Raw genomic sequence first — 57,671 nt, 5'->3', positions numbered from 1 at the left:
CTTGAAATATACTTACCATGACTTCCTGAAATGAGAATGATTGTATCATTCACAATAATAGGCTCTGGGCTAGGATCGTGTGTGTGACCACTTAAAATGAAGTCAACACCTGTCACTTTTTTAGCCAATTCCTGATCTACAGAGAATCCATCATGACTCAATACAACCACTGCATCTACTTTTTTCTCATTACGAAGTTCATTTACATACTCTTGCAGTGATTCATGACGAAGAGCGAAACTCCAACCTTCTGTAAACTTTTTAGGGTTTGCAGTAGATGTGAACGGGAATGACTGCCCGATAATACCTATCTTTGCACCACCTACCTCTTGGATAGAGTATGGTGGGAAGATCAACTCTTCAAACTCATCTGAGAATGGATCATTGTCGATCACATTTTGGGAAATGAAATCTCCTTTTAGCATACCGATCAATTCATGAACACGCTCTTTACCATAGGTAAATTCCCAGTGTCCGACCATCACATCTACACCCAGATAGTTTTGCGCATCTACGATCGCTTCACCATCAGTTTTGAGTGCAACTGCTGTACCTTGCCATGTATCACCACTGTCTAAAAGAAGTACATTCTCTGAACCTCTCTCTTTTTTCACATGATCGATAATAGGCTTCATATGTGCGATACCACCCATTTTTCCAAACTTTTTAGCAAGTTCGGTAAAGTCATTGTGTGTATCAAAGTACGCATCTAAACTTCCTGGAGCAATACCATAGTATTTTTGGAAACTCTCTCCACAAATAAATCCTGGTGTTCCTACTAAATTCTTTGCAGAAATAAGTGTAGATGGTTCTCTCCAGTATAGTGGCTTAAGGTGTGCATGCAGATCACAAATGTGAAGTAGCGTTGCTTTTCCTTTAGGCTTGAAATCTACGATATCAGAAAAAGTCAATTTTTTGATACGCTCTTTACCGGCTTCACCAGCAAAAAGATTGGTTCCTCCAGTTGCCCCTAGTAAACCTAGTGATGCAGCAATCTGTAGGAAGTCTCGTCTATCTATTTCCATTTTATCCCCTTATCTCTTCAAACCAGGGATAGCCATTGGCTTTTTCTTATCCGCTGCAAGTTTAGTCACGTATACTTCGAGTGCATTCATCTCTTTAGATCCTATAGGAATAACTTTAAGCAATGCATTGTTCATACATCCTTGAAATCTTCTTTGTGTCGTTCTAAGACTTGACTTTGTCATACGGTAAGCCGGCCATGTACCAGCAACATTATTGTCACCTAGATCCGGAAGTGGCTGTGTTCTCAGTACTTGTCCCACGATATCTGCACTATGGCAAGAGTTACATGAAAGACCTCTTCCCCCTCTTGGAGTCATATAGGTTTTTTCACCTAAAGCATAGGCTGCTTTAATGTGTTCATCTGCAGTCACATCGATATTGATCACTTCATCATTTGCTAATGATTTTACATAAGCAAGCATAGAGAACATTTTCCCTGATTTGAGTTTTGTTTTCTCTTTACCTTGCTCTACTTGCATCGCTTGCATCACTTGATCGAGTCCGACAACATTACCAAGTTTTGCTATATATCTTGGGAATCCTGCAATGTATTTAGGCAACTCTTTTTCAGAGACTCCTAAAAATTTTGCTAAAGCTGCTTCTCCACCTAATTCTTCTTCAAAAATTTCTCCACCTTCTTCTACATAGATTTCAGCGGGATTATTTTCTAGCATCTCTTGATACATGGCTCTATCAGCATCACTCATAGCGAACTGCTCACCGGCATTTACCGTTACAGTTCCCATGGTTGCCAAAAGAGCTAAAGGTAATATTACTCTTTTCATTGCTTATCCTTTTGGCTTAAGTTTTTTACTCTTTGTATTTTTCTCACCTGTATTGTCTGTATACTCAACCGTTATTTTACCTTTACCAGGTACTTTTAGGTTTACAGAGAAATAAGGGTTTGTTGAAACAGTTTCCCAAACTTTCATTGTTGTAAATGGTTTACCATCTAAAGAGAAAGTAATGTTATCGATAAAATGTGCTGGTATGATCTCTCCAGTTTTTTTATCTTTTTGTAAACCTGTATCCATCGGGTGAATTACAATAAAATCAACTTTTACCAAATCTCCCGTTTTATATTTTTTAGGTTTGATTTTAATCATCGATTTTCTTTTTTCTGCCATCTATTATCCTTTTTTAATTATTATTTTTTCTATTGAAAAAAGATCTTTTCTTTTTCCATCTCTCTTACTAAATCTTGATGTTTTCCATGTAAACATCACTTGATATCATCAACCACATCCACCGATAGTTACTTTAACACTTTTCGCTGATTTCATAAAAGTACCATCGCTAAGCTCTACCAATGCAACAACATCTTGTGTTCCGCCCAATTTTACTCTTGTTGCAAAATATCCTTTTCCATTCAGTGGTGTAAGCATGACATCTGCACATCTTGCATTACCATTTTTAGTACTCAGTACATGGATCGCTTTTACATAATTACTTTCTTCCATAGGATTATCTACTTCAACCTTTACAGGTACAACGGCACCATTCTCTGCGATTTCAGGTACTGTCAACTTCACTTTATCGCTGTCTGCTACCGCTTTCCCACCTGTAATAGCTGCTACAGCAGCATCATAACTCAATATATTTCCACCCTTTGGTGCTTCTTTCGCAAGTAGTGCTGAAGGTGTCACTGTCGCTGCTACAGCTGATGCTGCACAGATACTTTTTATAAAATTTCTTCTTTCCATTCTTTATTTTCCTTTACTTTTTCTTTTTTTCCGATACAACGTACGCAGTATAATCACAAATCTCTTGCTCATTAAAGAGTCCTGTAGTAAGATTAACCGTCATATGTGTATTTGCATTGTCCACTCTAGGATCTGCAATTTTTTGATAAACAAATTGTGCATCTCTTACTTTTGTATCCAAGAACATTTCCTTGTATCCTGTAAGACTAGGACCGATGTTTCCTGCACCTTTTGCACCTTCAATGTCATGACATGCTACACAGTTACCATACTGTTTTGGCTTTTTTGTTACTTTACCGTCTTTACCTTTTTTCTCAACAAACTTAGCCAACCCTGCTGGTGGATTTGCTTTTGCTTTTTTTCCATTGAGATTATGGAACATAAATTTCCCTCTAGCAATTGCATTCGCATCTGTGAGATCGCAGCTCTTTGGCATTGTGTACTTTTTAGCTGCCGGGAATAGATCCTTCTCTATCATCTTTGTTGCATCTGGCATATCATATGCTTTTGTCAAATCCACAGCACATAGTGATGCTGAAGCTGATAAAAACAATGTTGCATAGGCAAAACATTTGATCTTTGTATGCATTCATACTCCTTTTAATTTGTTTTTTCAGGAAGTATCATAACTAAGGAATGTAAAGAAAGTGTAAATTTTATAAAAATATTTTCATTATCTTTTATAATCAAAAAGTATTATTATAAAGGCTAATATTTTTCATAAGAAAGATAACAACCACTTTATGAGAATGCTCTATAAATCATGATTTAAATAATGTTTTGGAGATAAGGTCAAAACATAAACAGCTTTGACCTGTTTATGCTTACAGTAAGAAGTATTACATTATTTTAATATATGAAGCTCCCTCTTTCTGAAGATCAATGATTTTAATAATCCCTCCTGGAGTTAGTTCTGCATAATCTTCCATTTGTTCTTCTTTAACATTTTTCTTCTTCATGGTATTCTGGCATGCGATAATTTTCATATTGTCACCTGCTGTCATGAGTAAACTCTTAATACGTCCCGAAGTACCATTTCCTGCAGGTCCACCATGCTCAATATAAGGCTTTTTCTCAAATCCCGTATCTTTAAAGTCCTTCATCACATATTGCAGACAGGGACCAAGGGCTACGACATTTATCTCATACTCTTCTAATGTACTTTGGTAATGTTTTACCGCATTGTTCAGTGTATTTAGCATGAGATGCACACGCTTTACATCCGGGAAATCACATTGATAAACGATCTTTGTAACTTTCTTCTCTTTAGCTAATGCCGGTAAGGTAGCTGTCATCATAAGTGCCATAAGCATCCATAGGGTTTTTTTTTGTTTCATTCTTTATCCTTTCTTAAAATGCTGCCGTAATCTGAACCGCAATTCGATTACCCATATTGTCTAATACTTTTTGTGCATTAGGGTTGCCCGGTGCTTCTGCATCTTTCATAATATAGTTCAAGTCAATCCGTGTTGGGCCTCTGTATCGATAGGATGCTCCCAGAGTAGTTGTTTTAAACTGACGTTCACCCTTTATATCATTGGTCAAACGATCACAGTAGTCATAACGTCCAAATACTTCGAACTTTTTGGGTATGATCTCATATTGTAAGTTCACATAACCACCGTCAGCTTCATTTTCATCGCCTGTAGCAAACTGAAACTGCCAATCCTGAACCGAAGGATTCGGATCTGTATCCACCTCTTTTGCACCGGCAAATATCATCCCTTTTGCCTTCATATACTCTGCTTCAAAACGTATACCATTATGATAATATGTCATCCCAATACCATAGCGTTGACGGTTAGCATCAATCGATTCATATGTGACATTTCCGTCATATGAATCTAATGAACGTTTACCATCCTGTGCCCATACAAAAAATTTCATCGCTTCTGTATAATACCCTTTACCTTTGCCAAATGATTTCTCAGCTGCCAGATATCCGTAGTGTGTTGCCTGCTTATTGGAGCTACTGTGTGAAACACCTGTGCCGTTACCATACATATATGCATAGCTCACATCCCAGTCATCCTGAAGTTTGAACGTGTCAAATATCTGTACTCCTGAATCCCTAAATGCCGCAATCGGTTTATCTACACTTGTGCTGGTATAATGTGTTGTCGAAGCACCTCCGGCAGCTTTACCAGTTTGTGCAACACCAACATCACTGACCTGTCGTTCAAGAAGATGGTGATTCGTCATCGTGGTAAATTCTATATAAGGAGAGACGAATACGGCTTGAAGTCCTTCTTCACTTCCGGGTGTCTTAAACATCCCCACACGAACCTTGGCTCCAGGTATATGCTTGAGTGTAATAGAAGCATCTGTAAAATAGGTAGCCACGTCATGCCCGGCAAGATTATTGACGGCACTGTTCCCAAATTCTGTCATAAAGAAATAGTTAACAAGGTTCTCACTATCAGCCATTCCTCTAAGTGCCAGTCGTGCTCTAAATACATTAAACCCTTTCTGATCTTCTAGATTTGGATTAAGGTATGAAAATGGTGTTTTATTTTTACCATCTGGCGCTACAAATACATCCCCAAAATCTTCCTTGTAGTTGGCTTGAATAAAACCCCATACTTTTGGCATCTTGCTTCTATAGGGCACTTTCACCCCTTTGGGGGCTACCATATCTGGTTGTGTACCTTGAAGCATTAGCCAGTTTGCTGCATTCACTTCCACCCCACTAAATAATAGTGGTGCGACCAAAGCAAATTTCAATATAGATCGTTTTGAAACACTTGTTTTTCCTTGAATCATTTCCTGTCCTTTTTATAATTTCAAGAAATATAGTATCTAGGAAGTATAAATAAAGTGTAAAAATAACTTATTATTTAGTATAAAATATATTTATATCATGGAAAAATGATAATAAAAATCGTATTTTTTCCAAAAATGAATCAAATAAAATAAAATGTTTTTCATCATTAATGGCCAGTATAACAGTGTTTTTGGTTATCTAAAAAGAAAATTTGGCTTCATCGGTCTATATTATTCGTATATGTAATATATTTAATTATATTAATAAATTTATTATAATTTTAATTTATATATTAATATATTTTTAATATAATAAATATATAATAGGAGAGATAGTCTAAAAGGTATAGCGGAATCTTGCACCTTCCCCCAATGCAGATTTGATTTCCAGAAGAATATCTTCTTCATCTATAATTTTCTTTACGATATTCAATCCTATACCAAAGCCACCCTTGGCTTCATTCTCTCTATAATATCGTGAAAATATTTTACTGGTGTCCTTTATACCCACACCATAATCTATGACTTCAAAAACGATATGTGCATCGATCGTATATACATTGATCTCAACATGGCTGTCGTCATTGCTGTATTTGATCGCATTTGAAATTGTATTGTCAACAATACGCTGCAGTTTCGTTTTTGAAAATGTATGTGTGAGTCCGGGAAGAATATTTGTATCAAGTTGTATCTGCTTAAGGTTTGCAATTTCTTGAAAATAATCTACTCTATTTTGAATAAATTCACTAAAGTCCAAGACGCTCTTTTTATGCGCTACCCTACCCTCTTTCACAAGATAATCCATATCATTGTAAATAGTGGCAAGCGTTTTTGCAGCAGACTTCATACGCAACAAGTATTTATTTTCACCATATTTACTAGCAAAAAGATCAGAATTCAAGTTAATGATACTCAAAGGAGTATTGATCTCATGCATAGAATCTTTAATAAAGTTATCAAGCTGTTCATTGAGTTTTTCAAAAGGTCTTGAAAAATTTCTAAGCAATAAAAATGAAAATATGAATAAAGCGATCACAATAGCGATCATGATCATCGCGGCAAAAAAGTAAATATTATTGGCCGTATGCACCGTAGAGACCAGTAAATAGTTTGCACCAAAATAATAGGCATCAGGAAGGGGATAGACATAATAATAACGATTTCTTTTTTGATGAAAACCTTCCGTAAAGGACAAAGGTTCAAACTCTAAATTTGAAAATACAACTTCATACTGATCTGTATAGAGTGCTGCTTTATACTCTTTATAGCGTGGGAAATGGTAGACTTGATCTTCATTTTGATACTGCTGCATAGAAGTGATGATCTTTTTTGCTTGTGACTCAAGAGAGAGTTTCACTTTGGCTTCATCTATCTGTAAAAGCAATTGGACATAGACCACCAATGGCGCTATCAGTAAAACAGCCAATATCCCCGTATAGAACAATGCATATTTACGGGCAAACTCTTGGGTATTAAAAATCAATGCTGTACCCTACGCCACGTACATTTTTTATGAAATCTTTTTCAAGTTTTTTACGCAAATTACCTACTTGGACACGAATATTGGCAGAATCTACCCACTCTCCCCATACCTCTTCCCAAAACATTTCACAACTCACCACAGAACCTCTTTTCTTGATAAGAAGCTCTAATATCTTTGTCTCTGTCTTAGCAAGATATACAGTTTCACCATTAAAAGTAAGCTTCATTTTTTTGAGATCATAATTATATCCTGATGGCAACTCTATACTTTCTTCAGGTGAAGCAAAACATTGTACTTTCATCACCTGCTCCACACGTAATTTCAGTTCTGCAAGGTCAAAAGGTTTCCGTATATAATCACAGGCACCACACTCATACCCGCGGCTTAGATCATCTATATCCGTTAGCGAGGTAATGAAGATAGCCGGTGTTATATTGCCATCTTCACGTAACTCCTCCAACATCTCAAAACCATTTTTTTCACCAGGTACTTTCACATCCAGAAGCAATAGATCATAGACATTATCATAAATAGCATCATATGCTGCATCAGAATCTGTAAAAGATTCAACCTCATAACCACTCTCTTCTAAAAATTCTCTCATACTTAACGCAAGTATTCTTTCATCTTCTAAAATTAGTATTTTCATTTGACAATCCCTGTCTTTTTTTCATTATGCTTATTATCCAGAATGATATCAATAAGTTCATCTTTGCTATAGTCATACAGTAGTCGTTTTGCTTCTATTTCAAGTTCTTTCTTATCTTCTTCGTTCAACTTTGGTAATATCCCTATGATCTCCTTGTCATAATGATTACGAAAACTGTCATGTGGAGCCTTCCAGGCATCCACCACATTCTTAATATCTGCATCTGAAAACTGTGTGAAGATCGACATACTTTGGCTTGTTTTTTCATGTTGTTTCAGTGCATCCTCCGGAATACACAATAAGTACATACCGATCTGTTTTCCTTCTCCATTCAACATAGGTTCATGCAAATAAAGAATACCGTCTTCATATCCATAATTATTGAGTAAAAAACTTTCCCAATCTAACATTTCTATTTTATCCATATATTGTTGATTATAATTTTGATTGGAAACAATATATCCATTCAACAAGGGAAAATTCCGCATCAGTTCAGCTTTTTCCAGATATTCCTCATCCATCAGTGCAAAAAGTTCTATGCCTTTTTGACGTAACTTCACTGTAAACTCATCAATAAACTTAATCACTTCGAGGTAGCCAAGTACTTTATCTCCACTGCGTATAGGTATCGTTGCTTTCAAAGTAAGTAACCTACCGGTTTCCATCCCTACTTTTGGACGGCTGTTCTTATTTAAAGAAGCCAGATCATCTCTAAACCACCAAATGGGCATCCCTTCATACCCTTCATCCCAACTACGTGCGAAAATGAAAAAATCTGGGGTAAGTACTTGGATACGCAAAGTTTTTACATGTGTATATTTTTTAAACCGTTCTGTGATCTTACTTAGGATGCGATAGCCTTGAGACTCATCTTCGGCAGTAAGTGCATTTTTAAGTTCGCCATCTTCAGAGAGTGCCAAAGACAATGAAAGCAGATCGACCATCTCATAGTCAAGTCCTGCTCTAAAATCACTGACTATATGATCACCCAAACTGATGAGTCTGTCTTCTTTACTTTGTTTCACAAAGAAAAAAACCGAGACAAAAAGAATCATCAATACACCAAACGTTATATAGGCCGCTATTTTACTGATGTATTTTGAAGGGGTACATGATTTTAATTTTGCACGCATAAAGTTGGATCCTATTCCTTAGTGTTTACATTTTTTTTATATTATAACGGTATCCTATCTTAATCTTACTAAAAGGAACACACATGAAAAAAATTATCTGCAGTCTACTCTTAAGTCTAGGCATACTATACGCACAAGAGGATTCTGCCAAAGTGGTATATGATTTAACTACCAAAGATCTGAAGAATTTTGAACTGCGTATATTAAGTGCTACCGTCACAAATAAAGTACATTATGAAAGTACCTTGCGCGAGCTAGATGTGACAGTTGTCATCCATGGCGGTGCCTACAGGTTCTTTCTAAAAGACCCTGCAAACAGTGAATACAAGGATGACAAAGCATTGGTTTCTACACATCAAGATCTGGGAAAACGTATTGAAACCCTGGCCAGCACCTATGATGTTGAGTTTCTAGTATGCGGAGTAGGCTTACATAAACATGGTCTAGAAAAAAAAGATATCTATGACTTTGTAAAGATCATCCCTACTTCAACGATAGGGTTGATAGACAAACAGAATGAAGGGTATGCGTATATACCTGTTGGGGATTAAACTATTAATAATCAATGAGAAATTTTAAAGATGAAAAGAGAAGGTAGAGCCCTTTTCTTCTTCACTTTCGATCTCTAATTCTGTACCGTGTAACGCTAGGATACTCTTGACGATAGAGAGCCCTAATCCCATAGAGTTATCCCAGCTGTGTGTACCTGAACGATAAAACTTTTTGGTGACTTTGCTAATGTCTGAAGAGGAGATACCTGCACCTTTATCTATCACCGATATACGATCATCAATCTTGACCACGACTTCATCTTTGGAATACTTCAGTGCATTTTCTATCAAGTTTTTGAGTACGATTTCCAAAAGTGTGCGGTCCGCTTCAACCATATGACTATTCCCTTCTAATACGATCTCTCTTTGAGGGTACTTCTCTTCCAAAGATGTGGTGACTTCTTGTGCCAGTGTATAGAGATCGAACTCACTTGGATGCAGTGTGGCTTCACCACTCTCAAATTGATTCCACAGAACTAGTCTGCTGAGGAGTGCTTCTATTTTGACACCATTGTTATATATCTTACTTAAAAATTTTTCTTGCAATGCCTGAGGAATTTCTTTATCTTCTTCCAATGTCTGTGCGTATCCCATAATAGAAGCTATAGGGTTGCGAAACTCATGGGCGATCGCTGAGATCATATCTGCACGCTGGCGATTTTTAAGCTTCAATTTTGCAGTATAACGCTGCTTGATATCTTCACGTTTCTTGGCACTGTCAAGTACTTTAATAAGATTCTGATTAAGATCTTCAAACTCTTGGGTGAAAAAGTGTGCTTTATAGTCCACCTTCTCTATCTTTTCAAGATTGTCCAAATATTTATTGATAAGCATAAGTTCTTTTTGCATACGTCTTGCACCGCGATTGATAGCATAAATAAATATGGTGAAACCTAATATTAAAAGCGTTATAGCAGAAAAAGCAATGGTCACTTCAGGAATAAAAATATACAAAAGCGTACTAAAGACAAACCCTGTAAAAACGGCCAGCGTCACAAGTCTTGCCATGATATATTCTGTAAAGTGAGGACGTCTATAGATCATAATTCATCTTCTTGGATTTCAGTTAAAAACCTTAAAAAATCTTCTGTAGCAAAATAGCCCACCACAGATTCAAACAGTTCCTGATCTGGCTCCATAAAATAAAAACTTGGAATAGCCCCGGTAAAATCTTCAATACGACCAGCGGTTTTCTTATCTGATCTTTGCACTTTTAACAAGATATAAGATTGTAATTTATCCTGTACATTGGGATCAGACAATGCACCCATTTTCATATTTTTACACCATTTGCACCGTCTGTCTTCTACCATGACCATCACATTTTTATGCTCTTTTTTAGCACGTTCAAAAGCATGATTCATATCTGTTTCCCAACTCAGTTGCTCAAATACACTAAGTGTTCCGTCTTTTTTTTGCATCTTTTGGCTGGTTTCATGTTTTTGACTTTTTAAAGTACTGAGTGTCGCTGTTTTTACTGTTTCTTCGCCACATACGGGACAAAAGAGTAACCCGATACATGCCATACCCGTGATGATCCCTTTAATGTTCAACACTAATCTCTACTTTTTTTCTATCTCATTGATATAAAAGATAAAATCCTCCACATCCACATAACCTAGTATTTCGTCTAAAATGACTTTATCTTCATTCATAAAAAATATCGTAGGGACACCTTTTACTTCTGGTAATTCAGACATTGCAAAAGCATCTTCTCTCATGACTTTAACGGTCACAAATTTTGAAAGTCTCTTCTCTACAGCTTCATCTGACAACGTACGGTGTTTCAGTTTTTTACACCATCTGCAGGTTTTACTTTCAACCAAGACCATGATCTTTTTGTGTTCTTTTTTTGCTAAGTCAAATGCTGTATCCAAATCCTTGCTCCACTCTACTGAAAAGAGCATACTTGAGAGGAGTAAAAGTCCTAAAACTATTTTGTTCATATTTTTCCTTCATTAAAATGTTTCACTGTATCTTTAAAGACATCACAAAGTGCTTCAACTTCTTTGATGGATGTTCTTTCATTCGGTGCATGAATAGTGTCATTGATCACACCAAACTCTACGACATCTATGCCAAAAGCCCCCATAAATCTTGCATCACTGGTACCACCGGCAGTAGAAAGTTTTGTATCCACCCCCGTAAGTTTTTTGATGCTTGATGTGAGATTCTGTACTATCTTTGAATCTCTTTTGGTCACAAACGGGTATGAGCCTTGCGTGAGTTCCAAACTGTAATCCAAACCGTCAAAACATTTGGCTATATGGAGTTTAACCTCTTGTTGTGTAGTTTTAGTGGAGTTACGTACATTAAACATCATTTTTAATTCCCCCGGTGTTACATTGGTGACTTGCATACCTGCACGGATATCCGTGATCACCATTTTACTTGGAGCGAAATCATCATCACCCTGGTCCAGGTCTACACCGGCAATTTTATCTAGAACAGAGGCTATCTGGTGAACCGGGTTGATCGCTTTCTCAGGATACGCAGCATGCCCCTGTTTACCGTTTAACGTTAAATACCCATTAATGGAACCCCTTCTTCCTATCTTGATCGCATCACCAAACAGACGCTCGCACGTTGGTTCTGCGACAATACAGTAATCTGGTAAAAAACCTATCTCTTTGAGGTGCTCAAGCATCACAGCCGTACCATATTTACCTTCACCCTCCTCATCAGAGGTCAGCAGTACGGAAAGTGTTCCTTCAAAATGCTCACTCTCTTTGCAGGCTTGTACAAAAGCAGCCACACCGCTTTTCATATCTTGTGCCCCACGCGCATAAATATTACCCTCTTTGATCACAGGAACAAAAGGGTTAGTCTCCCAGCCATTCCCCGCAGGAACGACATCTACATGTCCGGCAAAACAAAGATGCGGTCCCTCTGAGAACTTTTTACTTAACATGAGGTTTTTCACACCCTCTTTATTTACATAGATTGCTTCATACTCATCAAGATACTCTTCTATGAATTTTAACGATCCTGCATCATCAGGTGTCAAAGATTCAAAACTCAACAGTTTGAGCAATAGGTCAACTACATTCATTTAGACTCATTTATTTATAAATTTTTCTACCATTGAGAGATACTCATCTAGGTTTTCAAAACGGTGATTACCACCATACTCAACGATAACTTTGTGTGTATTATAAAAAGATTGTGCTTTAGTATAATCTAACACTTCATCCCCACTTTGCAAAAGAAGCAGATATCTCCCTTTCTCTGGAGCTGTTTGTAACATTTTAAGTTGTTCGAGATACACCGGCTTGAATTCAAATACCTCTTCATCACAAAAACGTTTTTGCCACCCTGTATAGGCAGCCAAGGTTTCCCACGGTTGGGTCGATGGATTAAGAAGTATGGCTTTCATACAGTATTTTTCAGCCAAAACGGTTGCATAATATCCGCCTAACGATGAACCTATCAAACAGTCAATGTTTGTAGATCCTAAAATCTCTTCGATCAACTCTATAGCATCGATCGGGGAAGGTGGGAGATCCGGTGCGATAACATTATCTGCACCAAAATAGGATTTAAGGAGTAAAGATTTATTCCCTTCTCCGCAAGATGCAAAACCGTGAAGATAGAGGATTTTAGACATTTTATTTTTCTATTTCACCATGATAGGTCACAATACCGCCAAAATGGTTTAATGCGCCTGTATGACCATTTTGCTTAAATACATGTTGTACCTGCCCGCTTCTACTGCCTGTACGGCAGGTGAAGATGACTTTTTTATCTTGGGTCTCATTAAAAAGCTCTTGTGCCCATTGTTGAAAAGCAGTGGTCGGTTTCAGCATATCCACACCTTTAATATGACCCATGTCATATTCCATATCTTCTCTTACATCAACCAAAAGGAAATCTACTTTCCCTTCATCACGTGCTTCCAATAAAATTTCTAATTCTTCTGAATTAATATCATCTTTTTCAAGTAACTCTTGCATACCTTGCATACTATGATCTCCTGACTGAAAATAATCTAGTATTATAGTCAATCAAAATTATAACTTGCTGTTAACTTAAAAATACTATTTACTTAACTATTCTTGTGCTGCGCGATACTCAGGTGTACAAAAGATTTGACAATGGCACACTCCATCTTCAGGGAGCTCTTTTTCTATCGCAGGTTTACATGGGCAGATTCTGTCATCAACGCTTTTGAATTTTCCTGGCTTTGACTCATCAGGCTCAACCATGAAACATGGACAAAATCTTTTTCCATAAAGTAATTTGTGACGTGAAAGGCCCATGATGATAGCTTCATTCACCTCTTCATTGCTGTTGTAAACCCAACCTTTACTTTCACATACTTTATCTGTAAAGTTTTTTGTCTTTTCCATTTCTGCTTTAAATTCTTCTGAATTCATATCCAATTTCTGCATACTTTATCCCCTTGGTTCGTTATTTGAGCTGTAGTTATATCTTAAACTAAATTAATATATAATAAGAGCAATTATAAAAATTGACCATTACGCAAGGGATATCATGCAAATAGATAACACAGTTTTAGAGAAACTTGAAAAACTTTCACACCTAAAGATCGATGATTCTAAAAAAGAAGAAGTAATAGAACAACTCTCAGGTATTCTCAATTACGTAGATAATCTCAATGAACTTGATACGGAAACATTAGATGCTTCTTTTTCAACGCTTGAAGGGGGTACACCTTTAAGAGATGATAGTCCCAGAAAAGCCAATGATATTGCAAAAGATATCTTATCACATGCACCTCAAGCAAAAGATGACTTTTTCATCGTACCAGCGATCATTGAATAAGTGCATTTCATGTTAAAGATCTATGGTATCAAAAATTGTGACAGTGTCAGAAAAGCGATAAAATATCTTAAATCCCATGAGATATCCTATGAGTTTATAGATTTCCGTGAAACACCGGTAGATGAAAAAACGATTGCTTCATGGCTAAGACACACCGATATAAAAACCCTTTTCAATACCAGAGGCACAACCTACCGAACTTTAAAACTCAAAGACCTTGCTCTTTCTGACGAAGACAAACAACGTTGGCTGGCAAAAGAAAACATGCTCATTAAAAGGCCTGTTATTGAGCTTGATAACAAGGTGATAGTTGGGTATAATGAGTCTCAATATCTAGAAACTATACATTAAAAAAAGGATAATAATGGCTGCTTTTGATATCAAAAAACTGCTTCAAAGTGTTGTTACACACGGCGCATCGGATCTTCACCTCGTAAGTCGTACAGAACCACAAATAAGACTTGATGGGGTACTTAAACCCGTAAACCTTCCTGCACTTACAGGAGAAGATATCGAGGAGATGTGTTACTCGCTTATCACAGAAAAGCAAAAACAACACTTTGAAGAGCATGATGAACTTGACTTCGCACTCTTACTGCCTGGTATAGGACGATTCAGAGCAAACTACTATCGTACCTTGGGAGACACTGCCGCGGCCTTCAGGATCATTCCTATTGATGTGCCTTCATTGGATGACTTGGGTGCTCCTGAGGTCTATAAAAAACTTATCAAAAGAGAAAAAGGGCTTATTCTGGTAACCGGACCAACGGGTTCTGGTAAATCAACCACATTGGCTGCAATGCTCAATGAGATAAACCTTCACGAACAAAAACACATCGTCACCGTGGAAGATCCTGTGGAATTTATTCACCAGAATAAAAAATGTGTCTTCTCGCATAGAGGTGTAGGTGAAGATACTGCGTCTTTTGCAGTCGCACTTAAATTTGCCATGCGTCAAGACCCTGACATCATACTGATCGGGGAAATGAGAGATAAAGAAACCATAGAAGCCGGACTGACTGCTGCAGAAACCGGTCACCTTGTCTTTGGTACCCTGCATACTTCATCAGCACCGGGAACCATTAACCGTATTATCGATGTATTTACCGGAGATGAACAACCACAGATCAGAGCCATGATCGCCTCTTCACTGGTTGCTGTTATCGCACAGGCACTTCTTCCTAAATTAGGAGGAGGTCGTGTAGCTGCTTCTGAGATCCTGGTAACCAATCATGCTATTTCAAACCTCATACGTGAAGATAAAGTACACCAGATCTATTCACAAATGCAACTGGGACAAGGTGATACCGGTATGCAAACGCAAACACAGGCACTGCTTAAATTCCTCCAAGACGGGAAGATAAGTCGTGACGTTGCTATGCAGTATGCTAACAGACCGGCTGAACTTTCTGGAAAAGCATGATCTTAACAAAAAACTCTCTCAAAACATTTTTAGAGAGATATAGATACAATACGCAAAAATTATAGTAAACACAGGGGATAATATGGATTTTTCAATGGAAAGTTTTTCAATGATGGACTTCAATTACTTTGATGTCACGATTTCAGCCATTGTACTGATACTGGGGATCAAAGGTTTTATGCAGGGGTTTATCAAAGAGGTATTTGGCCTTTTAGGTCTTGTAGCCGGAGTCTACTTTGCCTCTAGACTTTCTGATAAAGCTGCAACATTTATTGATACGAACTTTTTGCATTTAGAGAATGCATCCCTGCTTCAACTGATTGGTTTCCTTGCCATTTTGATCGTTATTTGGTTTAGTGCTACCATCCTTGGTACTATATTTTCCAAACTTACCAGTGAAAGTGGTTTAGGTTTTCTTAATCGTCTTTTTGGTTTCATCGCAGGAGGAGGGAAGTATTTCCTTATTTTTGCGTTGATCGTGACTGCTTTATCAAACGTAACACTCGTCAAAGACAATTTAGAAAAGTACATCAATGATTCTGTCCTGTATCCCTACCTTAGAGAAGTAGGTTCATACCTTATCAACCTGGATACCTCTGATCTGGGGCTGACTGTTTCTGATACAACAGAAGTCGTTGCTTCTGCTGAAACGAATGTTTCAGTTGAGACCAATGCTTCGATTGTTGAAACCAACAGTACTATAGAAAAATAAGGTTCAGTATGATTGAATATCCTCTACTTTTAGAAAAGTTCCAAACACTTCTAAAAGAAAACGCACTGAAGTTCACAAAACAACGAGAACTTGTTTTGAAGTTTCTTTATGAAAATAATGGTCACTTTACGCCTGAGGATATTTATACCTTACTGAAAGAACAACACCCTGATGTTAATATCGGTATTGCAACTGTATATCGTACACTTGCCTTACTTGAAACATCAGAGATCGCCAGTTCTATCTCCTTTGGTGTACAAGGCAAAAAATATGAACTTGGGCTTAAGAAACACCATGATCATCTTATCTGTACAAAATGTGGTAGTATTATAGAATTTTACGACGAAACCATTGAAGAGAGACAAGAAGCGATAGCAAAGAAGTTCAACTTTCAAATGACAGACCATACGATGAAGATCATCGGTCTTTGTGAGAAGTGCCAATAACCAGACTGAACCCGCTCATACATACAATCAATCATGTGGGATTGCTTGAAAAGCAGCCTCAACATCAAAAATAGTCTATAGGGTTTGACTCTATAGCATGCAATAATTAGATCAACAACAGGAGAGAGCTTGATATTTGAAAATCAATATATCCAAGAACGAATTAAAAAAACAGAGAGACTAAGAGAAGAAGGTATCAATCCTTACCCTAACCAGATACAAAAAGGAACCCCTTCAACACAGTTTTTAGAAGAGTGTGCTTATATCAAAGAGCAAGAGAGTGATGAGAAAAAAGATGAGAACAAAAGCTACTCACTGACAGGTCGGATCAAGTTTATCCGTATCATGGGGAAAGCTGCTTTTGCAAAAATAGAAGATGCAGAAGGTTTAGTTCAAATCTATTACAATAGAGATGAACTACCGGAAGGTTTTTACAACAATATAGCAAAGAAACTCTTTGAGGTCGGAGATATCATCGAAGTGACAGGATACCCTTTTGTCACACAAACAGGTGAACTCACACTGCACTGTAAAGATATGAAAATCGTTTCCAAAGCGATCTCTCCACTACCTGAAAAGTTCCATGGATTGCAAGACCAGGAACTTAGATACAGACAACGCTACCTTGACATGATCATGAACCCTGATGTCAAAAAGAACTTTGTCATGAGATCTAAAATTGTTTCAATGGTCAGAAGATTTTTTGAAAATAAAGAGTTCCTAGAAGTTGAAACGCCTATGATGCACCCTATTCCTGGTGGTGCAAATGCAAAGCCATTTATCACACACCACAATGCTCTGGATGTAGAGCGTTATCTGCGTATCGCACCTGAACTTTACCTCAAGCGTCTTATCGTTGGTGGAATGGAAGCTGTTTTTGAGATAAACAGAAACTTTAGAAATGAAGGAATGGACCATACGCATAACCCTGAATTTACAATGATAGAGTTTTACTGGGCTTATAAAACCTATATTGAACTGATGGAAATCACCGAAGAGTTGTTTGACTATCTCTTTGATAATCTTGCTCTTGAGAGAAAGTTGCCTTATGGTGAAGTAGAGATAGACTTTGCAACACCGTTTGCGAAAATACCGTATATCGAATCACTGACAAGCATAGGTGGTGTACCCGCAGATGTTGCCACAGATAAAGAAAAAGCATTGGCGTATCTCCAAGAACATAATGTCAAAGTAGATCCTAACCTTACATTGGGTTATCTGCAGGCTGAACTCTTTGATGAATTTGTCGAAGGGAAACTTATTAACCCTACTTTTATTACAGATTTCCCTGTAGATATCTCGCCACTTGCAAGAAGAAGTGATGAGAATCCGGACATTGCAGAGCGTTTTGAGCTCTTCATGGCGGGTAAAGAGATTGCCAATGGTTTCTCTGAACTTAATGACCCTATCGACCAGTATGAGAGATTTAAGGGGCAAGTAGATGCCAAAGAAGCTACAGGTGATGACGAAGCAATGCATATGGATACAGACTATGTGAAGGCACTGAGCTACGGTATGACACCGACAGCCGGTGAGGGTATCGGTATAGACAGACTTGTGATGATGCTGACCAACCAACACAGTATCCGTGATGTACTTCTGTTCCCAGCGATGAAACCGGAAGTACCAAGAGAAGAGCTTGCTCCTATCTGTGCACCAGAGAGTAAATGTAAAAAGTGTGGAAACGAAAATCTAATTGAACTTAAACCTGCCAAAAAAGGCAAGGGTATGTTCTGTATAGATGTCGCTGCCTGTAAACAAAGAATGCAAGAGAAGCAAAAGTAAAATTTGGATATAAATCCACTAATAAACCTAACAAAGGATACCTTATGAGTTATGCTATAGAAACATTTGACCCGGAGATTTTTGAAGCGATTGAAAATGAGAGAGAAAGACAAACAGATCACCTAGAGATGATCGCCTCTGAGAACTTTACGATCCCTGCTGTGATGGAAGCGATGGGTTCAGTATTTACAAACAAATATGCCGAAGGTTATCCATATAAAAGATACTATGGCGGATGTGAGTTTGCTGATACCGTAGAACAACTTGCTATTGACAGAGCATGTGAGCTTTTTAACTGTAACTATGCGAATGTTCAACCGCATTCTGGTTCGCAGGCAAATGGAGCTGTCTATGCAGCACTTCTTAAAGCCGGAGAAAAGATACTTGGAATGGACTTAAGCCACGGTGGTCACTTGACACATGGTTCAAAGCCAAGTTTTTCTGGTAAAAACTACTCATCTTTCACTTACGGTGTAGAGCTTGATGGTCGTATCAACTATGATAGAGTACTTGAGATCGCTAAGATCGTACAACCTAAGATCATCGTATGTGGTGCTTCTGCTTATGCAAGAGAGATAGACTTTAAAAAGTTTAGAGAGATCGCTGATGAAGTGGGAGCGATCCTTTTTGCAGATATCGCTCACATTGCAGGTTTGGTATGTGCAGGTGAACACCCTAGCCCATTCCCATATGCGGATGTTGTCACAACGACTACACATAAAACACTTGCGGGACCTCGTGGTGGTATGATCATGACAAATGATGAGGATATAGCTAAAAAGATCAATTCAGCTATCTTCCCTGGACTTCAAGGCGGGCCGCTTGTACATGTAATCGCTGCAAAAGCAGTAGGTTTCAAACACAACCTCAGTGATGCGTGGAAAGTCTATGCAAAACAGGTCAAAGCAAATGCAGCAGTACTTGCAAATGTTCTCATGGAAAGAGGCTACGATGTCGTCTCTGACGGTACAGACAATCACTTAGTGCTGGTTTCATTCCTGAACAAAGATTTCTCCGGTAAAGATGCGGATGCGGCACTGGGTGCAGCAGGTATCACCGTAAACAAAAACACTGTCCCTGGTGAGACAAGAAGTCCATTTGTGACTTCAGGTGTACGTATTGGTTCTCCTGCACTTACAAGCAGAGGGATGAAAGAGAAAGAGTTTGAAATCATCGCAAATAAGATTGCGGATGTACTTGACAATATCAATGATGCTGCACTGCATGCAACGATCAAAGAAGAGATGAAAGTACTGGCACAAGATTTTGTGATCTATGACAAACCTATCTACTAAGGTACAACCATAAAAGTTTTTGATTTAGATCTTTTTGATGACCATTATTACATTAAAAGGAATACGATCGTTGAACAGATACAGTTCAGCAATCGTACCTTTTATGCTAAATTTGAACGTATTAATGAACCGCTGACACCTCTGCTGTTAGAACAACACCAAAATAGGCAATTTACGATTGCAGCCCCCCTGCTGAAAGAGAACCATACCAACTATCTTGTGATCGAATACAAAGGTGATGAACACAAACGGTTTCAGCATCTTATCAAGCACCTCTTTAAAACACTTAATATCACCGACTATCATATCTATCAGGGTAAAGATATTGAACGCCTGCAGGTCTTTATAAGAGTAGACCACTTACCATTGGAAGAGGCAGATGCACAACTTCAAAAACTTTCAAATGCACTCAAAGAAAAAATGACGAAAAAGTGGAAATGTCTGCCTTCAATAACACTGCCAGAAGCATACAATATCGTCACACTTCCCTATAATAGACTCTAACATTTAAATAATATATATAAATATGATATAATCAATACAAAATTATATCTGGAGACACTCCCCTTATGCATGATCACAATCTTGATGACCTCATTATCGATAATATCGAACCTAAAAATAGTAAAACCAAAAGCTTTTTAACCATTATCGCATTACTGATCGTTGTATTGATCGTGGCTATTATCCTCACGAAAATTTTACTTAAAACACCCGATGAAAATGGACTTGCTTTTAAAGAGGATACCACAGAGTTGATAGCGCCAGAGCTCCAGCTAAAAGAAGTACCTAAGCCACAAAAAGTCAAAGAAGAACCATCACTTTCAAATATGATTGAGAGTAAACCCCAAGCACCGGTAGTTGAAACAAAAAAAACTGATGGTATTGAAAAACCGGCTGTAGTGATTCAAAAAGAAGAACCAAAACTGCCAGTGATACCTAAAGCAGACGAGACACAAAAAGAACCTGTACTTTCAAATATACTGGATCAAGAGATTAAAGCACCTGTGGCCAAAACAACCAAAGCAGTCATAGAGCAAGAGCCTTCGTTAACAAGAAAAGAAAAAGAAGCAAAAGATGCAGCTGACATAGCCTACTGGAAAGCAGTACAGGAGAAAAGAAAGGCCGCAGAAAGAAAACGCGAAGAAAGCGTTCAGGTTACAGCACCTGTCAAACCTAAAAAAGTACAAACGCCTATAGTTAAAACACCTAAGCCTGCAGCACAGTATGTAAAAAAACCAGTGAGAAAACCTTTAACCACCAAGTCTGTGCCTAAAACGGTAGAGAGTAGAAAGTACTATGTTCAAGTAGGTGCATATAGAAAGAAACCAAGCACACGTTTTATGTCGGTCATTCGAAATAATAGGTACAAATATATCATGACAAAGCCTGATAGAAACGGCATCAAAAGAATACTTATAGGTCCTTATAGCAATAGAGCATCCGTGAATCGTGCTCTCATCGATATAAAAGACCGTGTACATAAACGTGCTTTTATAGTAAAGAGGTAAATAACAATGCATAAAACAATACTTTTTGATCAACTCACCCCTGTTGCACTCTATGGAAAAATAAAAGAAATTTTTCCCAATGAAGTCACCATGCTTTTTGAGAGTGTTGTCAATACCAGTGATGGTAACTTCTCTTTTATAACGGTAGGTGCACAAGAACGCCTCAGCTATAAAAATAAAACAACCACCTATACCGACAAAAGCGGTCATAAAAAAACGTTAAAAGAAGACCCCTTCACTTTTTTAAAAACATACTATAAGGGTGTTGACCAAACGGCCTATAAAGAAAAAGCTTTAGAACTTGGCTTCTCTTTTGTAGATGGATTTATAGGTTTTATCGCCTATGATATGGTCAAAGTGTTTGAACCTGTACTGGAAGAGAGCATGGATGATCTACTTGATCCACTTGATACCCCTGACCTTGACCTGGTACGCCCAAAGATCATCATTGCCTACTCACACAAGAGTGCGAAACTCACAATGATATTAAATGATGACTCTATGGAAGAGGGCATGAGTGCTATTGAAGCTATCTTAAAAAACTCATGTACCCCAATGCCTCTTAAAGCAGTAGAGCTTGAAGGTGAAGGCAGTTTCAGTATAGATGAAGAACGTTTTAAAGAACTGGTTGTGGAGTCTAAAGAGAACATACGTTCCGGAGATATTTTCCAAATACTTTTAGCCAACAGATATACACAAAAAGGGAAGATCGATCCATTGAGTTTTTACAGGGTACTGCGCTCTAAGAACCCTTCACCTTATCTTTTCTTACTGGACTATGAAGATTTCTCTATCTGCGGTTCTTCCCCAGAAGTGATGGTACGTCTGACAGAAGGTGAGATACTTCTACGTCCTATCGCAGGTACACGTAAACGGGGTAAAAATAAAGCACGAGACAAAGAGTTGGAACTTGAAATGTTGAACGATCCTAAGGAGTGTGCAGAGCACCTAATGCTTATAGACTTGGGGCGAAATGATGTGGGTCGTGTGGCACAGACAGGTACAGTAAAAGTCACCGATATGATGCGCGTTGAAAAATACTCTCATGTGATGCATATGGTATCGGATGTTGAAGCGATGTTACAAGAGGATAAAGATATGTTTGACCTCTTTGCCGCTACTTTTACTGCAGGAACCATGACAGGTGCTCCCAAAATAGAAGCCATGAAGCTCATCGCACAATATGAAGGTTTAAAACGTGGTTTCTACTCTGGGTCTGTAGGATACTTCTCTTTTGATGGGAACATGGATTCAGCCATTGCCATACGTACTTCACTGATTAAGCCAGACAGTATTACACTGCAGGCTGGTGCCGGTGTGGTTGCTGATTCAAAACCGGAATTAGAGTACCTGGAAGTGAAAAACAAGCTAGGGGCTCTTCTCTCCACACTGAAAGAAATGGAGACACTTTAAAGATGGGTCCATTATTCCTATGAAACAGCTCTTTGCCATCTTTGGAAATCCTGTTTCTCACTCCAAATCCCCACTGATGCACAACCTCTCTTTTCAGGGATTGCGTTTTGACGGATGTTATGCACGCTATTTGCTTGAAGAAGGAAGTAAGCTCAAGGAGACCTTTTTTTCACTTGGCCTCAAAGGTATCAACATTACCGTCCCTCACAAAGAGCATGCGTATGCTGCCTGTGATGTCTTGGATCCTTTTGCCCAAAAAGTGGGTGCGGTGAATACGATCGTTGAAAAAGAGGGAAAACTCTATGGATACAATACAGATGCACCAGGTTTTTTAAAAGCCATTTCAGAATTTGAGAATGTCAAAACCGTACTTTTCTTAGGTGCTGGGGGTACAGCAAAATCTACTTCGATCATCCTCAAAGAAGCAGACTATGATGTAACTATCCTGAATCGTAGTGGAGGTAGACTCACTTACTTCAAGGACCATGGATTTGAAACATATACCTTCGATGACTTTGATCCAAAGCCCTATGATTTGGTGATCAATATGACTTCTGCCGGTCTGGAAGATGATTCACTCCCTGCACCATCTGAAATACTGGGAAAAGTCATACCTACGGCAAAGGCCTGTGTAGATGTCATCTATGGAAAAGAGACACCCTTTTTAAAACTTGCAAGAAAATACAAGAAACCGACAAAAGATGGATCTGATATGCTGCTCTATCAAGGCATCATCGCGTTTGAGTATTTTACAGAGCAAGCTTTTAGCTTTGAGGAGATCAAACCGTATATGCAAAAAGCATTTATACTATAGCATTCCATTTGACTTCAATTAACCTTTAGTCATTAAAATGAGAATATACAGACACACTATGAGGTAAGCATGATAAATATTTTAATGATCGAGGATGATACAGAGTTTGCAGAACTTCTCACTGAGTATCTTGCACAATATGACATCAAAGTCACGAACTATGAAGACCCCTATCTTGGACTGAGTGCCGGTGTGAAAAAATATGATCTTCTCATATTGGATCTTACCCTTCCGGGTATGGATGGCCTGGAAGTATGTAAAGAGGTCGTGGAGAAGTATGATATTCCTATTATTATCTCATCCGCACGTTCCGACATCAATGATAAAGTGGAAGGTTTTGCACTAGGTGCAGATGACTACCTGCCTAAACCCTATGATCCCAAAGAGATGTATGCACGTATTACCTCACTGCTTAGACGTTACTCTAAATCAGAGAATAACAAACTGGTCACACCTAAGAGTGATTTTGAACTGAAAGGGGACACGATCTATTTTAAAGGAGAAGCACTCTCTTTAACACCTGCGGAATTTGAAGTCCTCTCTTTGCTAGTAAAACATCAGGGCATTACACAATCACGTGAACAGATCATTAATACTTCCAGAACTATGAGTATGGATTCACAAGGGAAAAGTTTGGATGTGATCATCTCAAAGATACGTACCAAACTGGGTGATAATAAACGTATACAGGCCGTGCGTGGTGTAGGATATAAACTCGTATGATCATCACTTCATTGCGTAGTAAAATAAGGGTTGTATTTTCTGTTACACTGCTTTTACTGGGTGCACTCTTTATATTTTCTATCAAATATGATCATGCAATGATAGAAGAAAGAAATATTGCGCAAGAACAAGCCATTTCCCACTATCTCTATACCTATTATTTAAAATACGGAAAGATCGATGAAGCCTATCTTGAGGCACAAAATGTTTCACTCATTACCGATAAAGGCATGGTCGTTCAGATAGAACGCTTTTTCAAAGAGAAGGGGGAACTTAAACGTTATGCGGTAGACACCTTTCGTTTAAAGCGTATTATTATTATTAACAATGATCGATTTAAACTCATACTTGAAAACAAGAACAAACCACAGTTCCCGATTAAACGTGTACTTATCTTCTCCACTGTTTTTCTCCTCATCATCTTTTTGTATCTATGGATTATGAAAAGTCTACAACCGCTTTCTGCATTAAAAAGCCAGATCAAAACCTTCTCTAAAGGTAACCTGGATATAGAGTGTAAAAGTGATAAAGAAGATGAGATAGCCGAAGTGGCAAATGAGTTTGATCATGCCGTCACCATGATACGTGAACTTCTGCACTCTCGTCAACTCTTTTTACGTGCCATCATGCACGAGCTTAAAACACCTATAGCCAAAGGGCGTCTTGTCAGTGAAATGCTTGAGGATGAAAAAAATAAAGCCCGTATGCATAGTATCTTTGAGAGACTCAATCTTCTTATAGATGAATTTGCAAAGATTGAGCAGATCACTTCTAAAAACTTTGAACTGACGATCAAAACTTACAAGATGAGTGACTTGCTCGAAGCCAGTGAAGATATGCTCATGATAGAGAAACCAAAACGTCTTATCACAACAAAAATTGAAAAAGATTATAGTGTCTCTGTTGATTTTGAACTTTTCACTCTCGTGATAAAGAATCTGCTTGATAACGGTATAAAGTACAGTACCGATAAACATATTACCGTGGTGATCGATGGCAATACCCTGAAAGTCATCAATAAAGGCGAAGCATTACCAGAGCCATTAGAAAATTATTTTAAACCTTTCCATGCCTCGAAAAAAGGTTTAGGTTTAGGGCTGTATATTGTAAAGAGTATTTTAGATATTCATCAAATGGAGTTACACTATCAGCATGAAGATGGAGAAAATATCTTCACACTGGTATAGATCATTCAGATTCTTCATCTGTATCTGAAAGCATAAATGCAAGCTCTAAGGCTTGAGATGCGTTAAGCCTAGGGTCACATTGTGTATGGTAACGACTTGCAAGACCCTCAGCAGTAATGGCACAAGATGTACTACCCGTACACTCAGTAACATCGTTTCCTGTCATCTCTAAATGGATACCTGCAGCGACAGTACCCATTTCTTTATGAATAGCAACAAACTGTTCCACTTCTGAGAGAATGTTATCAAAATCTCTGGTTTTAAATCCAGTTGAACTCTTTTCAACATTTCCATGCATAGGGTCACAAGACCATACAACATTTTTTCCTTCATCTCTTACACGCTTAAGAAGTTTAGGGAAATACTCTCTGATCTTACTAGCACCCATACGAACGATAAGGTTCAATCTTCCCTCTTCGTTATCCGGGTTCAATGCATCGATAAGCTCGATAAGTTCATCCTCTTCCATCGTTGGACCGACTTTACAGCCAATAGGGTTTTTGATCCCTCTAAAGTACTCAATATGTGCTTCATTGAGATCTCTTGTTCTATCACCTATCCATAACATATGCGCTGAACAGTCATACCATTCACCAGTCTCAGTGTCTTTTCTGGTTAATGCCTCTTCATAGTTTAGAAGCAGTGCTTCATGCGAGGTATACAGTGTTGTTTGGTGTAATTGTGGCATACTGTCACTGTTAAGTCCACATGCTGCCATAAACTTCATCGCATGGTCAATTTTAGTACTCAGTGCATCATAACGCTTTCCAAGCGGATTGTCTTTAATAAACTCAAGGTTCCATTGATGTACTTTATTAAGATCCGCCAAACCACCTCTCGAAAATGCACGTAAAAGATTCTCAGTGGCCGCAGACTGATTATAGGCTTTGAGCATATTTTTAGGATTTGGTTCTCTTGCCGCTTCAGTGAACTCGATACTATTAATAATATCACCACGATAACTTGGAAGACGTACGCCATCGATCTCTTCAAAATCAGACGATCTCGGTTTTGCAAACTGTCCTGCAATACGACCTACTTTTACTACTGGTTTACCAGTACCATACATCAAAACCATGTTCATCTGAAGCATTAGTCTAAAAAGGTTTTTTATATTTTTTGCATTAAAGTCAGAAAAACTCTCTGCACAATCTCCACCTTGGAGTAAAAATGCTTCTCCACGCCCTGCTTTTGCAAGCTTCTCTTTCAAGTCTCTTGCTTCACCAGCAAAAATAAGTGGCGGGTAAGATCTTAATTCTTCTTCTACTTTTTTAAGAAGTTCTTGGTCTTGATATATTGGTTGTTGCTTTATGGGAAAATTTCTCCAACTGCTCGGTGTCCAACTCATAGTATATCCTTAAAAATAAATTGGATGATTATAGCTAAAAAAAATGAAAAAAAGGAATCAAGTTATTCACAGGGGTGAAAGAGGGGTGAATAACTTCACTTTATGATTAGAATAAGATTTACTTTTTCACAACAAAGGTTACAAAGTTCGCCCATTGAAATACAGTTTCAACACTCTTAAATCCTGCATCTCTACACATCTGTATATTCTCTTTAATGGTAAAAGGAATCAGTACATTTTCCAACGCTTCACGCTTTTGTGCAATCTCATATTCACTGTATCCCTGCTCTTTTTTATAGTCATAATAAATATCTATGAGCTCCTTGTCAAGCTTTTTATCTTCAAAGACCACTTTCTCAGAAAAAATGAACATACCATCCTCATTTAATCCTTCATAAAGCTTCTTTACAAGTTCAACACGCTGCATAGGCCGGATGAACTGTAAAGTATAGTTTGCCACAATGATATCTTCTTTTTGGTAGTGATACGTCAACATGTCAGCCAATTCCAACGCTATGTCTGCACCGAAAGCCTGACATTTTTGCTCTGCCCTGTCTAGCATCGCTTGTGAATTATCCAAACCTTTGAGTTGCATTTTAACATCCATTTTACCGTGAAGATCGAGTAAGAACTTTGCCGTAGAAGAACCAAGATCAAGCACTTTTAACCCCTCTTTCTGTTCTGAAAGTATCAAAGAGATGATCAACTTCCGAACCTCATCATAAAAAGGTACCGAACGGCTTAACATATCATCGAAAACTGAAGCGACTGCTTCATCAAATTCAAACTTTTTTTCTATAGGCTTATTAAACACTTTATCTTGCATCATTTTTTCTTTAGATTTTATTTTTATCATTATATTAAAAGAGTCTACTAAATCAGTTGAAGCGTTAAATTTGCTTATTTCATGTTTTTTCATCAAAGTCAAAGTTTTTTAGATTAGAATTGTAGTAAGGGATTAGAATTAAAAATATGGAAAAATTAACTATACTTATCGTAGATGATGACAAAACTACCACTTCAATACTTAACCATATGTTATATACATATACAGACCACATCCTTACAGCATCTGATGGTGTAGAGGGGCTTGAGCTTTATCAAACCTGGCATCCAGATATCATCCTCTCTGATATCAATATGCCGCGTATGAATGGTCTGGAAATGGTTGAGAAGATAAGAAAAACAGATGAAAATGTAAAGATAGCCATTTTTACAGACTTTGAAAGACGTGATATTCTCCTTAAAGCGATTGAGCTTGGAGTGAATCAATTTCTTTCAAAACCATTTGCATCTAAAAGTTTTTCAAAGACGATACAGAACCTTTATGCTGATGTGATAGAGAAAAGACATAGTAACAGGGAAATTCAAAGACAGCAGAATATACTTCATGCCATCAATGAAATGTCCCATAACTTTTTACAGCAATCAGACTGGATGAATGCGCTCAAACAAGAGATGCAGAACCTTAAACAGGCTTCTGACATGTCATCTATATTTATATACCAAAATGAGCAAGAGAATGATAATCTCTCAGCGCAAAAACTTTTATATATCAATGATAATCCAGAAGCAAAAACTAAAAAACGTATCCACTACCGTAAACACTATTTTATGCGATGGAAAAACCAACTAGAGAAAAACTTGCCTATCAATGGAAGTAGAGAGGATTATGATAAGTCAAAAAAGAAACTCTTAGACCTCTTTAAAATCAATTCTTTACTGATATTGCCTATCTTTGTACAGGATAAATGGTGGGGATTTCTTGGTATCGGAGATGAACACAAACAAACACTCGAATCTACCAATGTCGAAATGCTCAGTACAGCTGCATCCATCATCGGTGCTGCTATCAATAACAGAAACAACCTACAATCACTTGAAATGTCTTCAGCGGTCTATGAGCATACCATGGATGGTGTTTTGATCACAGATAGACGTAACCGTATTCTTCATGTCAATGATGCATTTCTTGATATTACAGGCTATTCACTGGAGAATGTGATAGGTAAAGATCCTAAAATCCTAAAATCCGGAAAACATGATAAACACTTTTACCAAAAAATATGGCATCAATTATCCAAGAATGGATATTGGCAAGGAGAGATCACCAATCGTAAAAAAAATGGTGAAATTTATATTGAATGGCTCAGTATCAATACGATCAAAAATGCTCAAGGTGGAATCGAAAATTTTATCGGTATCTTTTCAGATGTAACTCACCAACGAAAAGATGCGCATGACCAGGCTTACTTAGCCACACATGATCCCCTTACCGGTCTTTCCAATCGACTTTTATTCGACGATAGATTGGAACACGCGATCAACCATGCAGACAGGTTCAATAAATGTATCAGTCTCATATTTTGTGACTTGGACAATTTTAAACCGATCAATGATACCTATGGCCACACCACAGGTGATGAGATACTCAAAAGAGTAGGAAGTGCTCTTCAAGGGATCTTAAGAAAAGAGGATACCGTATGTCGTTTTGGTGGTGATGAATTTGTGATCCTTGTTGAAGAGTTGAACAGTTTTGAGTATCTTAACGACATTTTACGTAGGATCAATGAACTTACCCATACACCTTGTGTTATCGATGGTAATGCGATCACTATAGGTATGAGTATCGGTGCTTCGATCTATCCCGATGACGGTGTAACATCAGAAGCCTTGATCAAATCTGCAGATACAGCCATGTACAGAGCAAAAAATGGTGGTAAAAATCGTATAGAGTATTCTCAGTCTAATCCTGATTTATATTGTCTAAAAAAATACAAAGAGATAGGTGAGGCAGACATACAATATTCTACGTAACATAGTTTAAACGAGGAATATCCTCTTTATGATAATCTCTTTTTTGCTATAGCTATATCAGCGTGAATTTGTTCTCTTAGGGTATCTAAACTATCAAACTTTTGGTTGATACGAATGAAGTCTACAAATTCCAACATGATTTCTCCACTGACTTCACCGATCTCTTGATCTAAAATATGTGTCTCTACCGCATAAGAGTCATCTGTTGTGCCGCGGTGTCCTAAAAAGCTCACAGAGCCTAACCATTGACCATCAATGCGTGTACGTGTCGTATACACACCTTCCAATGGGAGTTGATACTCTTTTACATTTAAATTGATCGTTGGAACCAACTCTTTTTTACCCAATCCCTGTCCTTGTACCACCGTACCTTGAATGTAATACGTTCTACCCAGTAATCTATTTACCGGTTCGATTTTCCCCTCACGCAAATACGTTTTAATGATACGAGAGTGGACGGGTGTCTCCCCAAGCGTTACCTGATCAACGATGTCTATGTGTTTATTAGATAGGGTTTTCATCATCATCGCATTCCCTGCTTTATTTTTACCAAAATGGAAATCATACCCCACAACGATCGTTTCAAGTGCAGGAAAATCAACTTCAAGTTTATGTACAAACGCTTCAGGTGTCAGCGATTTTATTTTATCAAAATGGTAAAAGCAGCAGACTTTAGAGGTAAAGAGAGAACGTTTATACCCAGGTGTCAAATAGCCGCTATTTCTTTCTATGATCACCAATGCATCCACTTTATCTATAAGCGCCTGATGTCCAAGATGTATACCGTCAAATGAACCTATGGCGATCCGCTTGATCTGATTACGAAATGACAAGGCTACTTCTCCCTCTTTACAAAATGATAAAGATACTCTTGGTTACCCTCTTTACCCTGGACCTGTGAGAGTGCCTGGTAGTCAAGTTCCCATCCCAGTTTTACAGCTTTTGCTTCAAACTCTTCTTTTCGTCTGGCTATTGCATCAAGATCCTGTACGACACCTCTGCTATCACGCTTCACATCTTTACCCACTTCAAACTGCGGTTTGTAGAGTATAACGATATCTGTACCGTTTTGGCTCAGTCTGTCTATATCCTCTATGATCTGCACTATAGAGATAAATGAAACATCACAGGTGATCAATTCAAAAGCATCATCACTTTGGAATTCACGTATGTCTGTCTCTTCATAAAGTGACAGTTTTTCATTATTACGCAGTGATACATGCAGTTGGTCTTTGCCTACATCCACACAGGAGAGGCTTGCCACACCGTTTTCAAGCACGATCTGAGCAAATCCACCCGTACTGGAACCTATGTCTAACGCTTTTTTTCCTTTGAAGTCTATAGGATGCTCAGCCAAAAAGTTCTCTAACTTACGGGCTGCACGGCTCACATAAAACTTCGTATCTTCTACTTCGACTATACTGTTTTCATCTATTTTAGCCGAAGCCTTGGCCTTCTTTCCATCTACAAGAACCTGCCCGGCCTTTATCGCATCATTTGCACGGTTACGACTTTCAAAGTAACCCTCTTCTACCAGGTATTTATCCAGTCTCATAACATTTTCCTCATTTCCTCTTCTCTCAGTGTCTTCACACCCAGACTCTCAGCCTTGGTCAACTTGGATCCTGCATCGTCACCATAGACAACATAGTCTGTCTTTTTACTCACAGAACCACTGACTTTTGCACCCAGTTTTTCAAGCATCTCTTTGACGACTCCACGACTTACAGACATAGACCCGGTCAGTACCACTGTTTTGTTTTTAAAAGGATTTTCTTCTGCTTCGACTTTCTCTTCTACTTGAGGTTGGATCACATCAAAAAGTTTTAAAACAAAATCATGGTTCACACGCATAAATTCCAGTAGAGAATTTGCCATCTCCTCACCTATACCATCCAAAGCTACAACTTCTTCAAATGTAGCATCTACAACACCTAAGCCAAATTCTAAAGCCAATGACTTACTGGCCACTTCCCCGATATGTTCTATACCCATGGCAGAAAGTAGCCTATAAAGAGGTGCTCCTTTTGTATGAGCAATGGCATCAAGAAGATTTTGTATACGCTTCTCTTTAAAACCTTCCATGCCTTCCAAATCTTCAAACTTCAAATGGTAGAGTCCTAAGATATCTTCTATTTTATGCTCTTTGACCAGTATCTCAACGATCTTGGATCCAAGTCCGTCTATATTCATACATCCTTTTTTAGCAAAGTGAATGATGGAGTTCACGACTCTGTCCGGACAATCGAGGTTTTGGCACTTTATCAGTGTCCCTTCATCGAGTAATTCACTTTGACAGGTCGGGCAGGCTGTCGGTCGTGCGATCGCTCTCTCTGATCCGTCTCGTCTATCATCCAACACCTTAGTGATCTTAGGGATCACATCCCCAGAGCGTATCAGTATGATGCTATCCCCGATCATTAACCCCTTACGTTCTATCTCATCGAAATTATGCAGGGTGGCACGGCTGATGATGGCACCATCTACTTCTACAGGTTCCACCTCCGCTACAGGGGTGATCACACCCGTTCTTCCTACCTGAAGCGTAATGTCATTGACCTTGGTCACTTTCTCTACAGCAGGAAACTTGTAAGCACACATCCATTTGGGTACCTTGACCGTATAGCCCAGATCTTCCTGTTTGCTTACCTCGTCTACCTTGATGACCATACCGTCCATCATCATAGGTATCTCATGACGCAGAGCAATAAGATCTTGGTAAAATGCTTCTATCTCTTCGATGTTATGACACTCTTGTACATGCGGAGGCTCTAAAAAACCCAGAGTATACACAAAGTCCATCTTTTGGGAGAGTTTTGTCTGTGTTAAACTGTTTTCACCCAAACCCCAAGGGTAAAATACCAATCTTCGTTTTGCGGTAACAGAAGAGTCCAGCTGTCTGAGGCTTCCTGCTGCAGCATTTCGTGGGTTTGCAAAAACCTGTTCACCTTTTTCAAGTCTCTCTTTGTTGATGATCTCAAAATCATCTTTACGAATGACCACTTCACCGCGTATCTCTATCTGACCCTTATAGTCAATGGTTAAAGGTACAGAACGGATGGTCCGTACATTATCTGTCACTTCTTCACCGATCACACCATCACCACGTGTGATCGCACGGACCAACTTACCATTTTCATACAGTAAGTTCATGCTTGCACCATCAAACTTAGGCTCACAGAAGTAAACGCATTCACCTACATTTTTAACCGTTCTGTCCAGCCACTCCTGCACTTCATCCGTGTTAAATACATCTTCCATACTCCACATACGTTTGATATGCTTCGCTTTGGAAAACTCACCACGTACCACGCCCCCGACACGCTTCGTAGGAGAATCCTCTGCAACATTTGAGGGGTTCTCTATTTCATAGTCTAACACTTCATGGTAAAGCCTGTCATACTCATCATCCGTAGCAACAGGGTTATCTTCAACATAGTAGGCATGTGCCCACTTTTTAAGAAGTTGGATCTTTTCTTGATATTGTTCGTTTGTCATTTTTTATAGTTAACTTTCTTTTTTTTTCCATGAAACTTCGGGGTCGTATGCAAAATATACACATCCAAAAAAGCTTTCGCCCTGGCTAAATACTCTCTGGCTTTCATTCTATAGGCTGCAGCCGTACCAGGGATATCTTTTGCCGTAAACCCTATAACTTTTTGTCCTTTGGCTTTGGCTAGAAACAACGCTCTTTCAAGATGAAATTTCTGAGAAACGATTATATAGTCTTTTAGGTCAAAAATCGCTTCAGCTCTCACCACAGAATCCAGTGTTCTGATACCTAAAGGATCCAGGGTGATATACTGGCTTGGAACCCCTGCTTTTATCAAATCGTTTTGCATCTTGCTTGTCTCATTATAATACTTTGTACTGTGATCCCCGGAAACCACTATGGCCTTTACTTTTCCTGCCTTAAAGAGATTGGCTGCGGCACGAATACGATAGGTATAAAAGTAGTTTTTCCCTCCACCTATCATATATTTGGCTGTACCTAATACCAAAGCAGCTTTTTTTACTGGGACTTTGTTGATACTATTATAAAGAGCCGATTCTGCCTGTTTTGAGATAGAGATATCTATCACAATGAGGGTTATCACTGTGGCCAGCACCATGACAAAAATCCACTTTAGTATACGTACCACAATCTTACAGCACCGCTCTCAAAACTGTTAAAGCCTGTTGATGCTCAGCGACATCATGACAACGTACGATCGAAGCCCCGTTCTCAACAGCTTTAAGATGGATGGCCAATGTTCCAGGTAAACGTTCTTCTGTTGTAGCAGGAATGATCTTATGTATCATCGATTTTCTGCTTGCACCCACCAGCAGTTCACAGCCAAAGACTTTAAAATGTGCCATGTTCCTGATCAGGGTCAGATTATGTTCCAAGGTTTTACCAAAACCTATCCCTACATCTAAAATAATATTTTCTCTACGCAATCCCAAAGCTTCACATTTGGCGATGCGCGCTTCAAAAAAGTCGCTGACCTCCACCATCACATCCTCGTAGGTTGGGTCTTTTTGCATGGTTTTGGGTGTACCCTTCATATGCATAATACAGAGCTTGGCTTCATACTTCACTGCAAGTTTTATGATTGCTTCATGACTTGCCCCTGTAATGTCATTGATGAGGGTAAATCCGCTCTTAAGTGCATACTCTGCAACATCCGGGGTATAAGTATCTACAGAAAAAACAGCTTTTTCATACAGTTTTTCAGACTGTATGATGTCACAAATAGGTTTGATACGTGCCAACTCCTCTTCTACACTTACCTCATCTGCACCCGGACGGGATGACACCGCACCAATATCTATGATACTTGCACCACTCTCTATCATGGTGTTGATCTGGGTGATGGCATCCTCATCCTTAAATCTGCTTCCGGAAAAAAAACTGTCATCGTTCGCATTGATCACACCCATGATCTGAGTAGGATAGTTTTTGATAGAGAGAAATTTCTTCAGTTCAGTAGCGACTGTTTTGAGTCCAAAAGGCTGTGCCAACTCTTTTTTAGAGAGGAGTTCCATGTGTTTTCTCGTTCCCATAAGAATACAGTCATAGGTAGGTCTTTCACAAAGTATCACGCCACTGGGTACAGCAAGTTCAGCACCTATACTGAGAGCATCTTGTTTAAGTATGTTTGCTGCGGGTGTTTTAAGATCTTTGATGAAGAAGTAGAGAAGTTCCATCTTCTTTGCCATGATACCCACACCGCCACTCTCTACATCCAGTGCTTTAAGGGCCGCTTTTTTATCTGTGATATGTCCAAGTTGATAGATTTTCATAGCGTCCCCTATAGTCTATACGTATATTTTACCGTTTTTTTCTAGCCAGAAGTTTCAAAAGAAGGGTATTGAGTACAAACGGTGGTGGTGACCCTACATCCAAAGCAATAAAAGCATTGGAAAAGAGTGTGAGGGTCTTCTCATCTAAATTATAACCTTGTGAGTATATAGCTTCTTTGCTGATCTGCTCAACAAGCACTTTCATCGCTTTGGCATCCGTACGTTTATGGGTTTGAACAAAATCATAGACTGTAGCCAAAGAGAGTTGACCTAAGTCCAACGCCAGTTTTTCTTCTTCTTTATCCTGTGACAGTACCATGATAGGCAAACGTGAACGAATCGTATCTAGGATCGTTGCTTTACTGGGTGTGATCAGAATAAACTCTTTTTTGGGCGGTGGTTCTTCTATCACTTTTAAAAGTTTATTTTGTACCACAGGAGAGAATGTTTTCGCTGCAATGATGATGACGGTGGTCTCTTCACTGGCCATGTGAGCTTTTTCTATCGCCAGTTTTGCATCTTCCACTAAAAAAGTATCTTCTTTGATGATCTTTACAAGACGTTCACTTTGTTGTAACCCTTCAAGCTGGATCACTGTGTCATCGATATCGCTGCTGATGATCACTTGGCTAACTAATCTCATGACTCTAAGTCTAAGTCCCCGAAAAGTGCTGCTGAGAGCGTGTTGTCAAACAGCTTGAAGAGCTGTAAAAGTTTAATATCCAGTAAGGCATCCGAACTGCGGAAGGCAAAACTGTCCTGGACCTCTTCATCCATCACCCATAAAAAGCTGTTTTCATTTCTATAGGCGAGTTTTGTGTAAGGGTGATCTCCCTTACCGATATACCAAATATAATAACCGTTGGGATAAGAGATATCCAGCATATCTTCAAGAAGTTGCAGATCTTGTGTGGATTTCATAGAGTGAAGATGCGGGAAACAGTCTGACAAAGCATAAAAAGGAAGCAGTGGTCTGTTTTTTTTCAGATCATTGATATGGTTTAAAATATATTGAGAAAACCACTCATGGGATTCATCCGTGAGTATCAGAGCTGTTTTCCCTTCAATACTTTGAGAGACAGCACTTTTAGCTAAAGGTGCCCACTCATAACGGTACTCTTCCATCCATGAAAAAGAGGACTCTTCTTCACGAATGGTCTCCAGTGTCCACTTTAAAAGCTGCTGCATTGCGCTACTTATCTAACTCATACGCTTCGTGAAGTGCACGTATGGCAAGCTCACCATACTTCTCATCTATCACCATAGAGACCTTTATCTCTGATGTAGATATCATCTGTATGTTGATATTACTTTGGGCAAGTACTGTAAATGCTGTAGCCGCCACACCTGAGTGAGATTTCATACCTACTCCTACAACAGAAACTTTACATACATGCTCATCAAAATCCATACCCTGGATATCATGATCAAAACTTTCCATCAGTTTTTTGGCATTTTCATGTTCACTCTGCGGTACGGTAAATCCAAGATTTGTTGAACCGTCAGTACCCATATTCTGAATGATCATATCTACATTAATGTTCGCCTCTGCCAGCATTGTAAATATCTCTGCTGCGATCCCCGGTCTGTCTGCAACACCTCTAAGTGTCACTCTTGCTTGGTTTCTGTCAAGGACAACACCACTTACTAATACTTCTTCCATACTATTGCTCTCCTTTGTGATAAGCGTACCTTCATTGTCGCTAAAACTACTTTTAGCGTATAGTTTTACATTAAGTTTTTTTGCCAATTCTACTGAACGGTTCTGTAAGACCTTCGCACCCAGTGACGAAAGCTCCAACATCTCATCATAAGAGATCGTGTCAAGCTTCTTTGCATTGGGTTCGATGCGTGGATCTGTCGTGTAGATACCATCCACATCTGAATAGATCTCACACTGGTCTGCTTTCAATGCCCCTGCTAAAGCAACAGCAGAAAGGTCCGAACCACCACGTCCCAGTGTCGTGACTGACCCGTCTTTGTTGATCCCCTGAAAACCTGCGACGATAACGATCTTACCCTCACCTATCGCATCGTGCATAGCAGTTGGGTCTATGGACTCGATACGTGCATAAGTATGTGTATTATCTGTTACGATACCCGCTTGACGTCCGGTCATGGCTACTGCATCATAGCCTTTTGACTGCAAAGCGATAGAAAGAAGTGCAGCCGTCACGCGTTCTCCAGAACTAAGCAGCATATCCATCTCTTTTTTTGCAGGATTCTTCGTAAAATGCTCTGCATAGCCTATGAGTTTATTGGTTTCTCCGCTCATTGCTGAGACAACGACTACAATGTCATTACCAGCTTCTTTTGCTTTTGCTACACGGTTGGCCACATTTTCAATACGATCCAAATCTCCAACGCTTGTACCACCATATTTATGTACAACTAACATCTATATCAAACCCTCTTCTATAAAATAATCGATCACTCTACGATAGACTTTACGTTTAAAGTAGGTCACCTTTTTAAATAACTGTTCATACTCTACAAACTCATACTCTTCAAACTCAGGAATATCATATGCCTGCAGATTGATGGTTGCACTCTCTTTAAGGCGTACCAAAAAATATTTTTGTGTCTGCCCGTCAAAAGGGTATGTTTTCCCTCGTGATGTTTTGGGAAAATCATACGTGATCCATTCCGGGAACTCTCCCAGTACTTCTACATGATCACAGCCTATCTCTTCCAACAATTCCCTTTTTAATGCATCTCGAGGTGTTTCACCTTCATCGATACCTCCTTGAGGAAATTGCCATGCATTCTTGATATCACTTCGATGTGCTACAAAAAACTCACACTTGTCCGGATATTTTGAAGAGAGTATTACAGCTGCAACATTGGGCCTATAGCTCTTTTTCTTTTGCATACTTTTACTCATTTCATTGTCTAATTAAATAGGACGCAACAAAGCTAATATTCTTTATCACGTTAGTACTGTACTTTCTTCATTCAAAGAAAGCTAAAGAGACTTATCTCTTTTGATAATCAGCACCAAACTGTATTTTTACTCTAAATCTGCTAAAGTTTATCGATACATTCCTAATTTTCTGATATGATTTTATCTAAACTGCGGTTACAAACATTTGAAAAGTGAGAAAACTATTTGCTAATTTATCTTCATATCCCCTACTGTGATTCAAAGTGTCACTACTGTAGCTTTAACACCTATGTCGACAAGTTTGAAACCCAATCTAAATATATGAAAGCCCTCTATCGGCAACTCGCTTTTGAACTACAACGTTTTGATGTTACACCCCAAAGTATAGAAACACTTTTTATAGGTGGAGGTACACCGTCAACGGTAGACCCTGAACTCTATGCTCCCATTTTTGAGCTGCTTCATCCCTACCTGAAAAAGAATGCGGAGATCACCACAGAAGCAAACCCGAATTCTGCCAGCAAAGCGTGGCTTGAGGGTATGAAAAAGCTTGGTGTGAACCGTGTCAGTTTTGGGGTACAAAGCTTTAATGCACAAAAACTCAAAGCACTGAACCGGGCACATAATCCACAACAAGCCAAAGAAGCCATACACACTGCCAAAGAATTGGGATTTGCGCATCTTTCGTTAGATTTGATATACAACTACCAAGGTGACACAAAAGAACTGCTTTTACATGACATAAGTGAAGCCTTCTCTCTACCTATTGACCATATATCTGCCTATGAACTCACCATAGAGGTCGGTACAAAATTTTCGGCTACTCCCGAGGTGAGGCAAGAAGATGAAGATCTTGCTTTTTTTGTCACTGATGAGATAGAAAAACGAGGCTTCAAGGCCTATGAGATCTCAAACTTCGGTACCTATCAAAGCAAACACAATAAAGGGTATTGGGAACTTAAGAACTATATAGGTGCAGGAGCCGGTGCCGTAGGATTTTTAAAAAACAGACGTTACTACCCTCAAACTGATATCGAATCCTATGTTGCAGATCCGCTTAATATCACAGAAGAAGCACTTACACCGGATGAACTGCTGACAGAAAAGATCTTTTTAGGCTTACGTAGCAATATAGGTGTAGAAAAATCTCTTCTTTCAGAAGCAATGATCAAAAAAGCGAATATCCTTTGTGAAAAAAAGAAACTACTTTGCGATGCTACGCATTACTATAATAAGAATTTCTTCCTGAGTGATGAACTCGCACTCTACATTTTAGGATAATTTGATAAAATACAGCAATTAAATTACAAGGTATATTATGTTTGGCATCGGCTTTACCGAGTTACTTCTCATTTCTATTGTTGCGATACTCTTTTTGGGGCCAGATAAACTGCCTCAAGCGATGATAGAGATCGCTAAATTTATCAAAGGTGTAAAAAAGACTGTGGGTGAAGCAAAAAGTTCTCTTGAAGAAGAGATGAAAATCGCAGACCTTAAAGAAGAAGCACTGAGTTATAGAAAACAACTTGATGAGGCAACAAGCGAACTTAAGAATTTTAAAAACATAGATTTTGATGAGTTTGATGAGGAGATCTCAACAGCGTCTCCTAAAGCGATCGCGAAAGATGATCATGAAAATGGGTCTGAGTCAGAGAAAGAGTCATCAGAAGACAAAACCGTTGCCACACAGGTTGAGGCAAAAAATGACACGGTAACATTTAAAAAGCCAAAAAAACAAAAGAAAAAAGAAGCGACCGATGAAACAACAGACAAATCTGAAGGTGACGCATAATGTTTAGTGAACTAAGACCCCACCTTGTTGAACTACGAAAAAGACTCGGACTCTCTGTACTCTCGGTATTTATTGCATTTATCATTGCATTTGTATTTCATGAAGCGATATTGGCGTGGATAACAGCACCTTTGAATGAAGCTTTGGAACAAGTGGCACACCTTTCAAAAAAGGCTGCTGACGGTATGGTTACAACCCACCAGGTGGGTGGTGCATTTTTTGTAGCACTGAAAGTTTCCTTTTTTGCAGGACTACTAGGTGCACTGCCGTTCATGCTTTATCAGATCTGGCTTTTTGTCGCACCTGGTCTCTACAGTAATGAGAAAAAAATGGTACTTCCTTTTGTCATAGGCGGTTCGATCATGTTCTTGGTAGGTGTACTGTTTGCCTACTATGTCGTGACGCCATTTGGGTTTCAGTTCCTCATTACCTTTGGTTCATTCCTTTATACACCGTTGATCAATATCGAAGACTATGTCGGTTTTTTTACAAAGATCATGATGGGATTTGGTATCGCATTTGAACTACCGGTATTTGCCTATTTTTTAGCCCTTCTTGGCCTTGTCACAGACAAAACACTCAAAGACTTTTTTAAATATGCTGTACTGATCATCTTTGTCGTAGCTGCACTGCTTACCCCGCCTGATGTACTGACTCAACTTCTTATGGCTGCACCGCTTGTACTCCTCTATGGTGTCTCTATACTCATCGTGCGTGTGGTAAATCCGCACATTGAAGATGAGGATGAAGAAGAGACAGACGAAGCAGATGAAGAAACTGTTCAAAGTCATACATAATCCTTTCTATGAATGAAGAACTGCTAACAAAAAATTATGACTATGAACTCCCCGAAGGGTTCATAGCTACAACACCAGTTCAGCCCAGGGACCATGCAAAACTTCTGGTCTATGACAGAAAGACAGATACAGTAACCCATACCACTTTTAAACATTTACTAGAGTTTCTACCTCAAGCGTGTGATGTCTTTCTCAATGATACACGTGTCATCAAAGCACGAATCTTTGGTCATAAAAAGTCTGTCAACAATCAGGGTGGAGGCAAAGTAGAGCTTCTCTTTAACAAACCCCTTGATGCACACCATTATCTTGTACTCATAAGAGGTAAGGTCAAGATAGGCACGGAACTACTATTTGATGATGCACTTGTGGCTACCGTGACCGGATTTAATGATGACGGTTCACGTATCGTGACCTTTTCACATCATGGCAAAGAGATTCGCTTTGAAGAACTCGTCTTGATTTTAGACAAGATAGGACACATCCCTTTGCCGCCGTATATGCAAAGAGAAGATAATCAAGAAGATGAGACAGACTATCAAACACTCTTTGCCAAAAATGCAGGTGCTGTTGCTGCCCCTACAGCCTCGCTTCATTTTACCCCTGAACTTTTCGCAGCCTTAGAAAAGAGACACAAGACACATAAAATCACACTCCATGTGGGAGCGGGAACCTTTAAACCTGTCGAAGCTGAAGAGATACTGGACCATCCTATGCACTCTGAATATTTTGAGATCCCTGACGCATCTGCTAAAGTGTTAGACAGTGACACCCCCGTATTAGCCATAGGAACAACAGTAACTAGAACGATAGAGTATTATGCTCGAACCAAAAAAACACACGGAGAGTGTGACCTCTTCTTAAATCCTTCCAATCCACCCCAAAGAGTCACATATCTACTCACCAATTTTCATTTACCCAAAAGCACACTGATCATGCTTGTCTCTTCTTTTATCGGAAGAAAAAAAACGTTAGACTTGTATAAAGAGGCCATAGAGAAAAAGTATAGATTTTTCTCCTATGGGGATGCGATGTTAATACTATAGAAAGGTGCGCCTATGAAAGTTAGATGGAAATATATTTTACTCTTCATTTCAACTCTATTTCTTTTCAGCGGGTGTGCACAGAAAAAACCCTACATCTACCCAAATTATGAAATCATCAAACCTGAAAAAACCTGTAGTCCCAACAGGAATAACATTCAAGAGCTGCTCTACGCTTATCTTGGTAAACCTTACGTCTGGGCAGAAGAAGGGCCTTATGCCTTTGATTGTTCCGGGCTCACCTATAATATCTATGGCTCAATGGGGATAGATATCCCTCGTGTAGCAAGGGAACAGGCAAAAATGGGTAAACATGTGAAGTTTCAAAACTTACATTACGGCGATCTCATCTTCTTTGGTCCTCCAAACAAAAGAAGTAAAACGATCAATCATGTAGGTATCTATCTTGGTGATGGATGGTTCGCACATGCCAGCAGCAAAGAGAGAAAGGTCACAGTCAGTCACTTTGAAAAAGAACCCATCTACGTCAAACGTATGAAAGTGTGTAAACGGTATTTGAGTGAAGATGAACGTGCAAAATATATGAATTGTGATCTCCCTTTGAAAAAGATGGAAATTACAAGTTCACGCTATACGACACCATGGCAGCCAGGCATGAAGCTGCCTAAAAAAGCTGTGCCAAGCTAAAGAATTCATTCAAGTGGATTTAAATACATTCATCTATAATAAAACTATGAAAAAAATCACCCCTCTCTCCCTCACATTTACACTCTTATTGCTGCTTAATGCTTGTAAACCTGATCCTCATCCTAAAAACCCCAATTATGCGATTAACAAACCTATGATAAAGTACGAACCCAGTAAAAAGAGTCTTGCCAAAATGGTGAAACAACTCCAGGGAAGGCCTTATGTGTGGGCGGAGGAAGGACCCAATCAGTTTGACTGCTCCGGGTTTACCTACTATCTGTACGGAAGTATGGGTATAGAGATACCTCGTGTTGCCAGAGAACAGGCTAAAAAAGGAAAGGTGATCAAGATGGATGAGTTGGTCTATGGTGATCTCATCTTCTTTGACACGGACAAAAACCCCAAAGGTAAGATCACCCATGTAGGTATGTATCTGGGAAACGGTTGGTTTACCCATGCAAGTGCCACCGAATATGAGATCGTCTATTCTAACCTGAACACTTCTCCCTATTATAAAAAAAGACTGCGTATCTGTCGTAGATATTTACCTGAAGAAAAAGAAAGAATTGCTATGGATGAGGCAAAACCATGGAAAACAAAAAAAGCGGTAAAAGCCAAAGTCTCCCCTATCACTACTTTGCCTAAAGTAACGAAAAAACATGGCTTAGGGAACTTTTATGTACAGGTAGGTTCCTTTAGTGGAAAACCACAGGATGCTTTGCTTGATCAAATTACAAGAGCCGGGTATCACTATAAACTCATTGAATTTCCTATCAATGGCAAACAGATCTCGAAACTCCTTATAGGACCCTACAGAAAAAGATCTGATGCGGTCGCACTTTTAGGAAATATCAAAAAACAGATCCAAAAAAATGCTTTTATTGCAGAGGTCCGTTAATGGAAAAGCAGCGATCATGCTGCTGCAATATACTTCTCGATGGAACGATTTAATGTTTGTATCCCGGATTTATACTTCTCATCATAATTAGGAAGTAATTCATATTTCTTGTAGAGGATCTGATGCAGTATATCATTGATCAAAGCATGCATATCCTCTGCACCAATAGCGCCTGTTAATCCTCTCATATCTACACATAACATCTTTACCTGTTCATATCGGTGTTCTTTTATCAGTTTAGCAAAGATCTCATCACTTGTACCATAGGCGGTAATAAACTCTTTTAATATTTCACGATAGAGTGCTTCACTGTTATTGGCATGCGTGATACCCTCATTAATATTGATCCCTTGATAGCTGATTTTCTCTTGGGGTTCAACTTCTTTCTTCTCAGATACCATATCCTCAAAGTATAGAGAAAATGCTGTATAGAGTTTACCTATATTGAGCGGTTTTGATAAAAATGCATTGATACCACAGTTGAACATCTTTTCTATTTCGCTGTCCAAGACCAATGCCGTAAATGCAACGATAGGCATAGCATCATACTGACTGTCAAGACGTATCGTTTGTGTGGCTGCAAAGCCATCCATGATCGGCATATTGATATCCATAAGTACCAGGTCAAATGGAATCTCGCTCTGTTTCACCATATCAACAGCCTCTTGTCCATTATTTGCAACACTGATATTCATTTCAGAAAGATGCAACAAGTTAAGCAGTACTTTTTGGTTAATGAGATTGTCTTCTACTATCAGAATATTTTTCCCGGAAAAATCTTTAAAAGAGTGTTGTGTGACACCTTTTGTTTCAATCAAATCTTTTCTGTAGGTTTGTGCCTGTTTCGTTTCATCTTTCTGTTCTTCTTCATATACAGGTACTTTGATATCATACATGTTCACAATCATTTCAAAGACACGTTCTTGATTGAGCGGCTTAAAGAGATGGGCATCGATCACTTCATCCTCAACACTGTTTTGATTGGACTCTAGCAATGAATTGAGGGCGATCACTTTCAGCTCTTTGTCCATCTTGATGTTATTGAGGTACTCGATCAATCTAATATCGAAGAAACGTTCATCTAAAATAACGATATCAAAAGAGGTTAAGTTTGGCATAGTTTTCATGAATTCTTTTTCAGAAAGCACCGTCACATCATGTCTGAAATAGGCAAACATTCTTTTGACAGCCAGAGCTGAATTATAATTACTGTCAACTATAAATACCTTTTTCTCTATCAATGTTTTCTCAGGCAATCGGTACCTTCTCTGATCCGACTTATTTACAATATCAAAAGGCAGGGTCAGCGTAAATGTACTCCCTTTTTCTTCTATACTCTCTACTGTGAGTTTTCCCTTCATCATATCAACCAATGCATGGGCGACAAAAAGACCTAAACCTACATATTTGCCTGTATCGACATCATAATAAGGTACAAATAGATTTTCCAATATTTTAGGATCAATCCCTCTTCCTTTATCAGAGAATTGGAACTGTAACTCCACTTGTTCTTCAAATGAATCAAACATAGAAACTTCTAATTTCACTTCATCTAGATCCATTTGTCCCATGAGGTATTCAAGTAGACTTTTGAGTGTTTGTCCTAGATGCAAAGAGTCTCCCACTAAGTGCCGTGGAACATTTTTATGTATATCAAAAATAAGTTCGACCTTAGCCCCCAAAAATTGTGAGCATATAGATCCTGACACTTCATTCAATACGTTATTAATATTAAACTCTTCATTAACGATCTCAATTTGTTTTGATTTTAACCTAAGAAAATCCAAAAGATCATGGGTAACATCTAAAAGTCTATTTTCAGCGTTGCCTAAGACGGTATCTTTATTTTCGGATATTTTAGAGAGTTGATAGCTTTCTTCAAGTGTTTCTTTCGCGACATTATGAATATTTTCACTCATATTGGCAAGTAAGAGATTTTGATTTCTTTCCATCTCTAACTGTTTCTCGAACATAGACTTGTGTAACTGTTTCAACTTCTGTGTTTGATAAGATGTAACAAATAATATAGCTATACCCACTATTCCCAAAGCGAAGAGAGCAACCCATAGCCAGAAACTTTCCAATCCTGCACCTTGGTCTATCTGTGCATACCCCATACTGCTTAAGCCTACAATGGCCATACTTATTTTATTCAAATGCATACGATATTACCTTATTTTCATAATTGAATATTCTTCATGCTGACATTTCCCTACTATAATTTTATCGAAGGATTTTATTTTTTCACTTATTTAGAAGTATAATATTTTATTTTAGGTCTACCCTAAACAATATATCATTGTTTTCCTACATGCGCCATACCAAACAGATAATGAAAGATGATGAAAGTTTGGGTACAATTTGACTATGAAATTAGCCAGTATAGATGTAGGACTTAAACGTATAGGTGTAGCGATCTGTCTCGATGGCAGTATCGTCATACCTCAAAATGCTATCCTGCGAAAAAACCGTAACCAGGCTGCAAGAGATGTCAAGACTTTTTTGGAGGAGTGGGAGATAGACAAACTGATTGTAGGTCTGCCAAAAGATGCTGAGAGTTCTGAAGAGATGGAAAGGCGTATCAAGCATTTTGTTTCACTGCTTGACCTGGACATCGAAGTAGCCTATCAGGATGAACAGAGTTCAAGTATTGAAGCCAAAGAACTTACGATGGGCCAGTTTAAACACAAAAAAGATGGTAAACTTGACTCCATTGCTGCAAAGATCATCTTGGAACGATGGCTTGGAGCGTAAAAATCAGAGTTTCTTCTTTAATCCCTGAATTCTCTTGTATGCTTTGTTGATACTCTCCTCTGTCACCTCTCCGCTTTGAATCAATAACATGATAGTGTCTACCAGTTTTTTTGTACTGACCGTTTTTTTAGGATCAAGCTGGTTCCCTATCAGCAAGATGTCATCTCCTGCATTGATCGCTAACTTTAGTGTATTTCTTAACCCATACTTTTGGCTGATCGCACCCATTTGAAGGTCATCCGTGATCACCACACCATGATAGCCCAGTTTCCAACGTAACAGCTTTGTGATCGTCTCGTAAGAGAGACTTGCGGGGTATTTGGGATCTATTTTTTGGTTAAAGACATGGGCAACCATGACGGTGTCTGCCTTGTCTTTTAAAAGTCTATAAGGTTCTAATTCAAGTTCTTGCCAAAGGTTCGTAATATCCACAAAACCTTTATGTGTATCACCCACCGAAGAACCATGTCCGGGAAAATGCTTGATTGAGGTAAGGACCCCATTGCTGTGCATGGCATCGATAAATGTAGAGGCATACGCTGCTACCACTTTGGGATCCTTACCAAAGGAACGTCCTAAGCCATGAATGACATGGTTTTTCCTGTTGATATCCAGATCCACTACAGGTGCAAGATCGTAATTGATCCCTACACTGCTAAGTTCCTCACTCATTTTTGTATAGGTTTCTTTTATTGTACTTTGATCCATTCTGATCACATCAGAAGCTTTAGGAAAATTACCGTAAAAACCGTATTTGCTTTTCAGTCTCTGCACCTTTCCACCTTCTTGATCTACAGCAATGAGTAATTTTCCATCACTGCTGCATGCCTGCAGTTCTTTGGTCAGACTTGCTAATTGTTTTTTTGTGGCAATATTCTTTGGCTTATTTTTATCCACAGGGTTATAGTCAAATAAAATGACCGCACCAAGATTATATTGTTGTATATCTTTACATATTTGACTCTCTTTTGATGCATGTGTACCATGAAAACCGACCATAAGCATTTGGCCTATTCTTTTTTCCAGTGCAAATTCCTGCGCCGATAGTGACATTAATGCAAGCATAACCGATAATAAAACTTTTTTTATCATAAAAAACTTCCTTCATATAGTCCCACTATTATAGTGTAACTACTCTTTATTTGCATACGGTTAACCTTCATATAATACACTACACTTACAAGAGCATCGAGGGACACCTAAAATCTTCCCCCTCCCTTTTATAAAGTATTTTAGGACTCCTTTTAAAAACATTTTCTCCTTTGTCCCAAAGATGCTCTTAGAAAAGTACTTGATCCATTTTTTACCGCTTTTATTTATAATACAATCTTCTATTAGTGTTCAGTTAACCTTATACTATTATAATATTTTTACAAGAGCATCATATAGAAATAGACCTCTCTCCCCCCTATTATTTGTAAGGTCTATTTTAATATCATTTTTCCCTCCCCTTTTAGATTCTATGATGCTCTTTGAAAAAAACTTTTACATAAAATCGAACCAATTACACAATTTTTACATCTTCATAGTGTATAATCTATAAAATCATCTATAAAGGCTCATTTTATGAAAAAATTATTCTCAACATTCCTTCTACTCCTGTCACTCTTCACCTATACGCAAGCAGCAGGGAGCCAAACACCACTAGCAGAAATGACGATGACAGACATTACGGGAAAAACCTATGATATCACAGGTACTGAACAAGGATTCAACATAAAAGGTCTTGAAGGGAAAGTGATCTTTTTAGAGTTTTTTGGACATAAATGTCCTCCTTGCCTGGCTTCAATTCCACATTTAATTAAGCTTCAAAAAAAACATAAAGACAATTTAGCCATTGTCTCTATAGAAGTACAAGGCTATACTCACGAAGAAGTCAAAGGGTTTGCTAAAGAGAAAGGGATGAACTACATTGTAGTCTCTGAGGAGAAAGCATCCGAATTTGTAAATTATATCCAGCAAAGAGCACAATGGAGAGGAAGTATTCCTTTCTTAGTAGCCCTGGACACTAAAGGTGATGTACAATTTGTACAAGCAGGTATGCTTCCGGAATCATCACTCGAAGAACTCATTTCACAACTTTCCAAAACAACCAAATAGTCTATCTTCTATCTCCCTCTTCACACAGGGAGATAGTTTTACCGAGATAATCTTACGATACCATTTTGTATAGTGATGATCCCCTCAAGTTCTGCTTCATACACCCTGTCACCAAATTTTTTGAGACTCTCTTCAAAAGTAGGTGTCTTTTGGCAAAAATAAAAAAAATCATCTTTTTCCAGCCCATCATCTGCGATCTGTCCAAAAGTAGAAGCAAATGCTTCTATATCGTGTATGGCTGTAGCCTTCATAGTATGTAACAAGTGATTCGTACCCAGACTTTCGTCAAGTCTTTGAGGAAGTACAAATATCTTTTTGCCCATCTTTAACGCATACTCAACTGAACGCATTGAACCACTATTTAGATCTGCTTCTGTAACAATAAGAGTATCCCCAAGTGCAACGACGAGCTCATTCCGTACCACAAAACTCCATCCTGTTGCTCTGAAGCCATCATTAAACTGGCTAAGTACAAGTCCCTTATTCTCTATACTTTCTATAAGATTTTGATTGACTGCAGGGTAGCGTATATCCAAGCCGCTTGCTACCACTGCAATGGTATTTTCCTCTCCTGCTCCAGCGTGGGCTATAGTATCTACACCCATGGCTGCTCCACTGACTACGCACACCCCTCGTTTGGCTAAAGCATTGGCAAGCGTGTAGGTACACTGTCGTGTGTAGTTTGAGGGTCGCCTTGTTCCCACTATAGAGACTTTAGGCCGTTGCAGTAGATCCAGGTTACCCTTATAAAAAAGAGTAGAAGGATACTTCTTCATTTCCTCCAAAGTGGGTATATATTGAGTGAGTATTTGACTCATACGATGCCTTTTTTACCTATGATATCATAGAGGCATATCCAGAATTAAAAATATTTCATATTGTCATACTTTTGAAAAGAGTATGGCAATTCATATTGTGCCCAACTAAAAGGAGAGAATACTCTTGGAGTGTATATTATTGATAAAGTTCATCTATATAAACCAATTCTACCTCATTGAAAATATCTGCTGCACCTGAGAGCGCTTTCAGGGTCATTTTATGCGGATGCCCTATAGCAATAGCATAACCTCTTTTCTTTGCTATCTTCACTGCCTTTTGAAGCTGTCTGTGAATATAAAGCACATGATGTTCATTGTCTATAAAGACATCTCTTGCCACATAGGCATCACCAAAATCTTCTGTGATCCTAGGTACTTTGGTCGAAGCGATCGTCCGACTATCCACAAAGACAAAACCCTCTTTACGAAGTGCTGTATACAGTGTCTGCATCGCAGTATAATTGTCAGTAAACACAGAACCTGTATGGTTGTTAATATAACGTGCCGTAGGGAAAAGTACTCTAAGCTCTTTCACTCTGGCTTCTATCTGCTCTTTGCCGAAGGTCGTTATGAGTGTTTTAGTCTGTTTATTGAACTGTGCCCTTCCAGATTCCATTGGCAAATGAATCATATAATGTTCCAATCCTTTGGCTAAGTGATGTGATGTCATGGAGCGCTCTGATGGTGGAAATATGGATGGAGTGATCTTTAGCCCTGTTGCCTGTATCTTACTAAGTTGTCTTCTGTTTGACACATCATCTATAATGATCGCGAGTTTCGGCTTTTCACACTCAGAGGACAATAGCACTCTGTTGTACTGCTTCCTCTGCGGTACATCTTCTTTAGTGATTATCCTTTCTACTTTTACCTTTTTATCGATCAAAGGTTTAGTAGGTATTTGTCTATCTTTATTTTGTTCTTGAGGTTTTTGTGTTTTGATCTTTGAGAGATCTTCTAAAAGTTTTCTTTTGCTTTCTTTTTCATTTGTTTTAGAGATCTGTACTTTCGGGGTATAACTATTGAGCCTATCTTGCTGCCCTAAAAAATATCCAAAAACCACCATAGCTATCATCAAAAATACACCTAGAACGATAAAAATACTTTTTTTTAAAGTAGAACCTTTTGTACTCTTTCTGCCTCTTCTCTTTTGTACTGGCTTTTTTCTGGGAGAAGATTTTGTCTTTGTTTTTTTGGATTGATTTGCCATAAAGTTCACTAGTGTTTAAATTTCGCCTATTGTAACAAAGTAGCATTAAGAATGAGATATAAAATTTTACGTGGTTAAAAAAAGCTAAAGAAATAAAACGAACTGAAGATTTTTGGTTAGTTGTGCTTAGATTTGTGTGCTTGGGTAAAAGAGCATACGTCAGTATGTAACTGCACCCATCACATAAAGATGAGTGCAAAGAACCAAAAAGACTAGTTAGTCTCTTGGTCTACGATTTTGTTTGCTGATATCCAAGGCATCATTTCACGAAGTTTATTACCAGTTTTAGTGATAAGTTTTTCTTTGTCATTGTTACGCTCAGCATTCATACGAGGGTAACCTGCTTGACCTTCAAGGATAAAGTCTTTAGCAAATCTACCATCTTGGATCTCTGTCAAGATATCTTTCATCGCTTGTTTTGACTCAGCGTTGATAACTCTCTTACCAGAAACATAATCACCGTACTCAGCTGTGTTTGAGATAGAGTATCTCATGTCAGCGATTCCACCTTCGAACATAAGGTCAACGATAAGTTTAAGCTCGTGAAGACATTCAAAGTATGCAAGTTCTGGAGCATAACCCGCTTCAGTTAACGTTTCGAAACCAGCTTGTACAAGTGAAGCAGCTCCACCACAAAGTACTGCCTGCTCTCCAAATAGATCTGTTTCAGTTTCATCTTTGAAAGTTGTTTCGATAATTGCAGTTCTACCACCACCGATAGCTGATGCATAAGAAAGTGCCAACTCTTTAGTCGTACCAGATGGGTTTTGACCTACAGCGATAAGATCTGGGATACCACCACCTCTTACAAACTCAGAACGTACAGTGTGTCCTGGTGCTTTTGGTGCGATCATTGTAACGTTAATGTCTGCTCTTGGAATGATTCTTCCATAGTGAATGTTAAATCCATGTCCAAATGCGATAGTAGCACCCTCTTTAAGGTTTGGTTCGATCTCGTTTTTATAGATCTCAGCTTGGTTTTCATCCGGAAGAAGGATCATAACTACGTCCGCTTTTGCTGTAGCATCTGCAACACAAAGTACTTCAAAGTCTTTAGCCGCAGCTTTTTTCCAAGAAGAACCACCTTCTCTTGCACCAATAACAACATTTACACCTGAATCTCTAAGGTTTTCTGCATGTGCGTGCCCTTGTGAACCGAAACCGATCATTGCTACTGTTTTTGACTTGATGATGTTGATATCACAATCTTTGTCATAATATACATTTAAAGTTGACATTTATTATCCTTGATGTACGAAGTACGAAAATTTTCGCGATTATATCCAAATATAACTTATTATCGTAAATTTTATCTACAATTATCTTTTATGATATAATAAATCTTTATATGGAAAAGGAGTGAATTTGATCGAATTTCTCAACGAAACTGTTTTATGGTGGCACTGGATCGTTTTTGGTATAGCATTGCTTATTTGGGATATGAGCATGGGGACATTTTTTGTCCTTGGACTGGGTGTCGCTGCAATCATAGTAGGTATACTTGATACCTTTTTTGACACTTCTTTTACAATGGAACTTACCATTTGGATGATACTCTCAATACTGGTTATTGCTGTATGGTTCAAGTGGTTTAGAGAAGCGCCTGTCACTGAAAGCGGACAGTCAAACTATAGACTCGATACCTTAGGTGTGGTTATGGAAGATATACAGCCGCATAGCAGAGGCAAAGTCACTTTTGACACACCTGTGCTGGGGAACACTTCTTGGCATGCGATCTCTAAAGTTGATATAGACAAAGGCACGCGTGTGAAGATCGTACAGATCAATGGACAACTGATAGAAGTTGAACCTCTCACTACAAACTAACTCAAGGAAAAAAAATGGAAATGTTAAATATCGTTGCTATACTGGTCATTGCGGTCATTGTTACACTTTACAAAGGGATCAATATCGTTCCTCAGGGAGAAGAGTGGGTAGTAGAGAGACTGGGTAAATTTACGCGAACACTTACACCCGGACTCAATCTTATCATCCCTTATCTTGAATCCGTAAGAGAGCGTGTATCTACAAGAGACCTTATTTTGGACATTCCTGAACAAGAGGTCATTACGAAAGACAATGCTGTTATCCACACCAATGCAGTCACTTTTGCACGTGTGACCAACCCTAGAGATGCCATCTATGGTATCGAGGATTTTAGAGTTGCCATACAGCAGCTGGTCATGACCACACTACGTTCTATTTTAGGTGAAATGGACTTGGATGAAGCACTTTCCAACCGTGAACACATCAAAAGTAAACTGAAAGACTCTATTATCGATGATGTTGCAGACTGGGGTGTGACAGTGAAGTCTGTCGAGATACAAGATATCAATCCAAGTGAATCGATGCAAGACTCTATGGAGAGACAAGCAGCGGCAGAGAGAGAAAGACGTGCTATAGAGACGACAGCAGAAGGTAACAAAAATGCTGCGATCCTCGAAGCAGACGGTAAACTTGAAGCAGCAAAAAGGGAAGCAAAGGCACAGATAGCCCTGGCAAATGCTTCTGCAGAAGCTATTAGACTCATCTCTGACAACATACAAGACAAAGAACTTCCTGCCATGTTTTTACTGGGAGACAGATATATTAATTCTTTAGAACAGATCAGTAAAAGTGAGAATTCGAAATTTGTTATCTACCCTGCGGATCTACAGGGTGCGATTAAAGGTATGCTGGGGAATGTATTTAAAAAGTAACTGATTTTCCAGAAAGCATAAAACCTTATAAAATACTCTATTTATGAGGTTTTACATATAAAGTATTGCTCGGTTTTTACTTTATTCCAAAGTTGAACACCCTGAAACTGATACTGCATATGATTCCACTCGAGTGGTCATTATAGTGCTAGTGCTGCTTACATCTTTACTACCACACATCTTCCCACAAAGACCATACACAATATTTTACAAGTTACTAGTTCAGAATATCATTTTAAGAACCTTATTCAATGATATCTTTTATACAGTTTTCTCTACACAAAAATTCTTCTTAAAATAAAAATGATTATTTTTTATACAATTATATGAACACTATTAAGACAAAAACTTATTATACTTTTCATAAGCAAATTATATAGCTGAAATAAACGTTATATACTGCGGGACAACGGAGTGATGATTATGTCTATCATCAAGAGGCAATCAGGTTATAGGATAATTTTTTACCTATAAGAATATTATGAATTAAAAAAAGGAATGAAAATGTCAAAACTACTAATCAAAACATGGAGTGATCAATGTCTTATTTAATGCCTACGGAATTTGTGAAGAAAATGGTTGACTCTGGTGAGTCAAAAGTATATATGTCTACGAAAGATACACTGATACGAGCTTACATGGCGGGAGCAATTTTAGCACTAGCTGCTGTATTTGCAATTACTGTTGCGATGAAAACTGGTTCAGGTCTTGTTGGTGCAGCGTTCTTCCCTGTTGGGTTTATTATGCTTTATTTAATGAGCTTTGATTTATTGACAGGTGTATTTGTATTGGTGCCGTTGGCATGGATCGATAAACGACCAGGGGTGACTATAGGTCAGATACTTAGAAACTGGGGTCTAGTGGGACTTGGTAACCTTCTAGGTGCGTTAACGGTTGCGTTTATGAGTGCTTTCATATTTACATACGGTTTTGATACGGATGGTGGTGCTATTGCTCAAAAAGTTGCAGGTATCGGTGAAGCAAGAACACTGGGTTATCAAGCGCACGGTATTTCTGGTTGGTTTACGGTATTCATCCGTGGAATGCTTTGTAACTGGATGGTAGCAATGGGTGTTGTAGGTGCGATGATCTCAACAACTGTGAGCGGTAAAGCTATCGCTATGTGGATGCCGATCATGCTGTTCTTCTTTATGGGCTTTGAACACTCGATCGTTAACATGTTCCTTTTCCCATTCTCTTTGATCATGGGTGGTGACTTTACAGTAGTAGATTACCTGCTTTGGAATGAACTACCGGTTGCATTGGGTAACCTAACGGGTGGTCTTCTCTTTACTGGATTGACTCTTTATGCAACACACGTAAGAACTGGAGCAAAACGTGAATTGAGCATCAAAGCAAAAGACGCTTCAGCTGCGTAAGCTGAAGTCTATAAAACACTATTAAAAAGGATATATTATATGAAAAAAATAGAGATGACTGAAGCAATAGTCCTGGCAAGAAAAAGTGCCAAGATGAGCTGGGAAGCGTTAGCTGAGAAAGTTGGTCTATCGACCACTTTCGTTACTTCAGCTTGTTTGGGGATGAACAGCCTAAAAAAGGAACCTGCAGAAAAACTGTGTGAAGCACTTGGTTTAGATGAAGAAGTGGCGATCACTTTACAGGAATATCCTAACAAAACCTGGGACTTTACGATACCTCAGGATCCTCTAGTCTATCGTCTGTATGAAGTGGTCGGAGTTTATGGTGAAACGATCAAAGAGATCGTTGGTGAAAAGTTCGGAGATGGTATTATGAGTGCCATTGATTTCTCTTTGGACATAGACAAAGAAGAAAACCCATTGGGTGACAGGGTTGTGATCACCATGAATGGTAAATTTTTACCTTATAAATCATGGTAATGTAGTGATAAAAGATTAATTCCGACAGGTCTTAATCTTTTGCTACAATAAAAAATAAGATCGAAAAGTTTTGAATTAAGGGCTTTTTCACATTGAAAAGATTTTAATTAAATACTTATAAAACTGAATCTGACTCTATATAAAGTTTAGGCTCAATAAGGTTACTTAACAACATGGAAAAGCAATTAACAATATCTATTGGCGAACATTCCACTAAAGGACGTAAAGAGGTAAATCAAGATTTTCATGATATTTGTATACCTCAAGAACCCCAATTGACCTATAAAGGGATTGCCATTGCTTTAGCTGATGGAATCAGCAGCAGTAAAGTAAGTCAAACGGCCAGTAAAACATCCGTTACCTCATTTTTAATGGATTATTTTAGTACACCTGAATCCTGGTCTGTGCAAAAATCTGCACAACGTGTGATTACTGCGACCAACTCATGGCTCTATGCACAAACAAAACAAAGCCAATACTATTATGATGCCAATAAAGGCTATGTCTGTACCTTTAGTGCTATGGTGATCAGGTCAACGACAGCCCATATTTTTCATGTAGGTGATGCACGTATCTATCAATTGAGAAATAATGAAATGGAGCAGTTGACTGAAGATCATCGCATGTGGATCTCACAAGAAAAAAGTTATCTTGGTCGTGCCTTGGGTGTTGATTCAGATCTGAAAATTGATTACGATACTGTACCAGTAGAAATAGATGACATTTTTTTATTTATGACAGATGGCGTCTATGAATATGTCAGCGCTGACCTTATGATAAGTATCATAGAGCAAAGCAATGGTGATCTGAATGCTGCAGCAAAACACATAGTAGAGACAGCCTATGAAAAAGGCAGTGATGACAATTTGACCATTCAGCTTGTAAAAGTAAATACACTGCCCGATAAAGATGCCAACGAGATCCAAAAACAATTGAGTGAAAAACCCTTGCCGCCACTGCTTGAAGCACGAATGGACTTTGATGGGTACAAGATCATTCGTGAGTTGAGTGCCAGCAGTAGAAGTCATGTCTACCTGGCGGTTGATACCCAAACGGATACGCAAGTTGTTCTCAAAACACCTTCCATTGACCTCAGTGAAGACCAGGCTTATCTCGAACGATTTTTACTTGAAGAATGGATCGCCATACGTATGAATAATGCACATTTGGTCAAATCCTATCTGCAGACGCGTGAACGTAACTATATTTATAATGTGACAGAATTTATCGATGGTCAGACCTTGACGCAGTGGATGATCGATAACCCAAACCCAGACATAGAAACTGTCCGTGAAATTGCAGAACAGATAGCCAAAGGCTTGCTCGCACTGCATCGTCAAGAAATGATACATCAGGATCTGAGGCCTGAAAATATCATGATCGACACTACAGGAACGGTAAAGATCATTGATTTTGGTTCAACCAGGGTTGAAGGGATCGTGGAAAGCAATGCCTATATAAAACAGGAGAATATACTTGGAACGGCACCCTACACTGCACCAGAATATTTTCTTGGATACATTGGATCATCAAGGTCCGATCTTTTCTCCTTGGCAGTGATCGTCTATCAGATGATTACCGGTGAGCTTCCTTACGGCACACAGGTCGCTAAATCTACAACAAAAGCAGCCCAAAGAAAATTGAAATATAAACACTTGAATCCTGATATCCATGAAGTGCCACTGTGGGTCGATGAGGTACTGAAAAAAGCATTGGAACCAAACCCCTATAAACGTTATGGAGAATTGTCGGAGTTTTTGTATGACTTACGGCACCCCAATAAAGCCTTTTTAAATAAGTCCAGACCACCATTGTTAGAACGCAACCCGGTACTTTTGTGGAAGATGATCTCTTTAGGCTTATCCGTCATCATTGTAGTATTGTTAAATCAATGATACTCAGATCATTTGCAAGCTAAAACCGGTTAGATTAAAAATGATTATTTTTTATACAGTCTCCTAAATAAAAGTGTTTATATTAAGACTATACTAGTGACATGAAAACTATGAAGGAACCTTATCATCCTTTTTTTATACTTCTGGTTTTCTAGTAACTTTTTTTAGATTGTATCATTCAATCTTGTCTGTATACTTCCTATAGTCTTGTCCAAAGCTTAAAAAGTTACTTTCCTCAAAATCACCCTATATATCCATTCAGTTTATTCTAACTGCCTTGAGAGTATGAAAAAAGTTAAAGATCAGATGAAATGTTTGATGATCTTTTAGCGTTGTTAGGTCTAAAAAAAGATACAAAAGATTACTATATTCGCATAAAAAAAATAAATCGGACAAATTTTATCCTATTTAAAGCTATCTTTGCTATAACAGTGAATAAACAACATAAACTAAAGGACACGATCATGACAAACAATGAAGTAACGTCTCAAAAAGAAAATAAAGCGTATGAAGTCATATCCTTCACAGATATGGTAGCATTTAACTACACCCTCCCCGACAATGAAGAACCACAAACCATAGAACATGAACTTACCTTCATTTGGGAAGATACGATTGAAAAGTTTATAGAAGAACATGGTATCGATAAACCTTACAAGGTACATACTTTTAAACGCGAAAGAGAACAAAAATTTTTCATTGAACGGATAGAAGGTCAAACTGAAGAACTCATAGACGAGGTCGAAGAAGAAATAGCCAACAAAATGAAGTTTGGCTTTGAGTTTAGTGGACAACTGCATAATGACGACTAAATAATGTTCCTTGCTTCCATCGCCACCGATTGGAATGTACACCTGTAGTAGTAACTTCAATTATCAATTGCTTATTTGTCGTATTGATGTATGCGTCCCTATCATCACGATGGGGACGCGTTAAAAAAATTTTTAATGCTGATTATAATCCTTATAAAAGGTTCTATATAGGAGGCTTTATAATGAAAATATCTTACTTTGAAAAGTGCTGATAGTCTTTCACACCCGACCAGTCTCCACCCCACTTCCAACCATATTTTTTAAATAGCTGAACGGCTTTATCACCTTTCAACAAAACCGCTCTATCTGCATAGGTAGACTTTTTATGGACTCTCTTTCTATAGGGTGCCGATGCTTTATGGGAGATATATCCTTTTCTTGAAATATACGGATTTTCTATGGGGTTGATATCTATGGCTTTCCCGTAAGAGTGTTTGGACCATGTTTTACTGCCGGTTGCAGTACGGCAATTAAAAGCGGAGGTGTTGTCTGACTCTATAGAGTCCCAGTCATTGCCTTTATAGTCACTTACCAACCTCATTTTCTTGATAGGATACTCCATCTTATACAGTGCTTGAAAGATCTCTGTCACCTCAACAGATACCTCTTTAT

63 protein-coding genes and 1 pseudogene (2 of these 64 running past the window's edge) are annotated in these 57,671 nt (G+C 38.5%); 30 read left to right on the top strand and 34 right to left on the bottom strand.

The genetic code is table 11. The features are described from left to right. The 10 genes from soxB to LDM93_RS10970 all read right to left on the bottom strand — a co-directional run. Positions 1-1,025, bottom strand: partial view of a thiosulfohydrolase SoxB gene (gene soxB, locus LDM93_RS11015; RefSeq protein ID WP_223892454.1) — the 5' portion only. The gene continues 754 nt to the left of window position 1, outside the view; 1,025 of the gene's 1,779 nt are visible here — the first part of the coding sequence; its start codon is at positions 1,023-1,025; the stop codon falls past the left edge of the window. Between the two features lie 9 nt (positions 1,026-1,034). Continuing rightward, on the bottom strand, positions 1,035-1,811 hold the full coding sequence (gene soxA / locus LDM93_RS11010) for a sulfur oxidation c-type cytochrome SoxA (protein ID WP_223892453.1): 777 nt from the start codon (positions 1,809-1,811) through the stop codon (positions 1,035-1,037). A gap of 3 nt (positions 1,812-1,814) precedes the next feature. Then, on the bottom strand, positions 1,815-2,153 hold the full coding sequence (soxZ, locus tag LDM93_RS11005) for a thiosulfate oxidation carrier complex protein SoxZ (protein WP_223892452.1): 339 nt from the start codon (positions 2,151-2,153) through the stop codon (positions 1,815-1,817). 108 nt (positions 2,154-2,261) lie between these two features. Further along, the gene (gene soxY, locus LDM93_RS11000; RefSeq protein WP_223892451.1) at positions 2,262-2,729 is read right to left on the bottom strand and encodes a thiosulfate oxidation carrier protein SoxY; all 468 of its coding nucleotides are present in this window, start codon (positions 2,727-2,729) and stop codon (positions 2,262-2,264) included. A 13-nt stretch (positions 2,730-2,742) separates the two neighbouring features. Further along, positions 2,743-3,318: a sulfur oxidation c-type cytochrome SoxX gene (soxX, locus tag LDM93_RS10995; RefSeq protein WP_223892450.1), complete on the bottom strand. Its 576-nt coding sequence runs from the start codon at positions 3,316-3,318 to the stop codon at positions 2,743-2,745. 250 nt (positions 3,319-3,568) lie between these two features. Next, a complete protein-coding gene (locus LDM93_RS10990) occupies positions 3,569-4,066 on the bottom strand; it encodes a DsrE family protein (RefSeq protein ID WP_223892449.1) in 498 nt (165 codons plus the stop codon). A 13-nt stretch (positions 4,067-4,079) separates the two neighbouring features. Continuing rightward, positions 4,080-5,492, bottom strand: coding sequence for an OprO/OprP family phosphate-selective porin (locus LDM93_RS10985; protein ID WP_223892448.1), 1,413 nt, complete (start codon positions 5,490-5,492; stop codon positions 4,080-4,082). 337 nt (positions 5,493-5,829) lie between these two features. Beyond that, positions 5,830-6,975, bottom strand: coding sequence for a HAMP domain-containing sensor histidine kinase (locus tag LDM93_RS10980; protein ID WP_223892447.1), 1,146 nt, complete (start codon positions 6,973-6,975; stop codon positions 5,830-5,832). Beyond that, the gene (locus LDM93_RS10975) at positions 6,965-7,624 is read right to left on the bottom strand and encodes a response regulator transcription factor (RefSeq protein WP_223892446.1); all 660 of its coding nucleotides are present in this window, start codon (positions 7,622-7,624) and stop codon (positions 6,965-6,967) included. Before LDM93_RS10975 ends, LDM93_RS10980 begins: the two co-directional genes overlap by 11 nt. Next, entirely contained in the window at positions 7,621-8,757 is a 1,137-nt protein-coding gene (locus tag LDM93_RS10970) for a hypothetical protein (protein WP_223892445.1), read from the bottom strand. Before LDM93_RS10970 ends, LDM93_RS10975 begins: the two co-directional genes overlap by 4 nt. Positions 8,758-8,840: 83 nt before the next feature. On the opposite strand from LDM93_RS10970, the gene LDM93_RS10965 reads away from it, so the two are divergent. Next, a complete protein-coding gene (locus LDM93_RS10965) occupies positions 8,841-9,308 on the top strand; it encodes a DsrE family protein (RefSeq protein ID WP_223892444.1) in 468 nt (155 codons plus the stop codon). Between the two features lie 24 nt (positions 9,309-9,332). On the opposite strand, the gene LDM93_RS10960 is transcribed toward LDM93_RS10965, so the two are convergent. Genes LDM93_RS10960 through LDM93_RS10930 form a run of 7 tightly spaced genes read right to left on the bottom strand, consistent with a single transcriptional unit; the run spans position 9,333 to position 13,699 of the window. Continuing rightward, positions 9,333-10,352: a sensor histidine kinase KdpD gene (locus LDM93_RS10960; protein ID WP_223892443.1), complete on the bottom strand. Its 1,020-nt coding sequence runs from the start codon at positions 10,350-10,352 to the stop codon at positions 9,333-9,335. Continuing rightward, a complete protein-coding gene (locus LDM93_RS10955; RefSeq protein WP_223892442.1) occupies positions 10,349-10,861 on the bottom strand; it encodes a thioredoxin family protein in 513 nt (170 codons plus the stop codon). Before LDM93_RS10955 ends, LDM93_RS10960 begins: the two co-directional genes overlap by 4 nt. Positions 10,862-10,870: 9 nt before the next feature. Continuing rightward, positions 10,871-11,254 (bottom strand): thioredoxin family protein, encoded by a 384-nt coding sequence (locus LDM93_RS10950; RefSeq protein ID WP_223892441.1) that lies wholly within the window; start codon positions 11,252-11,254, stop codon positions 10,871-10,873. Further along, positions 11,251-12,360, bottom strand: a complete 1,110-nt coding sequence (dapE, locus tag LDM93_RS10945; protein WP_223892440.1) for a succinyl-diaminopimelate desuccinylase — start codon at positions 12,358-12,360, stop codon at positions 11,251-11,253. The genes LDM93_RS10950 and dapE overlap by 4 nt, the downstream gene beginning before the upstream one ends. Before the next feature lie 6 nt (positions 12,361-12,366). Continuing rightward, positions 12,367-12,915 carry a YqiA/YcfP family alpha/beta fold hydrolase gene (locus LDM93_RS10940; protein WP_223892439.1) on the bottom strand — a complete coding sequence of 183 codons (549 nt, stop codon included), beginning with the start codon at positions 12,913-12,915 and terminating at the stop codon, positions 12,367-12,369. 1 nt (position 12,916) lies between these two features. Beyond that, positions 12,917-13,312 carry a rhodanese-like domain-containing protein gene (locus tag LDM93_RS10935; RefSeq protein ID WP_223892438.1) on the bottom strand — a complete coding sequence of 132 codons (396 nt, stop codon included), beginning with the start codon at positions 13,310-13,312 and terminating at the stop codon, positions 12,917-12,919. A gap of 45 nt (positions 13,313-13,357) precedes the next feature. Then, positions 13,358-13,699, bottom strand: a complete 342-nt coding sequence (locus tag LDM93_RS10930) for a ferredoxin-thioredoxin reductase catalytic domain-containing protein (RefSeq protein ID WP_223892437.1) — start codon at positions 13,697-13,699, stop codon at positions 13,358-13,360. Between the two features lie 103 nt (positions 13,700-13,802). On the opposite strand from LDM93_RS10930, the gene gatC reads away from it, so the two are divergent. From gatC to LDM93_RS10860, 14 genes and pseudogenes are all read left to right on the top strand, one after another. After that, a complete protein-coding gene (gene gatC / locus LDM93_RS10925) occupies positions 13,803-14,093 on the top strand; it encodes an Asp-tRNA(Asn)/Glu-tRNA(Gln) amidotransferase subunit GatC (RefSeq protein ID WP_223892436.1) in 291 nt (96 codons plus the stop codon). A gap of 9 nt (positions 14,094-14,102) precedes the next feature. Beyond that, positions 14,103-14,444 (top strand): arsenate reductase family protein, encoded by a 342-nt coding sequence (locus LDM93_RS10920; protein ID WP_223892435.1) that lies wholly within the window; start codon positions 14,103-14,105, stop codon positions 14,442-14,444. A gap of 13 nt (positions 14,445-14,457) precedes the next feature. After that, positions 14,458-15,516 (top strand): type IV pilus twitching motility protein PilT, encoded by a 1,059-nt coding sequence (locus LDM93_RS10915; protein WP_223892434.1) that lies wholly within the window; start codon positions 14,458-14,460, stop codon positions 15,514-15,516. Positions 15,517-15,598: 82 nt separating this feature from the next. Continuing rightward, on the top strand, positions 15,599-16,228 hold the full coding sequence (locus LDM93_RS10910) for a CvpA family protein (protein WP_223892433.1): 630 nt from the start codon (positions 15,599-15,601) through the stop codon (positions 16,226-16,228). An 8-nt stretch (positions 16,229-16,236) separates the two neighbouring features. Next, on the top strand, positions 16,237-16,674 hold the full coding sequence (locus LDM93_RS10905; RefSeq protein WP_223892432.1) for a Fur family transcriptional regulator: 438 nt from the start codon (positions 16,237-16,239) through the stop codon (positions 16,672-16,674). A 129-nt stretch (positions 16,675-16,803) separates the two neighbouring features. Then, complete coding sequence (gene lysS, locus LDM93_RS10900) at positions 16,804-18,459, top strand: lysine--tRNA ligase (RefSeq protein WP_223892431.1); 1,656 nt, start codon at positions 16,804-16,806, stop codon at positions 18,457-18,459. 44 nt (positions 18,460-18,503) lie between these two features. Continuing rightward, positions 18,504-19,754: a serine hydroxymethyltransferase gene (locus LDM93_RS10895; RefSeq protein WP_223892430.1), complete on the top strand. Its 1,251-nt coding sequence runs from the start codon at positions 18,504-18,506 to the stop codon at positions 19,752-19,754. A 9-nt stretch (positions 19,755-19,763) separates the two neighbouring features. Further along, a pseudogene (locus LDM93_RS11425) lies at positions 19,764-19,946 on the top strand (DUF1882 domain-containing protein); the annotation flags it as partial. 27 nt (positions 19,947-19,973) lie between these two features. Further along, positions 19,974-20,258 (top strand): hypothetical protein, encoded by a 285-nt coding sequence (locus tag LDM93_RS10885; RefSeq protein ID WP_223892429.1) that lies wholly within the window; start codon positions 19,974-19,976, stop codon positions 20,256-20,258. Positions 20,259-20,323: 65 nt separating this feature from the next. Continuing rightward, positions 20,324-21,265: an SPOR domain-containing protein gene (locus LDM93_RS10880; protein ID WP_223892428.1), complete on the top strand. Its 942-nt coding sequence runs from the start codon at positions 20,324-20,326 to the stop codon at positions 21,263-21,265. A 6-nt stretch (positions 21,266-21,271) separates the two neighbouring features. Continuing rightward, positions 21,272-22,678: an anthranilate synthase component I family protein gene (locus LDM93_RS10875; RefSeq protein WP_223892427.1), complete on the top strand. Its 1,407-nt coding sequence runs from the start codon at positions 21,272-21,274 to the stop codon at positions 22,676-22,678. Between the two features lie 19 nt (positions 22,679-22,697). Next, complete coding sequence (locus LDM93_RS10870) at positions 22,698-23,492, top strand: shikimate dehydrogenase (RefSeq protein ID WP_223892426.1); 795 nt, start codon at positions 22,698-22,700, stop codon at positions 23,490-23,492. A 69-nt stretch (positions 23,493-23,561) separates the two neighbouring features. Further along, on the top strand, positions 23,562-24,215 hold the full coding sequence (locus LDM93_RS10865; RefSeq protein ID WP_223892425.1) for a response regulator transcription factor: 654 nt from the start codon (positions 23,562-23,564) through the stop codon (positions 24,213-24,215). Next, the gene (locus LDM93_RS10860; protein ID WP_223892424.1) at positions 24,212-25,402 is read left to right on the top strand and encodes an ArsS family sensor histidine kinase; all 1,191 of its coding nucleotides are present in this window, start codon (positions 24,212-24,214) and stop codon (positions 25,400-25,402) included. Before LDM93_RS10865 ends, LDM93_RS10860 begins: the two co-directional genes overlap by 4 nt. A 1-nt stretch (position 25,403) precedes the next feature. Here LDM93_RS10860 and LDM93_RS10855 read toward each other — a convergent pair whose 3' ends face one another. Together LDM93_RS10855 and cmoA are read right to left on the bottom strand one after the other, a co-directional pair. Beyond that, positions 25,404-26,750, bottom strand: a complete 1,347-nt coding sequence (locus LDM93_RS10855; RefSeq protein ID WP_223892423.1) for a class II 3-deoxy-7-phosphoheptulonate synthase — start codon at positions 26,748-26,750, stop codon at positions 25,404-25,406. 118 nt (positions 26,751-26,868) lie between these two features. Beyond that, positions 26,869-27,576, bottom strand: a complete 708-nt coding sequence (gene cmoA / locus LDM93_RS10850) for a carboxy-S-adenosyl-L-methionine synthase CmoA (protein WP_223892516.1) — start codon at positions 27,574-27,576, stop codon at positions 26,869-26,871. Positions 27,577-27,722: 146 nt separating this feature from the next. On the opposite strand from cmoA, the gene LDM93_RS10845 reads away from it, so the two are divergent. Beyond that, positions 27,723-29,567, top strand: coding sequence for a diguanylate cyclase domain-containing protein (locus tag LDM93_RS10845; protein WP_223892422.1), 1,845 nt, complete (start codon positions 27,723-27,725; stop codon positions 29,565-29,567). A 26-nt stretch (positions 29,568-29,593) separates the two neighbouring features. Here LDM93_RS10845 and LDM93_RS10840 read toward each other — a convergent pair whose 3' ends face one another. Genes LDM93_RS10840 through LDM93_RS10800 form a run of 9 tightly spaced genes read right to left on the bottom strand, consistent with a single transcriptional unit; the run spans position 29,594 to position 37,725 of the window. Then, the gene (locus LDM93_RS10840; protein ID WP_223892421.1) at positions 29,594-30,400 is read right to left on the bottom strand and encodes a bifunctional riboflavin kinase/FAD synthetase; all 807 of its coding nucleotides are present in this window, start codon (positions 30,398-30,400) and stop codon (positions 29,594-29,596) included. A 2-nt stretch (positions 30,401-30,402) separates the two neighbouring features. Further along, the gene (locus LDM93_RS10835; protein WP_223892420.1) at positions 30,403-31,122 is read right to left on the bottom strand and encodes a TlyA family RNA methyltransferase; all 720 of its coding nucleotides are present in this window, start codon (positions 31,120-31,122) and stop codon (positions 30,403-30,405) included. Next, a complete protein-coding gene (gene ligA, locus LDM93_RS10830; protein WP_223892419.1) occupies positions 31,119-33,065 on the bottom strand; it encodes an NAD-dependent DNA ligase LigA in 1,947 nt (648 codons plus the stop codon). Before ligA ends, LDM93_RS10835 begins: the two co-directional genes overlap by 4 nt. Beyond that, positions 33,062-33,679, bottom strand: coding sequence for a vancomycin high temperature exclusion protein (locus LDM93_RS10825; protein WP_223892418.1), 618 nt, complete (start codon positions 33,677-33,679; stop codon positions 33,062-33,064). The genes ligA and LDM93_RS10825 overlap by 4 nt, the downstream gene beginning before the upstream one ends. Positions 33,680-33,713: 34 nt before the next feature. Then, positions 33,714-34,853, bottom strand: a complete 1,140-nt coding sequence (gene folP / locus LDM93_RS10820) for a dihydropteroate synthase (protein ID WP_223892417.1) — start codon at positions 34,851-34,853, stop codon at positions 33,714-33,716. 28 nt (positions 34,854-34,881) lie between these two features. Further along, positions 34,882-35,496: a DNA polymerase III subunit delta' gene (locus LDM93_RS10815; protein ID WP_223892416.1), complete on the bottom strand. Its 615-nt coding sequence runs from the start codon at positions 35,494-35,496 to the stop codon at positions 34,882-34,884. Then, the gene (locus LDM93_RS10810) at positions 35,493-36,041 is read right to left on the bottom strand and encodes a HobA family DNA replication regulator (protein ID WP_223892415.1); all 549 of its coding nucleotides are present in this window, start codon (positions 36,039-36,041) and stop codon (positions 35,493-35,495) included. The genes LDM93_RS10815 and LDM93_RS10810 overlap by 4 nt, the downstream gene beginning before the upstream one ends. 4 nt (positions 36,042-36,045) lie before the next feature. Continuing rightward, positions 36,046-37,251 carry an aspartate kinase gene (locus tag LDM93_RS10805; protein WP_223892414.1) on the bottom strand — a complete coding sequence of 402 codons (1,206 nt, stop codon included), beginning with the start codon at positions 37,249-37,251 and terminating at the stop codon, positions 36,046-36,048. Beyond that, entirely contained in the window at positions 37,252-37,725 is a 474-nt protein-coding gene (locus LDM93_RS10800) for an RNA pyrophosphohydrolase (protein ID WP_223892515.1), read from the bottom strand. It abuts the gene before it with no gap. A gap of 237 nt (positions 37,726-37,962) precedes the next feature. Here LDM93_RS10800 and hemW point away from each other — a divergent pair, with 237 nt between their 5' ends. From hemW to LDM93_RS10770, 6 genes are read left to right on the top strand one after another with little or no spacing between them, the layout of a single operon-like run. Continuing rightward, positions 37,963-39,018, top strand: coding sequence for a radical SAM family heme chaperone HemW (gene hemW, locus LDM93_RS10795; protein ID WP_223892413.1), 1,056 nt, complete (start codon positions 37,963-37,965; stop codon positions 39,016-39,018). Positions 39,019-39,055: 37 nt separating this feature from the next. Further along, the gene (gene tatB / locus LDM93_RS10790) at positions 39,056-39,529 is read left to right on the top strand and encodes a Sec-independent protein translocase protein TatB (RefSeq protein ID WP_223892412.1); all 474 of its coding nucleotides are present in this window, start codon (positions 39,056-39,058) and stop codon (positions 39,527-39,529) included. Further along, positions 39,529-40,326, top strand: coding sequence for a twin-arginine translocase subunit TatC (gene tatC / locus LDM93_RS10785; RefSeq protein ID WP_223892411.1), 798 nt, complete (start codon positions 39,529-39,531; stop codon positions 40,324-40,326). The genes tatB and tatC overlap by 1 nt, the downstream gene beginning before the upstream one ends. A gap of 8 nt (positions 40,327-40,334) precedes the next feature. Continuing rightward, the gene (gene queA, locus LDM93_RS10780) at positions 40,335-41,372 is read left to right on the top strand and encodes a tRNA preQ1(34) S-adenosylmethionine ribosyltransferase-isomerase QueA (RefSeq protein WP_223892410.1); all 1,038 of its coding nucleotides are present in this window, start codon (positions 40,335-40,337) and stop codon (positions 41,370-41,372) included. A 12-nt stretch (positions 41,373-41,384) separates the two neighbouring features. Further along, entirely contained in the window at positions 41,385-42,017 is a 633-nt protein-coding gene (locus tag LDM93_RS10775; RefSeq protein ID WP_223892409.1) for a C40 family peptidase, read from the top strand. Positions 42,018-42,063: 46 nt separating this feature from the next. Continuing rightward, complete coding sequence (locus LDM93_RS10770; protein ID WP_223892408.1) at positions 42,064-42,915, top strand: NlpC/P60 family protein; 852 nt, start codon at positions 42,064-42,066, stop codon at positions 42,913-42,915. A gap of 14 nt (positions 42,916-42,929) precedes the next feature. Here LDM93_RS10770 and LDM93_RS10765 read toward each other — a convergent pair whose 3' ends face one another. Continuing rightward, complete coding sequence (locus LDM93_RS10765) at positions 42,930-45,077, bottom strand: response regulator (RefSeq protein WP_223892407.1); 2,148 nt, start codon at positions 45,075-45,077, stop codon at positions 42,930-42,932. Positions 45,078-45,282: 205 nt separating this feature from the next. Here LDM93_RS10765 and ruvX point away from each other — a divergent pair, with 205 nt between their 5' ends. Then, the gene (ruvX, locus tag LDM93_RS10760; RefSeq protein ID WP_223892406.1) at positions 45,283-45,669 is read left to right on the top strand and encodes a Holliday junction resolvase RuvX; all 387 of its coding nucleotides are present in this window, start codon (positions 45,283-45,285) and stop codon (positions 45,667-45,669) included. A 3-nt stretch (positions 45,670-45,672) separates the two neighbouring features. Here the strand turns inward: ruvX and LDM93_RS10755 are convergent, their stop codons facing one another. After that, complete coding sequence (locus LDM93_RS10755; protein WP_223892405.1) at positions 45,673-46,761, bottom strand: glycoside hydrolase family 3 protein; 1,089 nt, start codon at positions 46,759-46,761, stop codon at positions 45,673-45,675. A gap of 474 nt (positions 46,762-47,235) precedes the next feature. Between LDM93_RS10755 and LDM93_RS10750 the strand changes: the two genes are divergently transcribed. Then, positions 47,236-47,769: a TlpA disulfide reductase family protein gene (locus tag LDM93_RS10750; RefSeq protein WP_223892404.1), complete on the top strand. Its 534-nt coding sequence runs from the start codon at positions 47,236-47,238 to the stop codon at positions 47,767-47,769. A gap of 38 nt (positions 47,770-47,807) precedes the next feature. Here LDM93_RS10750 and LDM93_RS10745 read toward each other — a convergent pair whose 3' ends face one another. The 3 genes from LDM93_RS10745 to ilvC form a co-directional block, all read right to left on the bottom strand. After that, positions 47,808-48,587 carry a DNA-processing protein DprA gene (locus LDM93_RS10745; RefSeq protein WP_223892403.1) on the bottom strand — a complete coding sequence of 260 codons (780 nt, stop codon included), beginning with the start codon at positions 48,585-48,587 and terminating at the stop codon, positions 47,808-47,810. A gap of 136 nt (positions 48,588-48,723) precedes the next feature. Next, positions 48,724-49,794, bottom strand: coding sequence for a divergent polysaccharide deacetylase family protein (locus LDM93_RS10740; protein ID WP_223892402.1), 1,071 nt, complete (start codon positions 49,792-49,794; stop codon positions 48,724-48,726). 212 nt (positions 49,795-50,006) lie between these two features. Continuing rightward, positions 50,007-51,032 carry a ketol-acid reductoisomerase gene (ilvC, locus tag LDM93_RS10735; RefSeq protein ID WP_223892401.1) on the bottom strand — a complete coding sequence of 342 codons (1,026 nt, stop codon included), beginning with the start codon at positions 51,030-51,032 and terminating at the stop codon, positions 50,007-50,009. A gap of 127 nt (positions 51,033-51,159) precedes the next feature. Here ilvC and LDM93_RS10730 point away from each other — a divergent pair, with 127 nt between their 5' ends. The 6 genes from LDM93_RS10730 (at position 51,160) to LDM93_RS10705 (ending at position 57,059) form a co-directional block, all read left to right on the top strand. Next, positions 51,160-51,621 carry an NfeD family protein gene (locus LDM93_RS10730; RefSeq protein ID WP_223892400.1) on the top strand — a complete coding sequence of 154 codons (462 nt, stop codon included), beginning with the start codon at positions 51,160-51,162 and terminating at the stop codon, positions 51,619-51,621. Between the two features lie 14 nt (positions 51,622-51,635). Next, positions 51,636-52,493, top strand: a complete 858-nt coding sequence (locus tag LDM93_RS10725) for an SPFH domain-containing protein (RefSeq protein ID WP_223892399.1) — start codon at positions 51,636-51,638, stop codon at positions 52,491-52,493. A gap of 539 nt (positions 52,494-53,032) precedes the next feature. Then, on the top strand, positions 53,033-53,872 hold the full coding sequence (locus LDM93_RS10720; RefSeq protein ID WP_223892398.1) for a formate/nitrite transporter family protein: 840 nt from the start codon (positions 53,033-53,035) through the stop codon (positions 53,870-53,872). A 39-nt stretch (positions 53,873-53,911) separates the two neighbouring features. After that, positions 53,912-54,352, top strand: a complete 441-nt coding sequence (gene cynS, locus LDM93_RS10715) for a cyanase (protein WP_223892397.1) — start codon at positions 53,912-53,914, stop codon at positions 54,350-54,352. A 173-nt stretch (positions 54,353-54,525) separates the two neighbouring features. Beyond that, a complete protein-coding gene (locus LDM93_RS10710; protein ID WP_223892396.1) occupies positions 54,526-56,247 on the top strand; it encodes a bifunctional protein-serine/threonine kinase/phosphatase in 1,722 nt (573 codons plus the stop codon). Between the two features lie 464 nt (positions 56,248-56,711). Then, complete coding sequence (locus LDM93_RS10705; RefSeq protein WP_223892395.1) at positions 56,712-57,059, top strand: hypothetical protein; 348 nt, start codon at positions 56,712-56,714, stop codon at positions 57,057-57,059. A gap of 193 nt (positions 57,060-57,252) precedes the next feature. On the opposite strand, the gene LDM93_RS10700 is transcribed toward LDM93_RS10705, so the two are convergent. Further along, positions 57,253-57,671: the 3' portion of a M15 family metallopeptidase gene (locus LDM93_RS10700; protein WP_223892394.1), read on the bottom strand. It continues 217 nt past the right edge of the window; the window shows 419 of its 636 coding nt (coding positions 218-636); the start codon falls outside the window, past its right edge — the gene reads right to left on this strand; its stop codon occupies positions 57,253-57,255.

The sequence above is a fragment of the Sulfurovum sp. TSL6 genome (assembly GCF_019972115.1).
Classification (GTDB): Bacteria; Campylobacterota; Campylobacteria; order Campylobacterales; family Sulfurovaceae; genus Sulfurovum.
Note: the sequence above shows the minus strand (reverse complement) of the source record. Positions and strands in the feature narration are given on the sequence as shown.

Excerpts from the sequence above, each read along its gene's own strand:
- soxA (WP_223892453.1), bottom strand. The coding sequence starts at position 1,811 with ATGAAAAGAGTAATATTACCTTTAGCTCTTTTGGCAACCATGGGAACT.
- soxZ (WP_223892452.1), bottom strand. The coding sequence starts at position 2,153 with ATGGCAGAAAAAAGAAAATCGATGATTAAAATCAAACCTAAAAAATAT.
- soxY (WP_223892451.1), bottom strand. The coding sequence starts at position 2,729 with ATGGAAAGAAGAAATTTTATAAAAAGTATCTGTGCAGCATCAGCTGTA.
- soxX (WP_223892450.1), bottom strand. The coding sequence starts at position 3,318 with ATGCATACAAAGATCAAATGTTTTGCCTATGCAACATTGTTTTTATCA.
- LDM93_RS10990 (WP_223892449.1), bottom strand. The coding sequence starts at position 4,066 with ATGAAACAAAAAAAAACCCTATGGATGCTTATGGCACTTATGATGACA.
- LDM93_RS10985 (WP_223892448.1), bottom strand. The coding sequence starts at position 5,492 with ATGATTCAAGGAAAAACAAGTGTTTCAAAACGATCTATATTGAAATTT.
- LDM93_RS10975 (WP_223892446.1), bottom strand. The coding sequence starts at position 7,624 with ATGAAAATACTAATTTTAGAAGATGAAAGAATACTTGCGTTAAGTATG.
- LDM93_RS10970 (WP_223892445.1), bottom strand. The coding sequence starts at position 8,757 with ATGCGTGCAAAATTAAAATCATGTACCCCTTCAAAATACATCAGTAAA.
- LDM93_RS10965 (WP_223892444.1), top strand. The coding sequence starts at position 8,841 with ATGAAAAAAATTATCTGCAGTCTACTCTTAAGTCTAGGCATACTATAC.
- LDM93_RS10960 (WP_223892443.1), bottom strand. The coding sequence starts at position 10,352 with ATGATCTATAGACGTCCTCACTTTACAGAATATATCATGGCAAGACTT.
- LDM93_RS10950 (WP_223892441.1), bottom strand. The coding sequence starts at position 11,254 with ATGAACAAAATAGTTTTAGGACTTTTACTCCTCTCAAGTATGCTCTTT.
- dapE (WP_223892440.1), bottom strand. The coding sequence starts at position 12,360 with ATGAATGTAGTTGACCTATTGCTCAAACTGTTGAGTTTTGAATCTTTG.
- LDM93_RS10940 (WP_223892439.1), bottom strand. The coding sequence starts at position 12,915 with ATGTCTAAAATCCTCTATCTTCACGGTTTTGCATCTTGCGGAGAAGGG.
- LDM93_RS10930 (WP_223892437.1), bottom strand. The coding sequence starts at position 13,699 with ATGCAGAAATTGGATATGAATTCAGAAGAATTTAAAGCAGAAATGGAA.
- gatC (WP_223892436.1), top strand. The coding sequence starts at position 13,803 with ATGCAAATAGATAACACAGTTTTAGAGAAACTTGAAAAACTTTCACAC.
- LDM93_RS10920 (WP_223892435.1), top strand. The coding sequence starts at position 14,103 with ATGTTAAAGATCTATGGTATCAAAAATTGTGACAGTGTCAGAAAAGCG.
- LDM93_RS10915 (WP_223892434.1), top strand. The coding sequence starts at position 14,458 with ATGGCTGCTTTTGATATCAAAAAACTGCTTCAAAGTGTTGTTACACAC.
- LDM93_RS10910 (WP_223892433.1), top strand. The coding sequence starts at position 15,599 with ATGGATTTTTCAATGGAAAGTTTTTCAATGATGGACTTCAATTACTTT.
- LDM93_RS10905 (WP_223892432.1), top strand. The coding sequence starts at position 16,237 with ATGATTGAATATCCTCTACTTTTAGAAAAGTTCCAAACACTTCTAAAA.
- LDM93_RS10895 (WP_223892430.1), top strand. The coding sequence starts at position 18,504 with ATGAGTTATGCTATAGAAACATTTGACCCGGAGATTTTTGAAGCGATT.
- LDM93_RS10880 (WP_223892428.1), top strand. The coding sequence starts at position 20,324 with ATGCATGATCACAATCTTGATGACCTCATTATCGATAATATCGAACCT.
- LDM93_RS10875 (WP_223892427.1), top strand. The coding sequence starts at position 21,272 with ATGCATAAAACAATACTTTTTGATCAACTCACCCCTGTTGCACTCTAT.
- LDM93_RS10870 (WP_223892426.1), top strand. The coding sequence starts at position 22,698 with ATGAAACAGCTCTTTGCCATCTTTGGAAATCCTGTTTCTCACTCCAAA.
- LDM93_RS10865 (WP_223892425.1), top strand. The coding sequence starts at position 23,562 with ATGATAAATATTTTAATGATCGAGGATGATACAGAGTTTGCAGAACTT.
- LDM93_RS10860 (WP_223892424.1), top strand. The coding sequence starts at position 24,212 with ATGATCATCACTTCATTGCGTAGTAAAATAAGGGTTGTATTTTCTGTT.
- LDM93_RS10855 (WP_223892423.1), bottom strand. The coding sequence starts at position 26,750 with ATGAGTTGGACACCGAGCAGTTGGAGAAATTTTCCCATAAAGCAACAA.
- cmoA (WP_223892516.1), bottom strand. The coding sequence starts at position 27,576 with ATGCAAGATAAAGTGTTTAATAAGCCTATAGAAAAAAAGTTTGAATTT.
- LDM93_RS10845 (WP_223892422.1), top strand. The coding sequence starts at position 27,723 with ATGGAAAAATTAACTATACTTATCGTAGATGATGACAAAACTACCACT.
- LDM93_RS10835 (WP_223892420.1), bottom strand. The coding sequence starts at position 31,122 with ATGAGACTGGATAAATACCTGGTAGAAGAGGGTTACTTTGAAAGTCGT.
- ligA (WP_223892419.1), bottom strand. The coding sequence starts at position 33,065 with ATGACAAACGAACAATATCAAGAAAAGATCCAACTTCTTAAAAAGTGG.
- LDM93_RS10825 (WP_223892418.1), bottom strand. The coding sequence starts at position 33,679 with ATGGTGCTGGCCACAGTGATAACCCTCATTGTGATAGATATCTCTATC.
- folP (WP_223892417.1), bottom strand. The coding sequence starts at position 34,853 with ATGAAAATCTATCAACTTGGACATATCACAGATAAAAAAGCGGCCCTT.
- LDM93_RS10815 (WP_223892416.1), bottom strand. The coding sequence starts at position 35,496 with ATGAGATTAGTTAGCCAAGTGATCATCAGCAGCGATATCGATGACACA.
- LDM93_RS10810 (WP_223892415.1), bottom strand. The coding sequence starts at position 36,041 with ATGCAGCAGCTTTTAAAGTGGACACTGGAGACCATTCGTGAAGAAGAG.
- LDM93_RS10805 (WP_223892414.1), bottom strand. The coding sequence starts at position 37,251 with ATGTTAGTTGTACATAAATATGGTGGTACAAGCGTTGGAGATTTGGAT.
- LDM93_RS10800 (WP_223892515.1), bottom strand. The coding sequence starts at position 37,725 with ATGCAAAAGAAAAAGAGCTATAGGCCCAATGTTGCAGCTGTAATACTC.
- tatB (WP_223892412.1), top strand. The coding sequence starts at position 39,056 with ATGTTTGGCATCGGCTTTACCGAGTTACTTCTCATTTCTATTGTTGCG.
- tatC (WP_223892411.1), top strand. The coding sequence starts at position 39,529 with ATGTTTAGTGAACTAAGACCCCACCTTGTTGAACTACGAAAAAGACTC.
- queA (WP_223892410.1), top strand. The coding sequence starts at position 40,335 with ATGAATGAAGAACTGCTAACAAAAAATTATGACTATGAACTCCCCGAA.
- LDM93_RS10775 (WP_223892409.1), top strand. The coding sequence starts at position 41,385 with ATGAAAGTTAGATGGAAATATATTTTACTCTTCATTTCAACTCTATTT.
- LDM93_RS10770 (WP_223892408.1), top strand. The coding sequence starts at position 42,064 with ATGAAAAAAATCACCCCTCTCTCCCTCACATTTACACTCTTATTGCTG.
- LDM93_RS10765 (WP_223892407.1), bottom strand. The coding sequence starts at position 45,077 with ATGCATTTGAATAAAATAAGTATGGCCATTGTAGGCTTAAGCAGTATG.
- ruvX (WP_223892406.1), top strand. The coding sequence starts at position 45,283 with ATGAAATTAGCCAGTATAGATGTAGGACTTAAACGTATAGGTGTAGCG.
- LDM93_RS10755 (WP_223892405.1), bottom strand. The coding sequence starts at position 46,761 with ATGATAAAAAAAGTTTTATTATCGGTTATGCTTGCATTAATGTCACTA.
- LDM93_RS10750 (WP_223892404.1), top strand. The coding sequence starts at position 47,236 with ATGAAAAAATTATTCTCAACATTCCTTCTACTCCTGTCACTCTTCACC.
- LDM93_RS10745 (WP_223892403.1), bottom strand. The coding sequence starts at position 48,587 with ATGAGTCAAATACTCACTCAATATATACCCACTTTGGAGGAAATGAAG.
- LDM93_RS10740 (WP_223892402.1), bottom strand. The coding sequence starts at position 49,794 with ATGGCAAATCAATCCAAAAAAACAAAGACAAAATCTTCTCCCAGAAAA.
- ilvC (WP_223892401.1), bottom strand. The coding sequence starts at position 51,032 with ATGTCAACTTTAAATGTATATTATGACAAAGATTGTGATATCAACATC.
- LDM93_RS10725 (WP_223892399.1), top strand. The coding sequence starts at position 51,636 with ATGGAAATGTTAAATATCGTTGCTATACTGGTCATTGCGGTCATTGTT.
- LDM93_RS10720 (WP_223892398.1), top strand. The coding sequence starts at position 53,033 with ATGTCTTATTTAATGCCTACGGAATTTGTGAAGAAAATGGTTGACTCT.
- cynS (WP_223892397.1), top strand. The coding sequence starts at position 53,912 with ATGAAAAAAATAGAGATGACTGAAGCAATAGTCCTGGCAAGAAAAAGT.
- LDM93_RS10710 (WP_223892396.1), top strand. The coding sequence starts at position 54,526 with ATGGAAAAGCAATTAACAATATCTATTGGCGAACATTCCACTAAAGGA.
- LDM93_RS10705 (WP_223892395.1), top strand. The coding sequence starts at position 56,712 with ATGACAAACAATGAAGTAACGTCTCAAAAAGAAAATAAAGCGTATGAA.